The following is a 55942-nucleotide window of genomic DNA, read 5'->3' as shown; positions in this document are numbered from 1 at the left end:
GGTGAACGGGAGCGTCGGCCTGTATCCCCGGATCCTGGAAAAGCGCGAGGCCCACAAGCAGATATTCGGTCGCACCAGGCTGGTTGCCCTGCTTTCGGCCCTGGTCACCATGTTGACCCCACCTCCGCAGTTGGTGCTGACGCTGCACGGCGGCGACAACCCATCGATGCTGCATATCTCCACGCTGCTGGTGGAAAACAACCCGCTGCAGCTCGAGGAGGTGGGGCTCCACGAATCGGATGCGGTGCAAAAAGGGGAGCTGGCGGCAGTGGCGGTAAAGGCGAAGGGGGTATGGCAGATGCTGGGGGGGCTGGCACTGGCAGCAATGAGAAGGTTAAGGGACTCGGAGAAGGTGGTGAGTTTCCCGTTTGTGCAGCTGACGGTGCGGCCGTTGCGCAGAAGACGCATCAAGGTCGCTACCGACGGCGAGGTCAACTGGCAGGTGCCGCCGCTGGTCTTCAAGGCGGTGCCGCACGGGTTGCTTCTTATCGTGCCAGATCACGAAGGCGAGGGGAAGGGGGAGCCCTGAGCTGTCTGCTGCACATCTCGGACACCCACTTCGGTACTGAGCAGCCCGAGGTCGTGGTGGCCCTGCTCGCCTTGGCCCGTGACCACGCTCCGGACCTTTTAGTGCTTTCCGGCGACGTGACCCAGCGGGCACGGCGCAGGCAGTTCCGCGCCGCCCGCGACTTCCTCGACATCGTGCCGGCGCTGGCAACCATGGTGCTTCCGGGGAACCACGACATCCCCCTGTTCAACCTGGCCGCGCGCATCTTCGCGCCCTACCGCAACTACCAGGAAGTGCTGGCGGTGCCGCTTGAGCCTGAGTTCGAGTCGGACGAGCTGTTGGTGCTGGGGGTGAACAGCACCCGGCCCAGGCGCCACACGGTGGGGGAGGTGTCGGCAGCGCAGGTGACCCGGGTGGCCGACCGCCTGCGCCAGGCGCGGATGGGACAGCTTCGCATCGTGGTAGCGCACCAGCCGGTGCGGGCCATTAGGGACAGCGATACGAAGAACCTGCTGCGGGGACACGAAGCTGCGGTACGGGCCTGGTCCGAGGCTGGTGCGGACCTGATCCTTGGCGGGCACGTCCATCTGCCGCACCTGCGGCCGCTGAAGGAAGTCTTTCCCGATCTGCCACGCCAGGTCTGGTCGGTCCTGGCCGGCACCGCCGTCTCCTCGCGGGTCCGCGACGACATCCCCAACTCGGTCAACCTGATCCGCTACTCAGCCCGCGAGACTATCCCTTGCTGCACCATTGAGCGCTGGGACTACGGTGCGCCCGGACGCTTCCTGCTGGCGCACCGCCAGCTGCTCGCGCTGCAGCGTCCCTGACCTCCTCGACAAAATAAAATATTAAAACCACGTTGCCTCGCTTACAATTAAGAGGACAATCTGGATTTCATCGGCGCTTGGGCCTTGTGTGGGGCGCGCTCCCAAGGCCGTCTCAGTGGAGAGAAGATGCGGCATCGGCACCTGAAGGTCAGGCTGGTCAAAAGTGAGTGGCTGCGCTACCTGCTCCTCGGGACGGGAGTGTTCTCCCTTGCCGCAGGCGTTGTGGGGCTGTTCCTCCCCCTCGTACCGACCGTCCCCTTTCTCTTGGTGGCGGTCATCTGCTTCTCCCGCAGCTCTGAGCGCTTCCACACCTGGCTTGTCGAGCACAGGCATCTCGGCCCGATGCTGAAGGAGTACCTGGCGCACGGCTCTATTCCGCTCCGGGCGAAGTGCCTGGCCATCGCCGCCATCTGGATTTCGTTCCCGGTAACCGCCTTCGTGGTGGTGGATGCCGTCTGGCTGCGCGTCCTCCTCCTCTCCATCGCCGCTTGCGTAACCCTCTACCTCATCGTCATGCCGACCACTCCCCATCCGACCAAAGTGCCCGAGTCTGATCGTGACTAAACCTGCTAAACCTGACCTGACCGGGGCCCGGGAATCGTATCTCAGTCGATCCTGAACTGTCTCACCCTGGCCTGGAGCTGCACCGCGTTCTGGCTCAGAAGGGCGGCCGCGTCCGCTGAATCGTGTGCCGCGCCGTTGGTTTGCTGTACCACGAAGCTGATCTGCTGCATGTTGCCCGAGATCTCGCGGGTGGTCGCGGTCTGCTGCTCCGCCGCCGTGGCCACCTGGTTAATCTGCATGGTTACCTCCTCGATGCACTCCATGATCTCGCGCAGCGCCTGCTGCGATTTGCCCGCCTCGACGGTGCCCCGCTCCACCTCGTCCACCCCCGCCTCCATGGCGCCCACGGCGCTCCGTGTCTCTTGCTGGATCAGCGTGATCATGCCTTCAATTTCCTTGGTGGCCTTGGTGGTGCGCTCGGCTAAAGCCCGCACCTCGTCGGCCACCACTGCGAAGCCGCGTCCCTGCTCGCCGGCACGGGCGGCTTCGATCGCCGCGTTCAGCGCAAGCAGGTTGGTCTGGTCGGCGATGTCCTCGATGGTGCCGAGGATGGCGCCGATCTGCTCGGAACGGGTGCCGAGGCCCCCCACGGTCTGCGCCGATTCCCGGACCCGGGCGGAAATCAGGTGCATCGCGCTGATGGCCCCGTCTACTACTGCTGCCCCGGCCGACGCGGTGGAGTTGGCCCGTCGGGCCAGGTCGGCGGCGCCGGCGCAGTTGAGGGCGATCTCGGAGGAGGTGGCGGCCATCTCCTCGCCGGCGGCGGCAACGCTTCCCACCTGACCGGAGACCTGGTCCGCGCCTGCCGCCATCTGCAGCGCTGTGTCATTGAAGCGCCCAGACGCCTGGGAGACTTCTTCGGCGGAGCTCCTCACCTGCGCCACCACCTCCTTCAGGTGCGCCGCCATCCGGTTCATGTCGGAGGCGAGCAGCCCCAATTCGTCGCGCCCCTCGTGCTCGATGCGCGTGTTGAGGTCGCCCTGGGCGATCAGGTTCACCCCGCGCGCCAGCTCCGAAATAGTGCGCTGCACCGATCTCACCAGGACCAGCATCACGCCGCCTCCCACCACGAAAACAAGAAGCGCGATCAGCAGGCAGTTCAACAAAAGGCCGCGCAGCACGCCGTCGATATGGTTCATCGAGATGTCGGCGCCGATCACGTACAGCGTGCCGTCGGCGGAGCGCACCGGCAAGAAGATGGAGCGGAAGGTGCCCCACTTGTCTGAGTACTGGTCGTAGTGCAGCCTGCCATCCTGAAAGGCGGCCTTGAGTCCCGGGCTTGCGTCCTCGTATGGATCAAGGAGCTTACTCTGCTTCCCGGTCGCCTTTTCCTCCTTGGTGTAGCTGGAGGAAGAGAAGACGATCTTTCCGTTTTTTTGCACCATGGTGTAGATGTAATTGAACCCGGACGCGTTGGCCCAGGCGGTGAGACGGTCGCTCAGGGCATCGAATTCGGCCGGTGTCGGGGGGGCGGTCGCTATCCTGGCGTGATAAGAATCGGCGGCAAGGCGCGCTCCCTCGACGCAGGTGTGCAGTTCGCGGTCTACGTCGGCCAGGATCTCTCCTTTTTCGCTGTAGTAGGTGTGCAGCGTGAACGCTGTCGTGGTGAAAAGGTTGAGGACCATCATGGCCCCAAAAAACTTGGTGGACAATTTTACTGAGGTAAAGCCTTTCATCGTGCGCTCCTGTGCTGACGTGTAGGGTCAGGCACCTTATCGGTCATGGACCGGCAAGCTTTAGAGGCGTGGCAGCGGAAGAGGGACCAGCGGAAGAAGGGGACCAGCGGAAGAAGGGGACCAGCGGAAGAAGGGGACGACGGGGACAAAAAATGGGGACCGTTTCCGGTCCCCAGCGGGGATCATTTCTTGTGTCTCATCGCCACCTTTATCTTGCGGATGTCCTTGCGCACCATGGCCACGTCGCGCTCGACGTTGAGCACCTTGAGGCGCAGGTCGGTGATCTGCATGGCGAGCTTTTCGTTGCTGGGGACCTCTTTGGCAGCTTCTGCCGCCGGTGCGGCGCTCGTGGGGATGGGCACCGGCTCGGTCGAGGCGACCATGACCGGAGCATTCGAGGAGAGCGCCCAGCCGCCCACATAACCGTTCAGCTTGCCGTCAGCGGAGGCAACCTTGACCCACCCGCCTGCGCAGCTTTCCGCAGTGACCTTGGCGTCCTTCTTGAGGACCGCGACCACCTTCGCCTTCTTGCTCGCGCTCTTGCGGAGTCGGATTTCCGGGGCGGTCACAGTACAGTTGGTGCTTTCGGCCAGGGCCGGAACGGCGAATGCTGCGATAGCCGCAGTTGCCAGGATGATGTTGCGGATCTTTTTGCTCATGGTGTCTCCTTTTTATGAGTAATGCGACCAGAAGGTCGAGGCTGAGACTAACGGGGAGGCGACGCGGAGGTAGCCCCGGAGTTCGGGTTTAGATCCAGCGTGAAAATAATACCGGCATAATTAAAAATAATCAATCAAAATCACTTCAATTTTTTGCGATGACTTTGAGGGGATGGATTGTGTCGTTGTGTGCCGTCATGCGTCGACCGTCCCTGAGTTTGATCAGGTCCACCGTCTGCATGATCTTGTTGTACTGAGACAGGTTCACTCGTGCTCCTGTCAGTTCCTGGAGAGCCATGTCGGCGATCTCGGGATAGCGTTGCATCGCGGCATGCAGTTGTGAGTATTGGTAGCTGGAGATTTCGCAGCGGCTTTGTTGGCCCGCCTTACGTATTCCCGGATTACACGCGATAACGGCTGTTATGGCAACGAACAGCAGCACTACGAAGGGAGTTTTTTCCATGTAGAGTGACTGACCTCTCATAAATTCGAGCAACAGTCACAGTTATCGGCGCCCATCGTGTTTACTGTAGGAAAAAAACCAAAAAGAAAAGGCAGCAACCGGGATGTCGGCGCTGCCTTTTTCTTTTTCAAGAGCTTATTGGAATCTTTCGAAGTCCGAGTCGTCCTGTTCCATCTCCAACGCCAGTCCACGGGCCGCCGCCTTGCGCTTTGTCTGCAGCGGCGCCGGGGCGGCCGACTGCGTGAGGGTCTTCTTGCGCGTTACCGTCTTTTGCTTTTGCTGTTGCGGCTCCTGCTTCAGTCCGTGCAGGGGGGGAGTGCCTTGGTACCGCGTTCCGCCCCTTCTACCTTGAAGAAGGTGATGACCCCCTGCAACTGCTCCGCCTGGCTGGAAAGTTCTTCCGCTGTGGAGGACATCTCCTCTGCGGCCGAGGCGTTCTGCTGGATCACCTGGTCGAGTTGCTGGATGGCCTTGTTGATCTGTTCCGCCCCGGCTCCCTGAAGCTGGCTTACTTGCCGGGGATGGTGATGCACAGGCACTGTGCTTCGGCATAGGTTGTTTCACCGCGGAAGATGCGGCCATGCACCATGATCTTGCGCCCCTCAACAGAAACCACCTTGCTTTCGACCGTCACGACCTTCCTGAGCGGCAGCATGTTGCGGAAACTCACGTTGAGGTTGCCGACCACGATGGGATACCCGGCCGCCCAGGCGGCGAGCCCCAGTGCCTCGTCCATGATGGCCGCCACGGCGCCGCCGTGAGCATGTCCCGGAGGACCTTCCGCCTCGGGGCCCAGCCAGAAACGGGCGTGCAGGTGCTTCTCGGCGTCCCGGTAGTAGCGGGCCCGGAAACGGTCGCCCCGGGAGTCGCCGGAGACGAAACGCAGGGAGTCTCCCACCAGGGCCGGTGCGTCGAACGGGACCCAGTCCGTTGCGCCGCTTAGATCGATCTCGGTTTGCTCACAAGCTTTCAGTACGGTTGAATTGGACACTCTAGTTTCTCCTCGTCTGGTTTACGTGCACGTAAAGCAGGGGGTACCTTAGCAGAGTTTTCCTTCGAAATAAAGAGGGTGTCGCATGTCGTATACAAAAAACCTCGTGGCGGTGCATCACCCCAGTCGAATCGCGAGGTTGCTAGACCAATTCCAGCCATTTCCCTGGCACGAATCAGGTTGACACTTTGCTCGACAAAGCGTAAAAAAATCCTCACCCCAACGTTACATCCAGTGCCGGAGTTGTTATGAAAGATGAAGTGACAACCGCAGGCGATCTCCAGGCCGAGGTGGCCAGGCTGCAGGCCGAAAATGCCGCGCTGCGCCTGATCCTGAAGGAGCAGCAAGAGGCCCTGCAGGGGCATGACCAGGGCGGGCGCTGTTTCCGCTGCCTCTACAACGAGACCCCGGTCATGCTGCATTCCATCGACCGCAACGGCCTGCTGCTTGGGGTCAGCAACTACTGGACCGAGGTGCTGGGCTATACCAGGGAGGAGGTGCTCGGCCGCCCTTCCAGTGACTTCCTCACCCCCGCTTCGCGTCGCTACGCCGTGGAAACGGTGCTGCCGGAATTTTTCCGCGCCGGCTATTGCCGCAACGTCGAATACCAGATGGTAAAGAAAAACGGCTCGGTGATCGACGTCCTGCTGAGCGCCGCTGCCGAGCGGGACACGCAAGGCGCCATCGTCCGCTCCATGGCCGTCATGGTCGACGTCACCGAGTGGAAGGCGGCCGAGAAGGCGCTCAAGGAGAGCGAGGCCCGCTTCCGCATGATCGTGGAGACTGCGCAGGAGTCCATCGTCGCCGCCGACCGCACCGGTTGCCTCTCCTATCTGAACCGCCAGTTCGCCGAGATGCTGGGATACGAGGTGATTGAGCTGCTGGGGCGCCCCTTCCTGCAGTTCGTCGACCATGCGTTGCACGATGAAACCGCCGCCCGCCAGAGAAGCCGCGAGAACGGCGTCTCGGAACACTACGAAACCATACTGGTACGCAAGGACGGCACCAGGGTTTGGGCCAGCGTCACCGCCATGCCCATCCACGATGCCACCGGCTTTTTCCAGGGCTCATTCGCCATGATCTCCGACGTCAGCCGCAAAAAGCAGGCCGCCGAGGAGATCGAGGTGCTTCATACCCACCTCTCCGCCCGGGCCCTCGAGCTGGAGACCGCCAACGAGGAACTCGAGGCCTTCAACTACACCGTTTCCCACGACTTGCGCCGTCCCCTGACCGCCATCTACGGCTTCGCCCAGGTGATCATGGAGATCTACGGGGCGCAGCTCGAGCCGCAGTGCAGGGACTACGTGCAGGAAATCGTCAACGGCAGCATCAAGATGAACCACCTCATCGACACCCTGCTGAACTTCTCTCGTCGCTACACCGTTTCCCTGAGCCGGGAGCAGGTGGACGTGAGCGCCCTGGCCGAGGAGATCCTGGCTGAGCTCAGGCTGTCCGACCCGCAGCGCCGCGCGGAGTGTGTGGTGCAGCCGGGGGTGGTGGCCGATGCCGACCCACAGCTGCTGCGGGTGGTGCTGGACAACCTGTTGGGCAACGCCTGGAAGTATTCGGCCAAGAAGGAGGAGCCCCGGCTTGAGTTCGGCGCGGTAGAGCGCCAGGGAAGGGAGACCTTCTTCGTGCGGGACAACGGGGCCGGCTTCGACATGAGCCGTGCCTCGGTGCTGTTCAAACCGTTCCAGCGACTGCACGACTCCGACGATTTCAAGGGGACCGGCATCGGTCTGGCCAGCGTGCAGCGCATCATCCAGCGCCACGGCGGGCAGATCTGGGCCGAGGCCGAGCCCGACTGCGGCGCCACCTTTTTCTTCACGCTCGGCTGAGCGCCGGCAAACCAAGGAGAACCCATGCTGATCAAGCAGGAATCGCAACAGAGGATCTCGAGGCTGCAAGAGGCGCTGCGGGACAAAGGGATGGACGGCGCCCTCTTCATCCACCCGATCGACGTCTACTATTTTTCCGGCACCCGTCAAAACTCGACGCTGTGGGTCCCGGCTTCCGGCGCGCCGCGCCTTTGGGTCCGCAAGAGCTTCGCCAGGGGACAGCGGGAAAGCTTGATCGATGACACCCGTCCCTTTCCCTCCAGTAAGGAATTCCCCGGGGAGTTCGGGTCGGAAGTGCGCACCGTGGGCTTCACCTTCGACGTGGCGCCGGTACAGCAGTACAACTACTACCTGAAGCTCCTTCCCGGCCGCGAGTTCGTCGACGTCTCCGCCGTCAACCGCGAGATCAGGTCGGTCAAGTCGCCGTGGGAGCTGGACCAGATCCGCTACTGCGGCAAACAGCTGGCCGGCGTGTTCGGCGAGGTGCCCGCGTTCCTGAAGCCCGGGATGCGGGAGGTGGACCTTGCCGCCGAATTCGAGTTCCGGCTCAGGAAGGCGGGGGGAGAGGGGTACGTGCGCATGCGCGCCTTCAACCAGGAGCTGTTCCAGGGGCTGGCCGTTTCCTCCGCCACGGCCGGCGCCACCGGCTTCTTCGACGGCGCCGTCACCGGGGAGGGTATGTCGAGCGCCTCGCCGCACGGCGCCTCCGCTGCCCTCATCCCCATCGACGCCCCTATCCTCATTGACTACACCGGTGTCTTCAACGGCTACATCATCGACATGACCAGGTTCTTCGTGATCGGCAAGCTCGCCCCGGAACTCGAGCACGCCTTCCAGACCGCACTCGCCATCCAGGGCTACCTGGCGGAGCACCTGAAACCGGGGGCGATCTGCGAGGAGCTCTTCCTGGCTGCCGCCGACATGGCGCAGGCGGCGGGGCTCGCCGACCATTTCATGGGGGCCCCGGGCGAGAACGCGCGTTTCGTCGGCCACGGCGTGGGACTCGAACTGGACGAGTTCCCGGTACTGGCACAAGGGTTCAAGGTGGCGCTGCAGGCCGGGCAGACCCTGGCCATAGAGCCCAAGTTCGTGTTCCCGGGACTGGGTGTCATCGGTATTGAAAACACCTTCGCAGTGAGCGACGCAGGGGGCGTCAGGTTGAGCGAGCTTCCCGACGACATCGTCTATCTCTGAGTACAGGCACAGCCTTTATTACCAAGGGCAGCTCCCACCGGGCTGCCCTTTTTTATTTGCCTCTGGGCTTGGTTTGCCAGCGGTGGCTGGAGATACGACCAAAAACAGGTACATTTAAATGCTCCTATCATAGTGAGAGCGGGGGAGGGAGCATGAAAGACATATACGTGGTCGAGGCGTTGAGAACTCCTTTTGGCTCCTTCGGGGGGGAACTGTGCGACCTGGAGGCACCGGCCCTGGCGGCTCCCGTGCTGCAGGCGCTCCTGGAGCGAAGCGGTGTCGCCGCCGAAGCGGTGGACGAGGTCATCGTCGGCCAGGTCCTTTCCGGCGGCTGCGGGCAGGCGCCTGCGCGCCAGGCGATGCGGCGGGCGGGCATCCCCGATACCACCCACGCCATGACCATCAACAAGGTCTGCGGCAGCGGGTTGAAGGCGATCATGCTGGCCGCCGGGGCCATCGCGCTCGGTGACGCGGAAATCGTACTCGCCGGCGGCATGGAGAGCATGTCCCAGGCCCCCTTCTTCCTGAAAAAAGCGCGTTACGGCTTCCGCATGGGGCACGGCCAGCTCTTGGACCTGATGTTGTACGACGGCCTCCAGGACCCCTACTCGGGGCGGCACATGGGGGAGATCGCCGAGGAAGCGGTGAAGCGGCACGCGCTTGGGCGCGAGGCGCAGGACGAATTCGCGCTACGCTCCTACCAACTGGCCCAGGAGGCGGTGAGCCGGGGGATTTTCAACGACGAGATCGTGCCGGTACAGAAAAAGGGGCGTCACGGCAAGGAAACGGTCGGCGAGGACGAGGAGCCGTTCCGCTCCGACATCGCGAGGATGGCGGACCTGAAACCCGCCTTCGGCCGGGAGGGGACCATCACTGCCGGCAACGCCTCCACCATCAGCGACGGCGCCGCCTTCGCCCTTCTCGCCGGAGAGGAGGCCGTGGCGCGGCTCGGGCTCGCCCCGAAGGCGCGTCTGGTCGCCTACGCCACCAGCAGCATGCACCCCGACCACTATACCGACGCGCCGGTCGGCGCCATCAAGGCGGTTTGCGCCAGGGCGGGGGTGGAACTGGGGCAGATAGACCTCTTCGAGATCAACGAGGCCTTCGCCGCGGTCCCCCTGATCGCGATCCGGGAACTGGGCCTCGACCCCCGCAAGGTGAACGTCAACGGCGGTGCCTGCGCCATAGGGCACCCCATCGGGGCCAGCGGCGCCAGGTTGGTCGCGACGCTATTGTGCGAGCTTCGGCGCAGCAAGAAGCGCTACGGCCTCGCCTCGCTCTGCATCGGCGGCGGGGAGGCGGTGGCGGCGCTTTTCGAGAGGGTGTAGCGAACTCGCGTCCACCCGTGACAGGGCCCGGGGAGGGGACTGGCTCCGCAGGTGCCAGTCCCATTGTCTTTGTCTGACTTTGAGGATCGGTGCTGCATGTACATTGCTCTGTCTTGCGAGCCGTGGCTGGGAGTCGGTTCCCTTCTGAGTTTCGCTTGACATATCCCGCCCGAGCGGCGAAACTCTCCCCCCGACGGACCGGCCGCCCCGCGGCTCCAGGAACGGATAACCAACGCATAAAGGTAGTGTCGATGCAACTGAACAGCATGGAAGATTTCCAGAGAGACATCTCGTACCGACTCTTGAAGCAGCCCGACGGCACGGCGCTGCTCACCGCCACCATGAAGGACCGTTTCCACGACGTGCTCCTGGAGGTGCGGGTCGAGGTCGCCACCATGAAGATCATCTCGGCCGAGGCCGATTTTCGCAGGTCCCCTACCCCGGACTGCCGCAACGTCTCGGGCCGGATGGCGGGGCTCACCGGCTTCGTTATCGGCCGCGGGCTGCAGCGCAAGGTTGCCGAGGTACTGGGCGGCTCCACCGGGTGCGGCAACATGCGCAACCTGCTTATGGGACTGCTGCCGCTGGCCCTGAACCTGGGCGCCGCCGCCGGGGTCACCGACGAGGCCGAGATGCTGGACGCCATCCACGAGAAACTGGTCGGCACCTGCGCCGGTTACGTCGCGCCGCCGGTCAAAAAGACGGGGGAGGGGGAATGAGCATGCAATGGCACCATCTCACGCTGAGCGCCGGCGAGATCGCCGCCGGCAGAACGACCGCGATCCAGGAGGCCTTCACGGCGCTTTTCCGCTCGGCCGGCGGTCCCCGCACCATGGCGCTGTTCCGCAAGGAGGCGCCGGAGGGGGGCGTCGACCTCTACTTCACCCCGGAGTGCCAACTGCACGCCTGGCCCCTGTTACAGGAATGCGGCGCCACCCCCTGCGCGCCCCCGTCCCTCGCCGGACTGGAACTGCTGGTCGGACACAACGAGATCACCTACTACCTCACCACGTGAAAGACGCTATACTGGGACGGTGATTTTACCGGCTTACCAGGAGCAACCATGGACGGTGGCACGCTGGGCAAACTGCGCAACTGGTTCGGGAGCCTCTCCCCGGCGACCGTAGCCTGCATCTATATCCTCGCCAGCATCTGCTGGCTGCTTTTCGCCCACCTTCTCTTCGACCTGCTGTTCGCGGGCCGTCCCCACCTGGAACACCTCGCCTCCGGCGGACTCGAACTGCTGGGCGTCCTCACCATGGCCGCCATCATATATCTGCTCAACGCGAAAATAGAGGCGCGCCACCGGGCCAGCGAGCTCAGCATCAAAGAGCAGGCGGTGCGCGACGGTCTCACCGGCCTCTACAACCGCCAGGCATTCGACGACTTCCTGGCCCAGTCCATCGTCTTCGCCAAACGGCGCAGCGAGAGCGTGGCGCTGTTGTTCCTGGACCTGGACCGCTTCAAGCTGATCAACGACCGGCGCGGGCACTTCGTCGGCGACGCCCTACTCGCTGAGACCGCGCGCCGCCTGACCCGCTGCGCCATGCGCGGCGAGGACATCGTGGCGCGGGTAGGGGGGGACGAGTTCGCCATGCTGCTGCGCCATCCCGAGATGCCGGAGGGGCCAGCGGTGATGGCCAGGCGGGTGCTGGACGCCCTCGCAGAGCCGGTGCAGGTAGAGGGGGAAACCCTAAAGACCAGCGCCAGCATCGGCATCGCCCTCTTTCCCGCCGACGCCGACGAACCGATGCAGCTCTTCAAGATGGCGGACCTGGCGCTCGGGCAGGCCAAGCAGCAGGGACGCTCCACCTTCTGCCTCTACGGCGGCGAGTGGCGCGAGGAGCGTGACCACAGGATCCAGCTCGAGCACGGCCTGTTGCGCGCCATCAACCGAGGCGAGCTGTTCCTGGTCTACCAGCCCAAGTTCGATACCGCCAGCATGCGCGTGGTTGGGGTCGAGGCGCTGGTGCGCTGGCGCCATCCGCACCTCGGGGAGCTGGGCCCGGCGAGCTTCGTGCCACTGGCCGAGAAGGGGGGCCTCATCTGGCCCTTGACCGAGTGGGTGCTCAGAGAGGCCTGTCGCCAGGCGGCGCAGTGGTACCGAAGCGAAGCGCTCGACCTGAATGTGGCGGTGAACATGTCCCCCACGGTCTTTGCCCACGAGGAGTTGGAGCAGGCCATCGAGGCGGCGCTGCACGACTCGGGCCTGCCGCCGGACCGGCTCACCCTGGAGATCACAGAGCAGTCGCTCATGGTGTACGAGGCCGAGGCGGTCGGCGTCCTGGAGCGGCTGCAGCGCATGGGGATCAACGTCCAGATCGACGATTTCGGCACCGGCTACTCCTCGCTTTCCTCCCTGAAGCACTACCACTTCCAGGCCCTGAAGATCGACAAATCCTTCGTGAGCGACGTGGTCACCTCCTCAGAGGACGCCGCCATCGCCACTACCATCATGTTCATGTCCAAATGCCTCGACATGGAGGCGATCGCCGAAGGCGTGGAGAACGAGGCGCAGAAGGACTTCCTCGCCTCCATCGACTGTCGTCTGATGCAGGGCTTCTACTTCGCCCGCCCCATGCTCCCCTCCGAGATGTCCCTTTTCATCTCCCGGCTCACCCCCGCCAAGCGTGGCGAGAAGGGGTAGCCTAACCAAGGCAAATCCCCCCTGTCCCCCCTTTGCAAAGTAGGGAACCCTGGTTCACGAGCAGAGCTTCGGTGGCAACTTCCTCAATGCTTCCCCTTGTTCCCGAAACCGCAATTCAGACATTTCATTGGAGCCAATGGTGCGTCTTCCCGACGAGCGAGACACGACTATTACGTCCCCCCCTTCGCAAAGAGCAAGACGAGGCTACTACGTCCCCCCCTTTGCAAAAGGGGGGACAGGGGGGATTTGCTTCTTTGACCCAGGCGCCCAAAAGTCCCGGAATGACCTCGCGGAAACGGTATCCCCCGCCACCTTGAAATGAAAAGCCGCTCCTGTATAATGTGAAAGCTTTTTAATGCTGATCATTAAGGAGATTGCCATGGCAGACAGGCAGAAGACTATAGGCGTTCTGACCGGCGGCGGCGACGTGCCGGGTCTCAACCCCGCTCTGAAGACCCTGGTGGCCCGCGCCTCCGAAAGCGGCTACCGCGTGGTCGGCATCCGGCGCGGCTGGGGAGGGCTCTTGGCCTACAACCGGGACGACCCGGACAGCTGGGACCACACCGTGATGCCGCTGGATCGTCACGCGGTACGCACCGTGGACCGCTCTGGGGGAACCTTCCTGCACACCAGCCGCACTAACCCGGGCAAGGTGGCAGCCACCGACGTACCCCTGTTCTTGCGCGGCGACAACTTCGACCCCGGCGCGGCTGAGAGTCACGACTTCACGGCGCACATCCTCTCCAACCTGGAGCACCTGGGCATCGACGTGCTGATCCCTATCGGCGGGGACGACACGTTGAGCTACGCCGAGCGTCTGAACCGGGAAGGGGTTCCCATCGTGGCCATACCGAAGACCATGGACAACGACGTCTTCGGCACCGACTACTGCATCGGGTTCTCCACCGCGGTCACGAGGAGCGTCAACTTCATCCACAACCTGCGCACCAGCGCGGGGTCCCACGAACGCATCGCGGTGGTGGAGCTCTTCGGCAGAAACTCCGGGGAGACCTCGCTCATATCGGCGTACCTGGCCGGGGTGGACCGCGCGCTCATCTCCGAGGTTCCTTTCGACGTGGAAAAGTTGGCCCTGTTGCTCCAGGAGGACAAGAAGTCCAACCGCAGCAACTACGCCATGGTGACCATATCGGAAGGCGCCTCCATGGTGGGCGGCCAGATCGTCGAGTACGGCCAGGAGGACGCCTACGGGCACAAGAAGCTGGGGGGAATTGGCGTGGTGGTGAGCGAGGCGGTTAAGCAGTTGACCGGCTCCCATATTATCTACCAGCAGCTCTCCTACCTCATGCGCAGCGGCGCCCCAGACTCGCTCGACCTCATGGTGGCCTACAACTACGCCAACATGACCATGGACCTGATCACGGAAGGGATGTCGGGGCGCATGGTCGCCATGCAGGGGGGGACCTACCGGCACATCCCGATCAGCACCATCATGCAGGGTGAGAAGAGGGTGGATGTGGCCGAACTGTATGATGCCATCGAGTACCGGCCCAAGGTGCGCCACGTACTGGGCAAGCCGATGTTCCTGTACTGAAAGCGGTGAGGCCATGATCGAGATCGACGGCAGCATGGGCGAAGGGGGAGGGCAGGTCTTGCGCAGCGCCTTGAGCCTGTCCTGCCTTACCGGCCAGGCCTTCCACATCTACAACATCAGGAAAAACCGTTCCAAATCGGGCCTGATGCGCCAGCACCTGATGGCCGTGCAGGCGGCGGAGCGCATCTCCACCGCCAGCGTGGCCGGCGACCGGCTCGGTTCTCCCGAGCTGAGCTTTCTTCCTGACAGCATCACCCCCGGCGAGTACAGCTTCGATATCGGCACGGCCGGGTCCGCCACCTTGGTGCTCCAGACCGTGATCCCCCCCTTGCTGGCCGCCCGCAAGACCAGCCGGGTCACGGTGATCGGCGGCACCCATGTCCCCTTCAGCCCTTCCTGGAACTACTTCGAAGAAGTCTTCTGGCCTGCCATCGGCCGCCTCGGCGTGCGCGGGGAAACCCACGCCCTCTCTTTCGGCTTTTATCCCAAGGGAGGAGGGAGGGTGGGGTGCACCGTGGAACCGGCCGAGGTCCTCGCCCCTTGTCTGGTCAGGGAGAGGGGACGGCTCATCCGGCTGCGCATGGTTTCCGCCGTGGGGAACCTCCCGAAGACGATCGCGGAACGGCAGCTCCATGCGGCCCTGGCCGCCCTCAAGGGGAAGCTGGAGCGCGGCTTGCCTATGGACATCGAAACGCGGGAACTGACCATCCTGGGACAGGGGACCTTCATCTTCATCAAGGCGGAATACGAGCACGCGGTAGCGGGTTTCACCGCTTTGGGGGAGCGGGGCAAGCCCGCCGAAACGGTCGGCGCCGAGGTCGCGCGTGAGTTTCTCGAGCACCACGAAAGCGGCGAACCGATCGATCCCCACCTGGCGGACCAGTTGGTGCTCTACCTGGCCCGCGGCACGGGAGGCTCGCTCTTTCGCACCTCACGCGTCACTAGTCACCTTCAGACCAACCTGTTGGTGGCGGGATACTTCCTGAAGCTCGCCTGCCGTCTGGAAGGAAGGGAGGGGGAGGCGGGGGCCGTGGCCGTCACCCCCCATGTTTAAAAAGAAAAGGCGACCCACCGGGGCCGCCTTTCCAGTCACCAATCAACTTGTCCGTCAGTATCTTTCGAACCCCGCCTGTAAAAGACTCTCCTCGTTAGCGGTCAGGTTCAACTCCACACCGGTAAATCCAGCCAGCGCAGCTGCCGACCGGGTCAGCTTCTGGCGCCCCACCTTCTGCGCGGCGGATGCCGGCGCTTGGGGCGCACTCTTGCGCGGCTGCCGCTGTTCGACAGCGGTTGCGCCGACCTTGAAAAAGGCGATGGTCCCCTGCAGCTGCTCGGCCTGCGAGGCGAGTTCTTCCGCTGTGGAGGCCATCTCCTCGGAGGCGCTCGCGTTTTGCTGGATCACCTGGTCCAGCTGCTGAATGGCGCGGTTGATCTGCTCGGCGCCGGTATCCTGCTCCTTGCAGGCGGCGGAGATCTCCTGCACCAGTTCGGCCGTCTTGTGGATGTCGGGGACCAGCATCTCCAGCAAGGTCCCGGCGTGCTCCGCCACCTCGACCGAGGTCAGGGAAAGGTCTCCGATCTCGCCCGCCGCGCGCTGGCTCCGCTCGGCGAGCTTTCTCACCTCCGAGGCCACCACGGCGAACCCCTTGCCGTGCTCCCCCGCCCGCGCCGCCTCGATGGCCGCGTTCAGCGCCAGAAGGTTGGTCTGCCGCGCGATCTCCTCGATGATGGAGGTTTTGGACGCGATCTCCTTCATGGCCGCCACCGTCCTCGCCACGGCCTCGCCGCTTTCGCTGGCATCGGTCGCCGATTTCACCGCGATCTTCTCGGTCTGCATCGAGTTGTCCGCATTCTGCCTGATGTTGGAGGTCATCTGCTCCATCGAGGAACTCGCCTCCTCCGCCGAGGCCGCCTGCTCGCTCGCCCCCTGGGACATCTCCTCGGAGGTGGAACTGAGCGCCTGGCTCCCGGAGGTGACGTTGTCGGCGGCGATTTTCACGTCGGACACCACCCGGGTCAGGTTACGTACCATGGCGGCCAAGGCCTGCATCAGCCCGTCGTTTTCGGAGCGCTGCTTCACCTCGAGGAGCAGGTTTCCGTCCGCGATCTCCTTGGCCAGCCTGGTGGCGTCGTTGTTGGCGTCGATCAGGAGGTTCAGGCTGTTGATGATCTCGTTGAAATCGCCGTAGTAGGTGTCGGTAATCTTGCCGGGAATGTCCCCCGTGGAGATGCGGGCCAGGTGGCGCGAGGTGACGTCGATCGGCTGCACGAAGGCCTCGATCAGGCGGTTCTGTCCAACGAGGAGTTCGCCCCAGGCGCCTTGGAAGGCGGCCGCGTCGGAGCGCACGCTGAGCTTGCCTTCCCTGATCGCATTGATCAGCCCGTTCATCTCCGTGCTCAACCTCCCGATGGTGCCGATCATGGAGGAGAGGTTGTTGCCCATCAGGTCCCGCTCAGATTTCGGGGTCACCTGGACCGAGAGGTCGCCGTGGGCGACCCGCTCCGCGGCGAGTGAAGCCTCCTTGATGTTGTCGGCCATGTTCTTGAAGGAACGCGCCAAAAGGGCGATCTCGTCCTTCCCTTCAGTGTCGATGTCCACATCGACGTCCCCGAGGGCGAGCTTGTCCGCGCAAGCGGAGAGGGCGCTGACCGGGCGGCTGATGCTGCGGGTGATGAGGTAGCCGATGACCGCGCCGATGGCGACGGCGAAAAGGGCCAACGAGAGCGCGATGACGCGGGAGCGCGAGGAGAGGGCGGCAGCGTCGCCGTAACGCTCCTCGATCCCCTGTTCCTGGTACTGCACCAACTCCCGGAATGCCGAATCGATGGCAGCGCACAGCGGCTCGGCTTCCTTTTCGAATACCGTCGCGGCACGGGCGCTGTTGCCGGCCAGGGCCAGCTCGATGGCCTGGTTGTTCGCCTTGCGGGCATTGTCGAGCGAGAGCTTGGCCTTGCCGATCAGCGCCTTGCCTTTCTCGGTGCTCTCGAGTTTTTCCAGCTTATCCATGGCGGCCTTGTACTGCTGCCGGGCCTGTTCAATCTTCTTGTTTTCCTCGCGGCGTGCCAAGGGATCGGACTCGATGACCATCGATTTGATGCAGGAGACGATGGTCGAGACGTTGTCGGCGCTTTCGTTGGCCAGCTTGATCTTGGCGTAGTCTTTCTTGACGATGGTTTCCAACCCCTGGTCGATCTTGAGCATGCCGAAGACGCTGATGGCGCCGATGACAAGGAGTAGTAGCAGGATGATGCCGAAGCCAGCGCTGAGCCGTGTACCGATCTTCATGTCCTGAATCTTCATTTTCCCCCCTGGTTCGTTCGTAGTCGTGCCGCGGCCTGCCATGTGGCGGGCTCTGTCATCGCAGCGACGCTATCTACCCTTTCGTCCAGTACATTCGCGAACTTAAATGTATACGAGAAAAAAAGTAGGGTACAGTGGACCGCAAAAGGGCAGGGGGAGGGGATGTCTGTTTTGGGTTCGGTCGGTAAGGAGGTGAAGTTGCGCCGGAAACACGGGACGAAATGGTCAGACATAGCGCGGATGGGAAAAACGAAGCAGATGGTGGCGAAATTACCTATCGTGCGGCAGCGCCAGGGCGGTTACCTGGTCGATCAGTGGGAGCTGGCTGGCGAGGATCTTCTCTCTCGCTTCTGCGACGGTGAACCAGGCGGCTCTATCCACCTCAGGGAACTCCGCCTGCCGTCCCGAACGGGGCGGCCACTCCATGGTGAAGCCGTTGCTGATGAGCCCGGCGGGGTCCCAATCGCCGGCGAAGAGCCAGGCCTTGACCCGCTTGCCCCCCGCCTGCCTGATCTCGGCCAACTCCCGGAACTCCCCCTCCGGCGTGAGTCCCGTCTCCTCGCGAAACTCGCGCCGCGCTACCTGGAGCGGGTCCTCTTCCGGTAGGTATTCACCCTTGGGGATCGACCACGCACCGAGGTCCTTCCTGGCCCAGAACGGCCCGCCCGGGTGCACCAGCAGAAGCTCCAGTTCGCCGTTAACGACACGGTACATGATGAGCCCCGCGCTCTGTTTGGGCATGGCTTACAGCGCCTGGCCGCGCGGCAGTTGCCACCCCTTGACGATGGCGGTGCAGCGGATGGCGATCACGGTGAGGGCCGAGACGGTAAGGTTCAGTTGGGAGGGGAGGCTGGTCTGGTGCAGGAAAAAGAAGAGGGCGCCCCCGACCACGCAGGCAGAGGCGTAGATCTCGCGCTGCAGGATGAGCGGGATCTCGTTGGAAAGGAGGTCGCGCACCAGCCCGCCGCAGGTGGCGGTCATCACGCCCATGATAATGGCGCCCATGAGCCCCAGGTTGAACTGGAGCGCCTTGGAGGTACCGATCACCAGGAAGGTCCCCAGCCCGAGGGCGTCCAGAAGGAGCATGGCGCGGTTCATCCGCTCGAAGCTGCGCGGGGTGAGGAAAACAACCACCGAGGCTGCGACGGCGAGGTAGAGGTAAAGCTCGTTCTTGAAACAAAAGGGAGGGGTGTCGTTCAAGAGGACGTCGCGGATCACCCCGCCGCCGGTGGCGGTGACGATGCCGAGGACAATGATGCCCAAGAGGTCCATGCCGCGGCGCACGCCGGCCAGCGCTCCCGAGGCGGCGAAGGCGACGGTGCCCAGGAGATCGAGGGCGTAGATGATGGCTTGCTGGTCCATGTAAAGATCGGTTCCTCTGCTGACGGGACGGGAGAGCCGCGCCTACTCCTCGAACTCGTCGTGGTTCTCCCCCGGTGTCCGGTAATCCTCGACGTCGTGCCAGAAACGGTGCTGCAGCTCCTTCATGAGCGGTTCGAGGGTCTTGCGGTCCGAGGCGCTGATGGTGATGGCGCCGTACTTGCGGGTCAGCTGCCGCACCTTCATGAAGGCGAGGGGATCGCTCTTCTTTAGGTCCGGGAGCAGGTCCATCTTGTTGAACACCAGGAGGGTCGGCTTCTGGGACAGTTCCAGTTCGACCAGGATGTCGTTGACCTGGTTGATGTGCTCTTCCAGGCGCGGGTGCCCGCAGTCGACCAGGTGGACCAGGAGGTCGGCGTCCTTCAACTCCTCCAAGGTTGCCTTGAAGGCACCCAAGAGCGACTTCGGGAGGCTCCTGATGAAACCGACCGTGTCGGTGATGATCACCTCGCGGTCCAAGGGGAAGCGCAACCGCCGCGACGAGGTGTCCAGCGTGGCGAAGAGGAGGTCCTCGGTGAAAACCTCGCTCTTGGTCATGGTGTTCAAGAGCGTGGATTTGCCGGCGTTGGTGTACCCGACGATGGAGATGATGGGGATGCCCGCCTTGACGCGCTTCTGTCGGCGTTGGTAGCGGCCGTTGGAGAGTTCCTTCAACTCACGCTCCAGGTGCGCGATCCGGTCCCTGATGCGGCGCCGGTCGATCTCGAGCTTGGTTTCGCCGGGGCCGCGCCCGCCGATACCCCCCATGAGCCGGGACATCTGCACGCCGCGCCCGGAGAGCCTGGGCATCAGGTACTTCAACTGGGCCAGTTCCACCTGCACCTTGCCGTCCAGGGTGGTGGCGCGCCGGGCGAAGATGTCCAGGATCAGCTGGCTGCGGTCGATGACCTTCAGCTCGGTCAGTTCCGAGATGGAGCGCACCTGGGCCGGCGAGAGCTCCTGGTCGAAGACCAGCATGGTGGCGCCGTACTGTAGCGCCTTGATCACCACCTCCCGGATCTTCCCCTCGCCCAAAAGATAGCGCGGGTTGAACTCCTTGGGGCGCTGGATCACGGTGTCGAGGACGCCGACGCCGGCGGTGCGCGCCAGCTCCTTCAGCTCCTCGATGGAATCGACCGCCTCTTCCATGGGGCGTTGGGTCACGGAGATGAGGATGCCGCGCTCCTGGCCGCTGGCGACGACCTTCCCTTCCTTGAGGCCGCGCTCCATGGTCTGTTCCAGGGTTTCCACGAACCCCTTGAAGTCGAGGTCGTACTTCTGGAACGGGACCGAGGGCTCCACCTGGTAGGGGAGGTGCCCGCCGTCGGGCGGGATCAGCGCCGCGGTCTGGATCGAGAAACGGTCCGGGTTCTGGGTAAGCTGCAGGGCGGCGATCAGGTCCAGGCGCAACAGCGACAGGTCGGTCAGGTCGTCGTCGGAGAGCACCTCGCCTTTCAGGTGGGTGTGCACCAGGCGCACGCCGCGCAAAAGCCTTTTGCCCAGCGGGTAGTCCTCCAGCGCCGGGATCATGATGCCCCGCTCGTCCCCCACCACCACGTAGGCGATCTCGCCGATGCGGCTCACCAGGATGCCGATCTGGCGCCGGATCTCCAGCGAGATGTCGGCGAGCTCCCGGGCGAGTTCCAGGGAAACGACCTCGCCCGGTTTTACCCGGCGCCGGTACAGCCTCTCCAGCCTGTTTACCTGGCTCGGTTTCAGCCCTGTCAGATTACCGTGCAGTCCTTTTATGGCGCGCCTCCGCTACAGTCCGATGATGTTGTAGCCGCAGTCCACGAAGTGGATCTCGCCGGTGACGCCGCTGGCGAGCGGGCTGGCGAGGTAGAGGGCGGCGTTGCCGACCTCCTCCTGCGAGATGTTGCGCCGCAGCGGCGCCTTGTCGGCGACGTGCCCGGCGATCTGCCCGAAGCCGCCGATGCCGGCGGAAGCGAGCGTCCTCAAGGGACCCGCAGAGATGGCGTTGACGCGCGTCCCCTCCGGCCCCATCGCCTCGGCCAGGTAGCGCACGCTCGCCTCGAGCGCCGCCTTGGCGACCCCCATGACGTTGTAGCTCGGGAACACCTTCTGGGCGCCGTAGTAGGTCATGGCGATCACGCTGCCGTCGCGCCCCTGCATGAGCGGCGCGGCCTCGCGCGCCATGGCGATCAGGGAGTAGGCGCTGATGTCGAGCGCGGTCGCGAACCCCTCGCGGGTGGTGTTCAGGAAGGAACCCTTCAGCTCATCCTTGTTGGCGAAGGCGACCGAGTGCACCAGGATGTCCAGCCCCCCCCACGCCTCGCGCACCTCGCCGAACAGGCGCGCGATCTCCTCGTCGCTTCTCACGTCGCAGGGAAGCACCAGCTTGCAGCCGATGCTCTCCGCCAGCGGCATCACCCTCTTGGCGACCGCCTCACCCGCGTAGGCCAGCGCCACCTCGGCCCCTTCGCGCTGAAACGCCTCGGCGGTGGCCCAGGCGATGCTTTTATCGTTAGCTACTCCGAAAATAAGTGCTTTTTTGCCTTCCAGTAAACCCATGAACTCTCCTTGCCGTCGACTGCGCCAGATTAACCTTCTCTAGTCTGCCGGCGGATACACAGCGGCACATAATAATGAAAAAAGCTGGGGTTGGCAAGGGATATGACGGCTTTTTAAGGTGGGGGAGGGAGGGGGGAACCCTCCCCGCCACGGGTGGAGGGAGGGCTCGATGCGGAAACCAAAGGGGCGGCCGGCCGGCCGGCTACAGCGGCGGGTCGAGCGGGTGCGGCTCCTCGACGTCTCGTTCCTGCAAAAGACGCTCGATATGTTTCAGGCGCTGGTCCATCTCCTCCAGCATCGCAGCGGAACGGTCCACGCGCCCCTTGATGTTGAAGATCACGAAGGGAAGGATAAACCAGATCACCACCAGGAAGAAGCCGATGATGCTCATCATCATCATGAACCCGCCGAAGATTTCCATAATGCCCCCGTCTAGGAAGGAGTGGTGCTGCATTGTGACTGCTCCAGGGCTTTCGCCAACTGGTCCGGGCAGGAGGTGTCGCCCTGACAGGCGATTCCCTTCAGGCGCTTGATCGCCTCGGTTACCGCCATGCCGCGCACCAGGGCGGCGACCGCCTGGGTGTTGCCGGCACAGCCGTCCACGAACTTGGCGGCGACGATGACGCCGTCCTCGATCTCTATTTCGATGCGCGAAGCGCAGCTCCCGGATGTGTTGTAGCTCACCTTCATCTTGTTGCCTCTCCTTTGCCAGCAGTTAAGTATATGCGCACAAATGCTCCGCGCCAGCGCACCGCTCACGCGGCCGCGCCGACGCGAAATCATTGACACCGGGCCATATACCCTGAAGTAGATGGAAAAGTCAATCGGTGAGAGTGAGCGCCTGGGCTATGGTGAGCCGCTCCGGCCCCGGATAGGACTGCAGGTACAGCGCATTGACCGTGGCCAGCATCATGTTGAGCCGCTCCAGGTCGAGGACGGCGCTGCCGGGGATGCTGGGGAGCCCCTGGAAGTTTTCCGGGCAGAAATCGACCGCCCTTTCACCCTCGCGCAGCAGAAGAAGCGGCAGACCGTGGGTGCGGCAGATGATGGGACGGGCATGGTAGAGCAGGCAGAGCCCGTCGTGGAGCAGCGGGCAGGGGGAATCTACGTGCGCTGCCCGCGCCTTGGCGCGCACCAGTTCTGCCTGGTCGGTGGGGAGTTCCCGAAGCGCTGCGGCGAGCGCGGCGGCTTCCACGGCGAAGATGGAAAGGTGGCGGCAGCAGGCGTCGCAGCCGGCATGGCAGGTGATATGTGCGCTGAAGGTTTCCGAGGTGCGCCGGCAGATTTCGTCGACGCGGTCCAGTAGGGCGAGGTAATTTTGAAGTCCGGTCATGCTTACTCGGTGCCGCGCAGGGTCGTGCTGAACTCTTCCATGAGCTGCTTGTTCAGGTAGAAATACGGCTTCTCGATGGTGCCGCTGAAGCCGAAGGCTTGATAGTTCATCATGACGGGGTCGTCGGTGCGGCCGCTGGAGACGTATCCCTTGGCGGCGGGGTCTATCTCGAGCAGGCGCTTCATCGCCTCCTGCCCTCCCATGCCCCCGGGGATGTTCAGGTCCAGGATGACGGCGGCGAAGGGGGCTCCCGCTTCGTGCCGCTCGCGGTAGACCTCCACGGCCTGGGCGCCGTCGTTGGCGAATTCGACCTCGAAACCGTAACGCTTCAACGTTTCGCCCGCTACAAACCGGACCATCTCGTCGTCGTCCATGACCAGTACTTTGGGCGGCCGCTGGTTCTCATTTCCCATAACAAGTTACCCTAGTTACACCGTTGTTAAGCTGCTGAAGACGTGCTATTAATCTATAGCCGGTATGACCGTACCTGGCAAGTGACTTTTTTACTAAGGAAATCAAATCTATTGGAGGAGAACTGCAATGGCCAAGGTGAAATCGCCGGTCACGGCCGCCGTACGGGTATTGCGGCAGGCGGGAGTTGCCTTCGGTGAGCACCCGTATCAATACGAGGAGAAGGGGGGCACCGCCGTTTCCGCGCGCGAACTGGGCGTCGACGAACACAGCGTGATCAAGACCCTGATCATGGAGGACGAGACCCGCGCGCCGCTCGTGGTGCTGATGCACGGCGACCTCCAGGTTTCCACCAAGGAACTGGCCCGCGCCATCGGCGTCAAGAGCGTCGCCCCCTGCACGCCGGATACCGCCAACCGCCACTCTGGCTACATGGTTGGGGGGACTTCCCCCTTTGGCACCAGGAAACAGATGCCGGTCTACATCGAGGAGAGCATCCTCGCCCTGCCGCTTATATATATTAACGGCGGCAGCCGCGGCTTCCTGGTCTCTCTGTCTCCGTCCGAACTGCAACGGGTACTGAAGCCGGTCCCGGTGCAGGTGGGAATCTAGGCATGGCGGCGGGGCTCGACTCACTTTTCAGGGAAGCGGCCGAGACTGTCGCGGCCGCGCAGGCGCTGGTAGTCACCGCCGGCGCCGGGATGGGAGTCGATTCGGGGCTTCCCGACTTCCGCGGCGACACCGGCTTCTGGCGCGCCTATCCTCTCTACCAGCGTCTCGGCATCAGCTTCGTCGACGCCGCGAACCCGGAGCACTTCGAGCACGACCCCGCCTTCGGCTGGGGCTTTTACGGCCACCGCACCAACCTCTACCGCGCCACCGTTCCCCATCCCGGCTTCGCGCTCCTGCGCGACTGGGCCGCGCGCCTTGGCCTCGACCTCTTCGTCGCCACCTCCAACGTGGACGGCCAGTTCCAGAAGGCCGGCTTCGCGGACGATGCCATCCTCGAGTTCCACGGCTCCATCCACCACCTGCAGTGCACCGGTCCCTGCTGCGAGAGGATCTGGGACAACCGCGAAGAGTTTGGCATCGACCACGAAACCATGCGCGCCGACCACGTCCCGCTGTGTCCACGCTGCGGCAGGGCGGCGCGTCCCAACATCCTCATGTTCGGCGACTACGCCTGGATCGGCGCGCGCACCGCGCGCCAGCAGGAAGGTTTCCGTCAGTTCCTTTCCCGCCAATCCGGCCGGCGCATCGTGGTCGTCGAACTGGGGGCCGGGACAGCCATTCCCACCGTACGCGCCGCGAGTGAGCGTATCGGTTCCCTCTCCGGCGCTCGCGTCATCCGCATCAACCCGCGCGAGCCCGAGATCCGTGCGCCGCACCTCTCCCTTCCCTGCGGCGCGCTCGAGGGCCTATCCGGCATCGAGAAGGCGCTGGGGCTACTGTGAGCTTTGGGGGATTACCCCCTTTCCCCGTTCCAATTTCCCTACAACTTTCCACTGTTTTCCGTATACGCCGTCCACACAAAACCCTTGCGTTTTAAATTCTTAGTTGTTAGTATGCACATTTTTTAGGCAGATAAGGACGTTATCACATATGCAAAAGACGGTGGCCATCGGCTCCCTTACCTTGAAGAATCGGGTATTTCTGGCCCCTATGGCCGGCATCACCAACCTCCCCATGCGCATCATCGCCCGCGAGAGAGGGGCTTCGCTCACCTTCACCGAGATGGTGAGCGTCAACGGCCTGACCAGGGAAGGGCGCAAGAGCTTCGATCTGCTGAGGACCACCCCCGAGGACCGTCCCATCGGCATGCAGCTTTTCGGCGACGAGCCGGAGATGCTCGCCGAGGCGGCGCGGCTGGTCGAGGGATACGGCGAGCTGATCGACATCAACATGGGTTGCCCCGTGAAGAAGGTGGTAGGCACCGGCGCCGGCAGCGCCCTGATGAAGGACCCGGTCAAGGTGGGGCGCATCATCCGCTGCGTGCGCAAGGCGACCCCGCTCCCCTTCACGGTCAAGATCCGCACCGGCTGGGTCTGCGGCGACGACACCTTTCTCGAGGTGGGGCGCATCGCGCAGGAGGAAGGGTGCGACGCCATCACCCTGCATCCCAGGAGCCGGGCCCAGATGTTCGAGGGGAAGGCAAACTGGTCCAAACTGGCTGAACTGAAGAGCGCCCTGAAGATCCCGGTAATCGGCAGCGGTGACCTCTTCAGCGCGGACGACGTGGTCCGCATGTTCCGGGAAACCGGTTGCGACGCGGTGATGGTTGCCCGCGGCGCGATGGGGAATCCCTGGCTGTTCCGGGAGGCGCTCGCCCTTATGGCCGGCGAGGTTCCGGTCCCGCCGACGGTCGCGGAAAGGCTTGCGGTCGCCCGCAGGCATCTCGAGCTCTTCACCGAGTTCGAGGGGGGCAGAGTGGCCCTGATGGAGATGCGCAAGCATCTTGCCTGGTACTCCAAGGGGCTTCCGGGAGCCGCGCATTTTCGCGCCGCGGTGAACCGGATCGAACATACTGCCGAGCTTGTCGGGGCGATGGAGGAGTTTTTTGATGGTTGACCGGCTGGAGAACTATTACGCGAACGTGGTGGACAGCGTGGGCGACGGTGTCATCGTGCTGGACAACACCGGGGCCGTCACGCTGGTGAACCCGGCCGCGGAGGAACTGGCCGGCGTGTCCAGGCGCCAGGCGCTCGGGCATCTCTTCAGCGAGATCTTCAAGGATGATCGCGCCCTCAACGAGCTGGTGGCAAAGACCGTCAGCACCGGGATGTCGGTCTCGGACCATGAAAATATCGTGATCAAGAGGGGGAGCCGGGTCACTCCGGTGGGGACCAGCACCTCGCCCCTTCTCAGCGCGTGTGGCGAGCGGATCGGCACCATCGTGCTGCTGCGCGACCTGACCAACGTGCGCGAGCTCGAGAGCGCCGTCCGCCAAGCTGACCGGCTCTCCTCGCTGGGAGCGCTCGCCGCCGGCCTCGCCCACGAGATCAAGAATCCCTTGGGCGGCATCAAGGGGGCGGCTCAACTGCTCGAAATGGAGTTTCCCGACAACGAGGATCTCCGGGAATACGTGCGGGTCATGCTGAAGGAAGTGCAGCGGGTCAACGTCATCGTCGAGGAGCTCCTGGGCCTTGCCTCGCCGGGGCGCCTGAAGCTCGGTAAGGTGAACCTGCACCGGGTCCTCTCCGATATCGTCCTCTTGCAGAAGAACGCCTGCGAGGGGAAAGAGGTCTACCTGCAGCAGTACTTCGACCCCAGCATCCCCCCGATCCTCGCGGACGAGGCGCTCTTGACCCAGCTGTTCCTGAACCTGATCAAGAACGCCATGGAGGCGGTCGGTACCGGCGGTGTGGTGAAGGTCACCAGCCGGGTGCTGGCGGATTACGCGCTGACGCAGAAAGGGGAGCGGCGGGCCCGCATGGTGGCCATCGACATCTCCGACAACGGCCCGGGGATCCCGGCGGACGTGCTGGAGAACATGTTCACCCCGTTTTTCACCACCAAGTCCCAGGGGACGGGGCTTGGGCTCTCCATCTGCCAAAAGATCGTGTCCGAGCACCGTGGCATGATCCGGGTCGATTCCGATCCCTCCCGCGGCACCGTCTTCACGGTGATGCTGCCGCTCGTACAATAACGGCCGTTCTACGTTCTATGTTCTACGTTCTACATAAGAAGCAACGATGCTTCTGAGTTCAGGAATGGGGCATACGAACTGAACCGGCAATAATAACGTCTGACGTTCCATGCTCTACGTTTCAGTTTCAGGCAGTGCGGCCTGCAGGTTCAACCTAGAACGTAGAACGTAGAACATAGAACGGTTTCTAGGAGCATTTATGTCGATCAACAACATACTCGTGGCGGATGACGAAGAGAGCATGCGCTGGGTCCTGTCCAAGGCCCTCAAGAAAAAAGGCTTCAACGTGGAGTTGGCCAAGGACGGCAACGAGGCGCTCAAGCTCATCAGGGAGAACGTCTACGACCTCGCCCTTTTGGACATCAAGATGCCGGGCGTCACCGGGCTGGAGCTGCTGGACCGGGTCAAGGAAGAGCGCGCCGACCTGCTGGTGGTGATCATGACCGCCGAGGCGAGCATGAAAAACGCCGTCGAGGCGATGAAGCGCGGCGCCTACGACTACCTCACCAAGCCTTTCGACCTGGGTGTCATAGACGCCGTGGTGGAGAAGGTGAGCCGGGCGCGCGAGATGACCTCGCAGGTGTCGCTCCTCAAGGAGGAGCTGGCCGACCGCTATCAGCTCGAGAAGACCATCATCGGCAATTCGCCCGCCATGCGCGAAGTGTACAAGACCATCGGCAAGGTGGCCCCCTCCGACGTCACCGTCCTGGTGCAGGGGGAGTCGGGCACCGGCAAGGAGCTGATTGCCCGCGCCATCCACTACAACTCCAAGCGCCTGGGCAAGCCGTTTATTCCGCTCAACTGCGCCGCCATCCCCAAGGAACTCCTGGAGAGCGAACTGTTCGGCTTCGAGAAGGGGGCTTTCACCGGCGCCACCGAGAGGAAGCTAGGGAAGTTCGAGCAGGCCAACGGCGGCACCATCTTCCTCGACGAGATCGGCGACATGCCCATCGATCTGCAGGCCAAGATCCTCAGGGTGCTGCAGGAGCGCGAGATCACCAGGACCGGCGGCAATCAGAGCATTCCCGTGGATGTCAGGGTGGTGGCCGCCACCAACCAGGATCTCGAGGAGAGCGTCCGCAACAAGCAGTTCCGCGAGGATCTCTACTACCGCCTCAACGTGATCCCGATCCAGTTGGTGCCGCTGCGCGAGCGCAAGGACGACATCCCGCTGCTGGTGCAGTATTTCCTGGGCAAAATCTGCTCGGAGCTCGAGGTGCCGCAAAAGCGAACCTCCCCCGACGCCGTCAAGCTTCTCTCCAACTACAACTGGCCCGGCAACATCCGCGAGCTGGAGAACACCATCAAGAGGGCCGTGATCCTCTCGCCGGACCCGCTCCTGGTCGCCTCCGATTTCCCCGGCCTCAGAAGCCGTCCGGCCGAAGGGAAGGGGGAGGAGCTGTCGCTGGAGGGAATCGTCGACCTGAAGCTGCGTGGTTGCTTTTCCAACATGGAAAAGATGGAGAGCGGCGACGTGCACGCCATGGTGCTGGAACAGGTCGAGCGTCCGCTGATCCGTTTCGTCCTGGAGAAGACCCGCGGCAACCAGGTGCGCGCCGCCGACATCCTGGGCATCAACCGCAACACCCTGAGGAAGAAGATCACCGAGTTGGGTATCGAACTCCGCAAGGAGTAAGAGGAAGACAAGACTTTAAAAACCACACAACCATTAGCCACGGAGACAATCTGGGAACATCGGAGAAACCGTTTTTGGTTTTACCCCTGATTCTAGGTTTTCTCGGATTTCCTCAGAAGTTCTCCGTGGCTAATGGTTTTTTTGTTATTTCAATCTGCTTTTAGGAGGCTCCCATGACCTTGATGGAACGTTTTTTTCTGGAAAGAGAGAATGCGCAACTGGTGGTCGTCGACGTGCAGGACAAGCTCTGTCGCGCCATGGACGAGAAGGTGCTGGGGAAGTTGACCGGCAACATCTCCATCTTGCTCGATGCGGCGGCCGAGCTGGGCATCCCGGCGCTCGCCACCGAGCAGTACGTCAAGGGGCTCGGAGAGACGGTGCCGGCCCTGAAGGAGAAGCTCTGTACGCCGAGCCTCGAGAAGATGACCTTTAGCTGCTGCGGTGGGGAAGGTTTTCTGGAGACCCTGGAGAAAAACGGCAGGCGCCAGGTGATCCTGACCGGTATGGAGACCCACGTCTGCGTGCTGCAGACCGCGCTGGAACTACTGTCGCGCGGCTACGTGGTGCACCTGGTGGTCGATGCGGTGATGAGCCGCAAGAAGCACAACTGGGATATCGCGCTGCAGACCATGACCCAGGCCGGCGCGGTGATGACCTCGACCGAGTCGGTGCTATTCCAGCTCTTGCGCGTCGCCGGCACCGAGGAGTTCAAGAAGCTTTCTAAGCTCGTGAGGTAGGGGAAAGGGTGCTTACGTAGCGATCGATCCGCTCGCGGTCCTCGTCGGAGATCCCGATGAACTGAATGCCGAAGCCCTCCGGGAGTGCGCTCTTCCTGCGGGCCTTGCTGATGTTGAGCCAGGCGATGCGCCCCTTGGTCTGGATGATGGCGCCTACCGGTTCGGGAAGTGCGAAGAGCATCTCCAGCATGGTCCCCTCTGCCAGGTTCATGTCGGAGGCGAGATAGAGACCGTTTTGGCTTAAGTTGACGCTGAAGCCGGAGAGGGTGAGGCCGAAGGCCCTGAACTTCACGTTGAATCGGCAGCTCCCCCTTCGATCGCGCCGGTCCACGGCCGGCAGGAGCCTGCGGGCGGTATCGAGAAAAATCACGCGATCCAGAGGTTTGAAGAGCAAATCGTCGCACCCTGCTTCCAGGCAGAGGAGACGATCGGCCTCCTTCCCTTCAGAGGTGACCATAATCACCGGACTGGAGAGATGGGGGGCTTTTTTTATGGCGCGGCAGCAGTCGGCGCCGTCCATGACCGGCATGTGCAGGTCCATGATCACCAGGTCCGGGCGCTGTTCCCGGCAGATGCGCAGTGCGTCCACGCCGTTGCGGGCGGTAAGGATATCGACGGCGGAGAGGGCGAGAAAATCCTTTTCCAGTTCCAGAAACATGCTCACATCATCGACCAGCAGGACCTTGTGTGCCACATGTACTCCCTACTTCTTCGGTGTCATCAAGTGTTTAAGTTGAAAGAAAGCTTCCTGTTACCGTAACCGTCTCCACGAAGTGCCCCCGAGTTCCACGTCCCCCGCTTTGTGAACGAAGGGGAGACAGAAGGGGACTGGCTCCGCAGGTGCCTGTCACCCTAGCGGGACGCTCATTTCAGCCCTGCCGACTTCGCCGATGCCTCAAGGGGGACAGGCACCTCGCGGAGCCAGTCCCCTCCCACGACGTGCAGCCCGAGCCCCCGCGTCCTTCCCTTTGCGAAGGGGAGACAGAGGGGATTTGCCTTACAAAAAAAGGGGGGGCGAAACACGTTTCGCTCCCCCCCGATTTCGCCGCTTACCCTTTCGCCAGCGTCTTGGCGATCACGTCATGGTTCAGCCAGAAGACCGGCGCCTGCGGATTCCAGGAGCTGTTGAACATGAGGCTGCCGACACCCTGGAAGACGGCGCGCGAGAGCACGGCGCAGACGATGTCCTTCTGATCCGCGTTCATGCTGATCAACTCCGCCGAGGTGTTCAGCATGTACTCCTGCTGCTCCGGCTTGTTGTGCTGCGGCCAGCTGTCGAAGTCGCGGGTGCTTGTGATGAGCTCGGAGGTGAGGTAGGTGTTGGCGATCTGCAACAGGTCGTCAATGGTCACACCATCACGCAGCAGCGCCTGGCATTCCTGGAGCACCGACTCCACGCCTTCGCTACGCAGGGAATCCATCAGCGGGTAGAGTGAGTTCTCGACGCCGAGGAAGAGGGCGCTCGAGTTGGTGAGGATCTCCGGGCAGTTGTACACGGTCGCCTTGATGCCCTTGCCCCACGCCTCGATGGCGATGTCTTCCAGGCGGATCTTGGCCCAGCCCTGCAGGTACGGCGTGTAGGACTGCCAGGTGATGACGCCGTCGATCAGCACGCCGGTGCCGTGGTAGCCGTAGGCGGCGTAGTGGGTGTCGTGCTTCTCCCTGAGGCCTGCGGTGGCGTCGATCAGGTAGCGCAAGGTGTCTGCGGTGACCTCGTTGAAGCTCGTCTCGCACAGCTTGCCCATGTCGGAGTTCCAGAAGGCCTCAGAGGAGAGGAAACGGTCGCCCTGGCCCTTGAAGAGCTTGTTCAGGATCGGCATGAAAACGCGGGCGCGCGGGATGCCGCCGGCCATGGTATGGACCACGAGCAGGTTGCTTCCTGCCGGGATCATCTTCTCCAGCTCGGCGACCACGGCCGCGAGATTCTTGCAGAAACGCTCGGTGCCGCGCTGTTTGGAATATTCCACCTCAGCCGCGTCCAGCTTCACAGAGGCCCAGTCATCGGGCTTCACGCCCTTGAAGCGGTCTACCGGAGCGATGCCGTCCTGGCCCGGCTCCATGTCGAAGCCAGCCTCCAGGGGGATGTTGATGATCTTGCCGCCCAGTCCCGCCTCGGCGGTGGCGAGCTCTTCCTCGTTGAGCGGGCGCAGGGTGCCGTCGGCATCGCGCCTCCCCACGGTGGCGCCGATGATGGTCATCCCCTTGGCCCTGGCCTCGTCCACGATGCCATTGGCGTAGCCGCGGCCGAACAGCTCGCCGCAAAGAAACAGTACGTCCCCTGCCTTATATCCGGCGGTAGCCGGCACTTCCGTCATTGCATGATATCTGCTCATCAAAATTCCTTTCTATGTTGGTTTGCTCCTCTCCCTGGAGGGGGGAGGTTGACCCGTGCGAGACACTTGTAGGGGCGAATAATCATTCGCCCAGCACCCGTACCGGTCACGAATGGCGCATCTAGTATTCGTCCCTGTTGCTCAAGTTCTCGAAGCGGGTGAACTCGCCTCTGAAGGCGAGGTCGACAGTGCCGATGGGACCGCTTCTGTGCTTGCCGATGATGACCTCCGCCTTTCCCTTGAGATCCTCGTTCTCCTTTTCGTAGACCTCACCGCGGTAGACGAACATGATGATGTCGGCGTCCTGCTCGATTGCCCCGGACTCCCTCAAGTCGCTCATCATCGGGCGCTTGTCGGTTCTCTGCTCCAAGCTTCGGTTCAACTGCGACAGGGCGACCACCGGGATGGAGAGTTCCTTCGCCAGCGCTTTCAGCGAGCGCGAGATCTCTGAGATCTCCTGCTGGCGCGATTCGCTGTTGGCGCCGCCGCGCATGAGCTGCAGGTAGTCGATGACGATGATGCCGATGTCGTGCTCAGCCTTAAGCCGCCTCGCCTTGGAGCGCAGTTCCATTACCGTAATGGAGGGGGTGTCGTCGATGAAGATCTTGGAGTTGTGCAACAGTCCGGCGCCCTTGATCAGCTTGGGCCAGTCGTTTTCCTGCAGGTGCCCCGAGCGCAGGCGGGTCAGGTCGACGCGGGAGGCGGAGCACAGAAGCCTCTCCACCAACTGCTCTTTGGGCATCTCCAGCGAGAAGATGGCGGCCGGGAACTTCTTGTCCGAGTCCACCGCAGCATACTGGGCGACGTTGAGCGCGAAGGTGGTCTTTCCCATCGCCGGACGTCCCGCGATGATGACCAGGTCGCCGGCATGGAAGCCGGCGGTAAGCTTGTCGAGGTCGGTGTAGCCCGTGGGGACGCCGGTCACCAGCTCCTTCTTCTCGTAGAGGAGCTCGATGTTCTTGATGGTGTCCTTCAGGATGTCGCTGACCTTGTAGTAGGAAGGGCGGAGCTTGTTCTCCGAGATCTCGAAGATCACCTTCTGAGCCGAATCGAGCAGTTCCTCGACTTCCACCTTGTCCTCGAAGCCGTGGCTCACGATGTCGGTGGCGGCGGTGATCAGCTTCCTGGTGATGTACTTCTCCTTCACGATCTTGCAGTAGTAGGAGATGTTCGCCGCCATCGGGACGAAGTCGACCAGGGTCGCCAGGTAGGCGCCGCCGCCGACCTCTTCCAGCTCACCCTTCTTGCGCAGGATGGTGGTCATGGTGATCAGGTCGCAGGGCTCACCGCGCTCGTTCAACTCGATCATGGCGCGCATGATCTTGCGGTGGCTCTCCCGGTACATCTCTTCCGGGGTAAGGACCTCGAGCACGCGGTTGATCGCCTCGTTGTCGACCAGGATCCCTCCCAGGATCGACATCTCCGCTTCGATGCTTTGCGGCGGCAGTTTTCTCATGTCCGCTTGGTTCATACAGTTCCTCAAAAACAAAAAGCTGCGCCTGGGCGCGGCGGGACCTACCGGTTTTACTGAAGCGTCGAATAGTACCCGTTACCGGCGCCGGGGTCAACAAAATTGACGGTTTGCACTAGAATCTTGCCGGGTTGCGCCAGGGGCTGTGCCTCCCGTGGCAGCTACACGCCGCACTCCTTGAGGAAGGCGAGCGACTTCAGTTCCCGGTCCAGGTGGAGGTCGATGGCGGGGTTCAGGAGGAGGTCCGCCTCGCGCAGCAGGTCTTCGGGGAAGACCACGGCGCCGAAGCGTCCGGTTTGCATGGCGCGGGCGAGCAGGGATGCGGTTTCCTCGGAGACCCCGCGCACCTGCAGTTCAGGCTGATAGCCCAATATCTTCAGGAGGTTTACCGCGAAGAAGCGGCGGTCGGAGGGTGACGCGGGGGCGTCGTTGAGACATTCCAGGTAGCAGTACAGGAGGCGGAACAGGCGCGGGTTCGGTTCGTCCTCGGGGGTGAGCCGTTCCACCAGTTCGCAGGCGTAGGCGGCGCAGCCGATCCGGGCGAGGTCGGCGCGGATGCCGGGGAAGATGCCGATGATGTCGGCGCTGGAGAGGGTGGCGAGGCCGGTTCCTAGGTGCAGTTGCAGCTTCAAGTGTGCGAACGGTTCCAGCGCGCCGGCGAAGCGTTTTTTGCTCCGCTTGGCCCCGCGCGCCACCCCCTGCAGTTTCCCCTGTTCCAGGGTGAACAAGGTGACGATGCGGTCCGCCTCCCCGAAGTCGGTGAGGCGCAGCACTATCCCTTCAACTTCAGCATTTTTCATGCAGTGGAAAGTAGCATTGCGGTGGGTGGCGAGTCAACAACGATGCGGTGGATTGTGCGATGCGAATGGCGATGACTGTAGGGGCGAATAATCATTCGCCTAGCGCTGGTGCCGCTGAGGTGACCTTGATGCGTAGCGCCTGCCCCCCGACGGCGGCATCGGCTGCTGTCACGTTGTAAAGCTGGAGGCAGGGGGGGCGCATGCAAAGGCAGGGCGAATGATTATTCGCCCCTACCGTGGAATTAGGTCATGCCCGGGCCTCTCTACGACCGAATGTCCAGCTTGTGCATCAAAAGCCCCAAATACCGGTTCAGCGGGTGGCTCCTGGGCAGGGACTTGATCGGCGGGGTCCCCCTGGTGCCGCACTTGGCGAGCTCGGTGTAGAACTCCTGCCCGCCTCCCAATTGCACCCCCTTGCGCAGCATCTCCAGCCCTTTTCCCTTCTCCCCGGAGAGGACCAGTATGCGCCCCAGGTTCAACCGGATGCGCAGGTTGTCGGGATCCTCCCTAAACGCACTCTCCGCGAGCTTCAAGGCATCGCCCAGGTCGCCGCCGCTTTTCGCCTGGCTGAAGGCGAGGTCGGAGGCGGTTTCCGGACTTTCTTCCAGTGCCTGCGCCTGACCGAAGCAGCAGCGGGCGAGGAAGTAGAGCTGGCGGTTCAGCGCCTCCACCCCCTTTTGCCGCAGCTCGAACACGTCGCTGCCGGGCTGGATCTGGTCCACCTTCTCCAGCACCACGTAGCTGGTTGGAGGAGAGCCTTCCAGGAACTCCTCCCGATGCATCTCGGTGAAGGAGCAGGGGGGCTGCGGGAAATGAACGTCGCCCTGGTACTGGCCGTGCACCACGGTGAGGTAGATCCTCTGGCTCAAGGGGAGCGCCTCCCGGAACACCGCCTCTCCGCCGCAGATGAAGAGCTCCTCGTCCCCCTCGGCGGCGGCGATCCCTTCCTGGAGGGTTCGGGCCACGATGATCCCGTCAGTCCTCCCCATGCTCTTACTGAGCACGATGTTCTTGCGCCCGTCCAGCGGATGGCCGATCGACTCGAAGGTCTTTCTCCCCATCAGCACGGCATGTCCCATGGTGAGGCTTCGGAAACGCGCCAAGTCGGCGGGAATGTCCCAGGGGAGCTTCCCGTGCGCGCCTATCACCCGGTTGTCAGACATGGCAGCTATGATGGAGATGATCATAAGGCCTCCGCGGTCAACTTTGATTGCAATACAACTAGCGCAGCGTCACCACCGTCACGCCGTCGCCCCCTTCGAAACGCTCGCCGGTGCGGAACTCCGCCACCAGCGGGTGCCCGGTCAGGTAGCTGCGCACCCCCTTCATCAGTGCGCCGGTCCCCTTGCCGTGCACGACGCGCACCTCCGAGATCCGGTCCAGCGCGGCGTGGTTCAAGAAGGGCTCCAACTCGCCGATCGCTTCCTCCACCCGCAACCCGAGCAGGTTGATGCTGGTTGCGGGCTCCTGTGCGGCCGACTCGGATTCCTGCTGCTTGGCGCGCTGCCTACGTACTTTCTTCGGCTCTTTTCCCTTGGGCTTTAACAGCGATGACAGGGCCACGTCCAATTCCATGCTGCCGGCACGCACGCGGGCGCGGGCGCCGCGGCGATCGACGGAGAGGATGGTGGCGTCGCAGTTGAGCGGCTTGACGAAAAGGATGTCCCCGGCGGCGACCTGGTCCGGGTCCACGATCTCCTCGGGGTGCAGCCCCTCCAGCGCCGTTTCGACCTCGCGTGCCGCCTGGTCCAGTTTCTCCTTGGCCTCGCGCGCCTTGTCGCGCTTGGCCTCGTCGATCAGGCCGGCCACCTCGCGGCGCGCCTTGCCGATAATCTGCTGCGCTTCAAGAAGTCCCTTCTCGCGGGCGTCCTGCACCAGCCGGGCCGCCTCGTCGCGGCGGTCGACCAGGCTGCGCTCCGCGCGTCCCACTTTCTCCTCGCGCTCGGAGAGTTCGGCCAGGGTGCGGTCCAACTGTTCCCTCTTCTCCTTCAGGTCGCGCAAGAGGGCGTGGAAGTCGGCCTCCATGGTGCCGATCATGCCCCGGGCGAAGGTTACCACCCGCTCGGGGAGCCCATAGCGGCTGGCGATCTCGAGGGCGTGCGATTCGCCCGGCTCGCCCACCACCAGTCGGTACAAGGGCGCCAGCTTCTGCCGGTCGAAGGCCATGGCCGCGTTCACCATCCCGGTCTCGCGCTGCACGAAGCCGATGATCTCGGTGAGGTGCGTGGTGGCCACCACCAGTGCCCCCTTGTTCTGCAGCTCTTTGAGGACGGCGCAGGCGATGGCCGCCCCCTGTCCCGGTTCGGTGCCGGTGCCGAGTTCGTCCAGGAGCACCAGCGCGCCGCGGTCGGCGTGCTCGATGATGCTGGAGATCTTGGAGATGTGGGCCGAGAAGGTGGAGAGGCTCTCCTCGATGGACTGCTCGTCCCCGATGTCGACCAGGATGCTCCGCACCATCGGCAGCACCGTGCCGGGGAGGGCGGGGACCGGCATGCCGCACAACGCCATGACGGAGAGGAGTCCCGCGTTCTTGATGGCGATGGTCTTGCCGCCGGTGTTCGGGCCGGTGACCACCATGACGTGGTTCTCCGCAGCCAGTTCCAGGTCCAGGGGGACCACGTCCTTACCCATCAGGGTGAGGATCGGGTGGCGTGCCCCCTTGAGCAGTATGGTCGGCGTGTCGGAGATGACCGGCGTCTCGCTCTTCAGACGGTCGCTCAAGGTGGCGATGCAGTTCAGGATGTCGAGTTCCACCAGCGCCTCGAACTGCTGCTGGATCGCCTCGGCGTCCTCCCTGATCCAGTCGCAGATCTGCCGCACGATGCGGATCTCCTCGGCGCGCTCGTCGGCCACCAGGTTCTCCAACTCGTTGGCGAGGCCGATGATCTCCAGGGGCTCCATGAAGGCTGTCTCGCCGGAGTTGGAGACGTCGTGCACCACCCCCGGCACCATCCCCTTGGAGTCCATGCGCACCGGGATCACCCAGCGCCCGGACCTCTGGGTGATGAAATCGTCCTGCAGGAAGATCGCGGTGTGCCGCTCCCGCACGATCTCCTCCAGCCGCTTCTTGATGCGGGAGGTGAGCCCCTTCTTCCTGCCGCGGATGTCGGCCAGCAGGCGCGAGGCTGTGTCCAGGATCTCGCCTTCCTCGTTCACGGTGTGTTCGAGCGGGTTCAAAAGGTCGGGGAATCCGGTGATGACGCCGGCCTCGGCGAGCAACAGCGGCACGTCGCCGCGGAAGCTAAGTTGCGCCGCCACCGCGGCCATCACGCGCAGGGTGGGGATGAAGCGCTGCAGCGCAACCGGTGCGATGACCGCGCCCTTGGGACGGACCGCCCTCACCTGCGGGGTGATGTCCTCGAAGGGGGCGAGCTTCAGCGCGATGCCGAGCCGGGTCAGCTTGCGTATCTCATCGACGAGCCCCAGGCGCAGTTCCATCTCCTGGCGGCTGTGAAGCGGTGCTATGGCAAGGGCTCCCTCGTGGGAAGCCTCGCAGTGGGCGAAGGTTGCGGCGGTTTCCAGGATCTTGTCGAATTCCAGCCGCTTCAGGGTGTCCTTATCGATCATGTACATGACTCCGGGGGAACAAACAGGCAAAGTCCACGGGGGAGGATTTTGGCGAACTTTGTTGTATTACAAAAACCAGGCTACCGGGCTGAACAGGCGCTCCAGGAAACGTACCGGCCAGCCGCGCCGCTCGTGCTCGTGCAGTACGATACGCCGGGTCCCGGCGAAGTCGGCCTCCAGCATGTCGACCACCTGGGCGCCGAAATCGTGGCTGTCCACCACCACGTTCAGCTCGTAGTTGCGGTGAAAGCTCCTGAGGTCCATGTTGGCGGAGCCGACCATGGTCCAGTCGCCATCGATGATGAGCACCTTCGCGTGCAGGACGGCGCGGTCCATCTCGTGGATCTCGACGCCGTTTCTCAATAGTTGCCCGTAGTAGGTACGGCTCACCAGGCGTACCAGCGGGACGTCGCTCTTGTACGGCAGCAACAGCCTGACCCGCACCCCGCGCCCCGCCGCCCGCAGCATCGAGCGGATCACCCGCGGCCCCGGTATGAAATAAGGGCTGACGATGGTGACGCTCTCGGAGGCCCCGGCGATGGCGACCCGGAAGGCGCTCCTGATAAAGCTCCGCTTCTGGTGCGGTCCGCCGTTCACTATCATGACCTTGGCATCGCCGTCAAGTTCCGGCAGCGGAGCGGGGTCGGTTCCCACCGGTGGCACGCCCGCCTCCTCGCCCCAGGTCTCCCGGAACAGGCGCAGCAGTTCGAGTCCCGCCTCACCCTCGATCTGCAGCCCCACGTCGCGCCACTTGGTCTTTTTCTTGCCGAAGCCGGAGTAGACGTCGGCGATATTCATGCCGCCGGTGAAGATGCGCCAACCGTCGATGATGACGATCTTTCTGTGGTCGCGCTTGTCGAACCATGCGATCCCATTGCGGAAGGGGGGCGGGTTGAAGGGGGCGCAGTTGACGCCGCCCTTGGTGAGCCGTTTGAAATACGCCGCTGGGGTGTCGAAACAGCCGATGTAATCGTACAGCACGTAGACCCGCACCCCGCGCGCGGCGGCGGCGATGAGCGCGTCGGCCACCATGCGCCCGGTCTCGTCGTCGGCGATGGTGTAGAACTCCAGGCAGATGCTTTTGCGGGCCTTCGGCAGCGCCTCCAGGAGGGCGGCGAAGAATTCGGAGCCGTAGCGGTACAGCGTGGCGCGGTTGCCTAAAAAAGTAACGGCATCGGTGTTCCTCTTGAAGAAGTCGAAGAACTTCGCAGTTTGAAACAGCAACTGCTTTCTTTTTCGCCGCACGCTGGTCATAGGCCGAATCCAAAAGCGAAAAGCGCGGAAATAACGTCAACCGGTTACTTCCGCGCCCTCGGGTGTTACGAGTAAGGGGGATGCCCGTTACACGGAGATGACTTCCTTGATGCCGGGGATCTTCTCTTTGATGGTCCTTTCGATCCCCATCTTGAGGGTCATGGTGGACATCGGGCAGTGGCCGCATGCCCCTACCAAACGCACCTTGACGACGCCGTCGTCGGTTACTTCTACGAGTTCAACATCACCGCCGTCCGCCTGAAGCGCCGGCCTGATGTTTTCCAGTATCGCTTTTACTTCTTCAGTCATGTACTCCTCCAGTGATCTTTGGTTTGGAACAGGTATGAGTCTATAGGATTTTTACAATAATTGCAAAGTCCACCGACACTCCGCCCGCCGACTAATCCTTGCCGTGCACGCCGGGGGTGGTGAGCGGGTAGGGGGCCAGCACCTCTTCCAACTCCTCCTCGGTCAGGATGCCCCGCTCCAGGATCACCTCGCGGATACTCTTGCCGCTCTTGGCGGATTCCTTGGCGACCTCGGCCGCCGCGGCGTAGCCGATGCTGGGCGCGAGCACCGTGGCGAGCCCCACTGACTGGTCCAGGAAGGTGCGGCATCGTTCCTCGTTGGCGGTGATACCTGTAACGCAGAGCGACGTCAGCTGGTGCAGGCAGTTTTTCAGGATCTCCATGGCGAAGAGCAGGTTGAAGGCGATGACCGGCATCATCACGTTCAGTTCCAGCTGCCCGGCCTGGGCCGCCAGCGCCACCGTCAGGTCGCACCCCATGACCTGGAAGCAGACCATATTGGTCACCTCCGGGAGCACCGGGTTCACCTTGCCGGGCATGATGGACGAACCCGGCTGCATGGCGGGGAGGTTTATCTCGCCCAAGCCGGTGCGGGGACCGGAGGAGAGAAGGCGCAGGTCGTTGGCAAGCTTGATCAGGTTGACCGCCGCCCCCTTGACTCCGGAGGAGAGGGCGACGAACGGGTCCATGTTCTGCATCCGCTCGACGAGGCTTTCGCCCCGGATCAGCTCCTGTCCGGTCTCGCGGGCGAGTCCCTCGACGATCAGGTCGATGAAGGCCTGCTCCGCGTTCAACCCGGTGCCGACCGCGGTGCCGCCGATCCCCAGTTCACACAAGCCTGGCAAGGCGCGCTCGATGCCTGAGCGGTTGTTTGCGATGGCGATGGACCAGGCGGAGAACTCCTGCCCCAGGCGGATCGGCACCGCGTCCTGCAGGTGGGTGCGCCCCGATTTGAGGATGTGGTCGAACTCGATCCCCTTGCGCGCCAGGGCGTCGGAGAGGTCGCGCAGTTCGTTGTTCAGGTCCTGCGCCAATTCCAGTGCCGCCAGCCGCATCGCGGTGGGGAATACGTCGTTGGTAGACTGCGCCATGTTGACGTGGTCGTTGGCGTTGACCCGGGCGTACTCGCCGACGATTCCTCCGAGAATCTCGTTGGCGCGGTTAGCCAGCACCTCGTTCACGTTCATGTTGTGCGAGGTGCCCGCGCCGGCCTGGAATGGGTCGACCACGAACTGGTCGGCGAACTGCCCGGCGAGCGCCTCATCGGCGGCCTTCACGATGGCCTCGCCCAGCTCCTTGGGCAGCCGGTGCGTGGTCATGTTGGCGACGGCCGCGCATTTCTTGATCCGGACCGTGGCCCGCACCAGCGCTTGGTGCGGCTTGAGGCCGGAGATGGGGAAGTTGTTGACCGCACGCTGCGTCTGGGCGCCGTAGTAGGCACCTTCCGGCACCTCCACGGTTCCCATGGTGTCTTTTTCCAGCCGGTATGCCATGGCGAGCTCCTCGAAAACGATTTTTCTGGGCATGTTGTCCATCGAAACGCCCTGAACTTGCTTTGAGCCGTCAGCCGTTACTGACGCCTTCTCTCTGAAGTGTGACGCGCAGAATCAGGCCAAGTCTTTGTCTCAGCAGGGAGCTATCAGTGTACCAGATCTGCCAGTGTCAGCAGCTCTTCAGTCGTTTTCATCTCGAAGATAGGGCAACCCATCGACTCGGGAACTGCCAGGTCGACACGATAGCGATCACCGACAAAGAGCGTCTCCTGCGGACGACAATCGATCTTTGCCAGTATGTCCTCGATGATGCGGCGATCCGGCTTCGGGATCCAGTAGTCCTCGATGGTGAACACTTGGTCCAGCAGGTCGCTCACGCCTATCTGCTTCATGATCCGGCAGGAGAGGTCGCGGTTGTTGTTGGTGTAGAGGTGCAGTTGGCAGCGGGTGGCGAGAAGCTGCAGGAGTTCCCGGACGCGGTGGTCGGGCTTGAGCAGTCGTTCAGGATGGCAGTCGGCGGCGAATCTTCTATGCATCTCCTGCAGGGTTCCCCCCAGGGTCACCACCGCGCGGCTGAGCGTGCCGCCGACGCCGTCGGCGGCGCGGGTCGCTTCGAGGAGGGCTTCCGCCTCAAGCGGAGAGAGTCCCTTCAGGTCGGCCACGTAGTGGATGGCGCTCTGGTTCACCTCCTCTCCGAGGCGTTCCTCCTGGTACAGCGTCCCGTCCAGGTCGAAGACGATGGCTCTGATCAAAGCCCCATTCCCCATTTCCTCATGCAGAGCAACTGCGGGTTGTCCACCCCCTTGGCCTGGATCAGCACCTTGAAGGTGTCGCCCATGCCACCTTCGGGCATCATCAGCTTCTTGATCGCCAGCCGGTGCTTCAGGCTCTCCTGCTCGTCTTTCGCCTGGGCCACGAGCTGCATCAGTTCCTCCATGAGGCCCACGCCCAGCAGGAAGCGGTACTGTTCGCCGTACCAGGCCGCGACCAACCCCTCCTCCTTGCCCGCCTCGATCAGCGAGCTGAAGTTGATGTGCGTGGTGATGTCCTGCTCGCCCACCAACCGGTACGGGTCCTCGTTGGTGCTGTGCTTGTGATAGCAGAGCAGGGTGCCGTTGCGCCTTTGCGAGGCGTAGAGCTCCTCGGAGAGGTAGCCGTAATCGATGGTGAGGACGAAACCGCGCTCGAGGGTCGTGGCGGCGCGGGTGATCCAGGCGGGTGCGGCAAGGTTGATCTCGGCGCGCTGGCCCGGCATGAGACGCACTTCGAACTTTGCCAGGTAGGCAGCCAGTTCCGGCGTGGACGGGGGCTGGAGCTTTTCGCGGAAGCCGTTGGCGTCCGCCGAGACGAACACCTCCTTGAGGCCGTCCTCCGCCATCTCGACCAGGTGCACCGGCATGGCGTCGAAGAGTTCGTTGGAGATGATGCAGCCGGTGAACCTGAGCGCGCCGTCGGAGAGTTCCTGCGGCGAGCTCCATGCCAGGCGTTCGGCGTGCTGTGCGAGCCGTGCGGCCTGGGCCTCCTTGAGCGAGGGCTCCTTCTCGATCAGGCGATAGGTGAGGGCGGCGTAGAGGTTGGTATTCTCCTCGGCAATGGCGTCCAGGATATCCTGCGCCAGTTGTCCACCCCCAGCGCCAGCTTCGGCGACGGTGAAGGTGTCGGGGCGATCGAGCAGTTCCCAGAAACGGCCGATCTCGCGGGAGATCAGGCGGCCGAAGGCGCTGTGCACGTTCATGCTGGTGTAGAAATCCCCCTCGGCGCCAACCTTGCGCCCCGGGGAGGTGTAGTAGCCCAGGTCGGGTTCGTAGAGAGCGCTCTCCATGAAGGAGGCGAAGGTGATGTCACCGCCGGAGCGGATGCGTTTGAGGATGATTTCTGCCAGTTGCGTCGTTGCCACTTCGTCAGCCATTAAAAGCCCTCCTGAATCTGAAGGTCTTTTTATATACGGAACGAAAATGGTTGTCAACGCAGGGTGAGAGACGGGGGGCAGGTTGGATTATATATAGTGCTAACTGAGGCAGGGATGTTGTGCTCTGGGCACTAACGCGACATAGGGGCGTGCCGTCGCACGAAGTGACTCCGGTGACTCAAGCGTCCCCGCCCCCGGAGGGGGAGGGACAGGGAGGGGGGGCGTAGACCAGAGCGGTCGCTTGCACCATCCCCGCCAGTTCGGCGCGCAGGTGGGCCGGTTGGAGTAGTTCGGCGTGTGCGCCGTAGGAGAGCAGCCAGGCGAGGATCTCCATCTTGCCGCCCGCGTGGAAATTGAGCCGCAGGGTCCCGTCCGCCTGCTCCTCGATGCGCTGCGACGAGTGCCAGACGCGATCCCTGATGGCGTGGGCGATGGAAGCGGAGAACCTGATCACGACATCCATGGGGGGCTCTGCCACGATGCCGAACGCCTCGCCCAGCGCCGAGCCTGGATGGAAACCCTCGGGTATCTCGAAGCGCTCTTTGAGCGGCTCGACGCCGCAGATGCGCTCGACGGCGAAGGTGCGCAGCGCCTCGCGCTCCTGCGCGTAGCCCAGAAGGTAGATGCCGCCTTTCTGGAACAGCAGCGTGTAGGGATCGACCCGGTACTCGACCGGTTCGGGACGGTTGGGGGGGCGGTAGGAGATGACCACGGTCTGCTGGTAGAGCAGGGCGTTGCGGATCAGTTGCAGGTATTCGGCGTGGCGGGAATAGTCGCGCTTCCCCTGAAGAAGCGGCAGGGATACCTCGGCGATGCGCTCCATGTGGGCGGCGAGGCGCGGCGGCAACACCGAGTTTACCTTGCGGAAGACGCTCTGCATGTCCTCCAGGAAGGGCGTCCCTTTGAGGAGGTCGAGCTGGGAGCGCAAAAGAGATAGGGTCATCAGCTCCTGCAGGGTGAAGCTGATGGGAGGGACGTCCTTGAACCGGGTCAGGAAGCGGTACACCTTCTCGCCGTCCTGCCAGTCGGAGATGAGCGGGTAGCCCGCCTCCTGGATGGCGATCAGGTCACGGTGGATGGTGCGCTTGTTGACGCCGGTCTCCTCGGCAAGTTCGGCCACGGAGATCCCGTGACGCGCCTCGATGAGGCGAATCACGTCGTGGACCCGGCCCGCCTGGGAGTATTTGCGGGGGGGACGTCCCTTTCCGGTCACGGCTGCTCGGGCTGCTGCTCGCCGGTCGTGGCCTTGGGCTTGCGGCGCCTGCGCTTGCGCTTGGCCGGTGCATCTCCGGTTGCGGCCGCCTCGCCTACAGGCGCTGTTTCCAGCGGCGCCTGCTTAGCTTCCTTCTCAGATTTTTCCTTGCTCGAACCTGACCTGCCGCCCTTGCTGCGGGATTCTCCGCGTCCGGTTTTTGCCCCGCGATCGCCGGACTTGCCGCCCCTGCCACCGGGTTTGTCGTCGGTGCGGCGCGGAGGCCTGGCAGTTCTCTTGTAGTCGTGGACGAACATGTCGTCCTCGGCCCATTCGGTGGGGATCTTCTGCTTGATGAAATCCTGGATCGCCTCGATGTAGAAGGCGCCGTCCTCGTCGGCGAGCGAAATCGCCATCCCCTCTGCGCCGGCGCGGGCGGTGCGGCCGATGCGGTGCACGTAGTCCTCGCAGTCCTGGGGCAGGTCGTAGTTGATGACGTGGGAAACCCCTTCGATGTGGATACCGCGCGAGGCGACGTCGGTGGCGATCATGATGGGAAGCGCGCCCGCCTTGAAGTCGGAAAGTATCTTCATCCGCTTTCTCTGCTCCACGTCACCCGAGATCACCCTGCAGGGGAAGTCGTTGGCGTTCAGACGGTCCTGCAGGTATTCCGCCTCCCGCTTGGTGTTCACGAAGATCATGGTGCGTTCCATGCCCATCTTGCGCAGAAGGCCGAGCAGCAGGGGGAACTTTTCTTTTCTCGATGCGTGGTAGAGGACCTGCTCGACGCGCTCCGCAGTCATCTGCTCAGGTGTCACCGAGACCTTTTCCGGCATGTTCATGAACTCGTAGGCGAGTTCCATGACGCGTGTGTTCAAGGTGGCGGAGAAGAGGAGGTTCTGGCGTTTCTCGTAAGGCGGCAGGCGCCGGAGGATAAAGCGCAGGTCGGCGATGAAGCCCATGTCGAACATGCGGTCGGCCTCGTCAATGACCAGGGCCTCGACATCCTTCAGCGAATAGACCTTCTGCTTCAGGTAGTCGATCAGGCGCCCCGGGGTGCCGATGACGATGTCTGCGCCGGCCTTGAGTGCGTCGCGCTGTTTCATGTAGTCCACGCCGCCGTAGATGGCCTGGATGTTGAAGCCGGTGTACTTGCCCAGCGTCTGGGCGTCCTTTTCGATCTGGACGACAAGTTCCCGGGTGGGTGCCAGGATCAGTGCGCGGGGGTGGTGCTCGGCGCCTGTTTTCTGTTGGCTCAAAAGCTTGGTGAAGATGGAGATAAGGAAAGTGGCGGTCTTGCCGGTTCCGGTCTGGGCCTGTCCCGCGACGTCCTTGCCGGTGAGGGCAAGCGGCAGCGCCTTTTCCTGTATCGGTGTGCAGTCGGTGAAGCCGGTTTCGTCGATGCCCTTCTGGACCAGTTCCGGCAGCTGCAGCTCTGAGAATTTCATGTTTGTGTTTTCCTTTTTTGCCTTATTTCAACCGGATACAATTAGCATGTTGTGAGAAAAATGGCAATGACAGAAAGGCAGGCGCGGGAGGCAAGGAGAAAGTCAAAGGCTTTAACGCAAAGACGCCAAGCCGCAGAGGCGCAAAGAGAAGAGCATGCAATGCCTCCCTTAGTGGGTTCCCGCAGCGTGTGGATAAAAAACAATTTATTTAACGCAAAGCCGCAAAGGCGCCAAGAAAACCTTCAAGCTCGTTTTGTTCTGTCTCCGTCGTCGCCTTTCTTGGCGACTTTGCGCCTTGGCGTCTTTGCGTTAGGCCTCTGGTTTGTGTCGGTTATTGCCTTCTTAGCGCCTTTGCGTCTTTGCGTTACCAAACAGCTTTTCGTTTTTGTCTTCCTTTCTTTCCGTCTTTGCGCCTTTGCGTGCCACGGCTTTTTGTGTTATGTTCCCCGCGACAAAATCCGCAAGAGGTACCGATGACGCAATCCTTTATTCACATCGAATCACCCAACTACCTGAGACTTCAAGACCTTTCCACCCCGCCCGACTGGCAGGGCATTTTCGGCAACCACAACCGACTCGCCCTGGAGATCGGCTGCGGCGTGGGCGACTTCATGCTCAAGACCGCCCTGGACCAACCCGACACCAACTTCGTCGCCATCGACTTCTACAACAAGGGGTGCGACAAGACCTGCCGTCGCATCGACCGCCACGGCGTCAGCAACGTGCGCGTGGTGCGCGACGAGGCCCGCGCCTTCGTCACCGAGCGCATCCCCAAGGGGAGCCTCTCCGCCATCTACATCAACTGCCCCGATCCCTGGCCCAAGAAGCGGCATCGCAAGCGGCGCCTGGTGAACCGGGAGTTCATCGAGTTCCTCCTGGACTACATGGTCCCCGGCGCGGACTTCTTCTTCGCCACCGACTTCGACGACTACGGCATTGACGTCGCCAACGCCCTCCCCGGTATCACGGCCCTTGAAAACCAGTTCGGCCCGGATCTCTACCGCCACGAGTTCCCCGGGTACCATCTCTCCAAGTACATGCGCAAGTTCATGGCTGAGGGGAAACAGATCTATTTCATGCACTACAAGGTGAAGTAGGCCGGTATGCGTAAGAACAGAAGAGGGGGGCCGAAATGTCGGCCCCCCTCTTCTGTTCTTACGCATACCGGCCTACTGTAGCTTGGAGTGCGCGGAAAGCTTTGCTATGTCGATGTCGATCATGCGCCAGATACCGCCCTCGTAGCTCGGGTCATCCTTGAGCATTTCAAGAGACGTCGGTGGCGGGATCTCCATATCTTCGCCGTCAAAATAGACCTCCGCCGCCTCCTGGATCATGCGGGGCAGGTCCTCTTCAGAGTCGGCTGCGGAATAGCACCCTGGGAAGTCAGGTATGACGACTCCATGGGCATGTTTTTCGTCGCCAGGATGCAGATACACCGGGTACAACATTTTCTACCTCCACTCCCAACCAGCCTGCTTGAAGATGTGCCGCAGCGTACCGATCGGGATGTCCTTACGTGGGCAACGGGACCACCACATGTCCAGGTTTGGAGGGATGCCTAAACTTGCGGTGGTCTCCCTTGCCTCCGACATGGCACCAGCCATCCTCTTCCAATCTTCGAATGATCTCTCGGCTGCCCATTCCATTTATATACAGAGTAGTTACCTATGAGCAAGCAGAAAAACGAGCACCGCCTCCGGCTCGGATCACCCGAACATCCGCATCAAGTGCCCCTTGAGCGTTGCCTCGAAGTCCGCTTCGCGGTCGCCGCTGTAGACGAGCGACGAGCCGATCTCGGCGGCCAGGATGGCGAAAAGGTACTTCTGCGGCAGGTTTTTGATGCGCTTGGCGTACTTGGGCTCTTCCCGGAGCATCTTGGGGAGGTGCGAGAGGATCGCTTTCTTGTAGATGGGCTGCAGGCAGAGCTGCGGCCGGTTCTGGAAGAAGCGGTAGATGGTCGCGTACTGCTCGTTGATCTCGCCGCTTAAGGCATCGGAGATCTCGGTGCAGAGAAGCCCCGGTTGCTCGCGGTGCCGCTTCAGGATCAGCCGCGCCTCGTCCGCTGCGCGCTGCTCCAGGATCTCCAATACGTCCCGCACGTAACGCTCCTTGTGCGCCATGAACTCCGTCTCGGTAAGGAGCAGGTTGGCGATGATCTCGTAGGAGGATGAGATCACCCCGCACTTGTTGGCCGAGGCGTCGCGCATGATGATGACACCCTTCTTCTGTAACTGTACGCGCGCTTCCGGCGTGATGAAGGAGTTGGCCCCCTCGACGATGGCCCCGGCTGAAGGGGCGCCGTTGGGCAGCAGGTAATTCTGCCAGTTGTCCTTGTCGATGGTTTCCGGCCGTCCGCCGGCGGGGATGAAGAGGTCGGTCTTCACCGTGAAGGGGAGACTGGCGTAGACCCTGGAGAACTCGTCGGTGGAGATCCACTCCTCCCTGAGCCCCTCGGCGGTCTTGGTCACCTTGCGGTACAACTCGCGCAGACCGTCGCGTCGGCTGCCGCTGCGGTAGAGCAGGAAGCCGCCGGGGTGCAGCGCCTGCGGGTCGAAGGCGTCCAGGTCCTGCTGCAGCACGATGCGACCCAGTTCCTTGCGGTCGGCCCCCTCCGGGTCGCACAGGGCGGCGGTGCCGTCCAGGACCAGCTTGATCGCCACCTGGGGGGCGCGGTCGAGGAGAATGCGTATCGCGTTGCCGGCGACGTCACCGTTGGGGCCGCCGGTGAATTTGACGCTGAAGGGATCGCGGTAGATGTCGATGCCCAGCTCCGCCATGGTGATCTCGGCGAACTTCACCACCCCCGTCGAGGTGACGCCGTACTCCTTGTGGTTGATCCCCACTTCCTTGCTGGACATGATGCCGATGCCGAGGATGTAGCCGCGCCGCTTGGAGATGCGGGCGATGTTCTCGATCATGGAGTCGTGCATGTTCTCGTCGGGCCCCAGCTCGATCGGCTCGTCTTCGCGGTAGTAATCGACCACAACGGGGGAGCGCGCCACGCCGTGGTCGGTGACGAAGATGTCCAAAAAGGCGTTGGTGACGCCGTGCTGTAGCTTGTACAGGCGCCAGTTCTCCATCTGGCGCTCGCTGCCGCGCTGCAGGTCGGAGGAGTCCAGGATCAGCACCAGCTTGGAGCCCCCTTCGTAGATGTCCTTGTTCTTCAGGTGCTGGGTGTGCGCCAGCACGAAGTTCTCCCTGAAGATGGTGTTCGAGTTGGTGATGAAGTCGTCCAGGTTGCGGGCGATGACGGTGCGCCAGCCGCCGCGCGCGATGTCGGAGAAACCGATGTGGTAGCCGAACCCGAAGCGGCTGAAGAAGAAGGTGACGCGGAAGGGGAGCGCCTGCGGCAGGTCGGCGGTGAAAGCCGGGCCCAATTCGGACAGGTAGGTCGGGTCGAGCCTGAAGGCGAAGGCCTGCTTCTCCAGCACGAAGAAGTTGGTTTTAAGCGTATGGGTGATGAAGATGAGGCAGCAGCGGTAGATGGCGCGGCGCACCTCGTCCAGGTAGCGGTGACCCGTGTTGTAGTCGTTCACCGCCCGTACCGTTTCCTCCAGGATCGAGGCGTAGAGGGGATGGCTCTCCGTGATGGCGGGATCGAAGCGCGCCTTGAACAGCTTTACGAGCTGCAGCGACATCTCCGGGTGGGCGTGGAAGGCGTTTTGCACGTCGTCCAGGCCGAAGCGGTCCGGTTGGTTGTGGGCCAGGTTGGTATGGCAGAAGGCGATGAACGCGTTCACCAGCGAGGCTTCCTCGCCGGTCATGACGTTGTTGGTGACGAACTCGCGGTAGGTGTAGCTCTTGGTCGAGACGATCTGGGTGTTGTAGAGCTCCTGCTGCAGCCTGCGGTACAGTTCGGAGCCAGGCTCCAGCACCTCTCCGGAACGCCGGTTCACCAGGAAGGTCCCCAGGAAATAGGGGTGGACGCCGTTGGAGATGTTGAGGCAGTAGGCGCGGTTGACACCGAGGTCGAGCCGGTTGAACACCTCCATGAGCTGCAGGAGGAACTCTTTCTGGGGCGGGTTGGCGACGGCGAAATGCACCCTGGAAATCTTCACGTCCGGGGTCGGCTCGACGTGCAGGTACAAGCCGCCGCTCCTGCTCGACTTTTGCAGCAGCTGCAGCACCTGGGCCACGCGCAGCGGCGAGGCCACCTTCACATAACTCTCATTGTTGAGCCAGAGGATCTTGAGCAGGCGGTCGAACTCTTTGAGGTCGAACTCGGGATAGGTCGCACGCAGCTCGGCGGCGATCTTGCGCATCAGACCCTGGGGGAGTTGCAGGTCCTTCCAGGCCATGATGTCGTCGTTACTCTTGCGGTCGAACTCGAAGCGCTGTATCTCCAATGCCTGGTTCATCCCCGGCATGGCGCTGTCGGAGTGGGTGATCATGGCGTAGGAGATTTCCCGGTCCTGGAAATGCCGCAGCGAATCGTACAGCGAGCCCGGCTCGTTCACCCTGGCAAGAATCAGGCTCTTGTCCCGATCGGCCAGGATCAGGCGCCGGTTGCTCTTGAGGGAACGAAGCTCGCGCTCCAGGAGTGCCAGGGCTTCCGGCTCGTCCTGCATGGATGTGAAAAAGTAAGGATTGATCTGCTCTCTCAGCCATTTGCGGTTTTCTGAAAGCTCATTGGCGGCGCTTTTTCTGACACTGGCCTTGCTGCACATGCTTCATTCCCCTTTGGCATCGATATAACTGCACCCGGACCAGTATATCAGCGACAGCATAAATTGCTAAATGGTTCTTGCTTCTGATTGAAAAAAAGTTTGCTTTGGGTAAACCGTCATCGTCGGCACGATAATCGGGTACCACGCTCTTTTCGAAGAAAGATCCGTGATGGCTCTAGAGAGATGTGCAAGCAACGTCAGCGGCAGGCCTGACCAAAGGTAAGGCACCACGATTGCCGCCGCTTACGAAACCAGTTGAAACCGGACCTGCTACTGGGTATGATGCCGTGTTCGATAGAACGTTCGGGATGGAGGAACGGTGCAAAGATATTTAACCGCCGAGGTACCGGGTACCGGCGGCACAATTAAAAATACCCCCGAGGACTTCGTGGTGGAGGAGATCCCCGCGTATCTCCCCAGCGGGCAGGGCGAGCACTGCTACGTCGTCATCGAGAAGCGCGGCATTGCCACGCTGGAAGCGGTGCGACGCCTCGCCAAGGCGCTTGGCGTGCAGGAACGGGACATCGGCTACGCCGGCATGAAGGACGCGGTGGGCATTACCCGGCAGACCGTATCCATCCCCCGGGTCGCACCCGACAAGGTGCGCGCGCTGGATATCCCGGGCATCCAGATCCTCTCCGCCGTGTTGCACGGCAACAAGCTGAGGCTTGGGCACCTGAAGGGGAACCGTTTCGAGATCCGGGTTCGCGAGGTTGCGCCGGGTGCGCTGGCGCAGGCCGAGGCAGTGCTTGCCGTGCTGATGTCCCGCGGCGTCCCCAACCGGTTCGGCGTGCAGCGCTACGGCGTGCAGGGGAACACCCACGCCATCGGCGCCGCCATGCTGCGCCGCGACTACAAGGCGGCCGTCGATACCTTGATCGGCGACCCCGCGCAGGTGACGGACGAGCGCTGGCGGCAGGCCATCGAAGCCTACCGGCAGGGGGACCTGGCCGAAAGCCTCGCCCTGTTCCCCGGACATTTCCGCACCGAGCGTGAACTGCTGGGACGGCTGCAGCAGCGCCCCGACGCATACGAGAAGGCTTTCCACGCGGTGCAGCCGCGCATGAAAAGACTGTACCTCTCCGCATTCCAGTCCTCCCTGTTCGACCTGGTGCTGGAGCGGAGGCTGGAAAGCCTGGACCTGGTGGAAGAGGGTGACATCGCGTTCAAGCATGACAACGGCGCCTGTTTCATTGTTCAGGACGCGGCCGCCGAGGCGCCGCGTGTCGCGGCATTCGAGATTTCCCCGACCGGGCCCATGTTCGGCTGCACCATGATGGAAGCCCAGGGTGCGCAAGGTGAGCTGGAAGCTGGGATCCTCGCTGCCGAGGGATTGGTGCCGGATAGTTTCAACCTTTCCGGCGGTCTCAGGATGGAGGGGGAGCGCCGTCCGCTGCGCGTGCCCATTTCCGCAGCCACGGTGCGCCAGGATGGCGGAGATCTGCTCTTCGATTTCTCCCTGCCGCGCGGCGCCTACGCTACCTGCGTCCTAAGCGAGGTAATGAAAGATCAATAAATTCCTGTTCCCGTCAAGGGGATGGAAGGAGAACGCCGTGGAGAAACTGCAATTACAGGCGCCCGCCAAAGTGAACTACCGCTTGGACGTGCTGGGGAAGAGGCCGGACGGCTATCACGAACTGCGCATGGTCATGCAGCGGGTCGGCCTGTGTGACGAGATCAGCATCGCCCTGAGCGCGACCCCCGGTATCCGCGTCACCTGCGGCAAGAAGGGAGTGCCCGACGGCCCCGGCAACATCGCCTGGCGTGCGGCAGATGCGCTCTTGAAACTCTCTGGAAAAGAGACCGGCATCGACATCGCCATCGACAAACGCATTCCCGTTGCAGCCGGTTTGGGCGGGGGGAGCAGCGATGCCGCCACCGTGCTCATGGGAGTCAACGAACTCCTGGGGCTGGGACTTTCCGATGAGCGTCTCATGGAGATAGGAGTGAAGCTCGGCGCCGACGTCCCTTTCTTCATCTTCAAGAAAACCGCCTTGGCTGAAGGCATTGGCGACAAGCTCACCGCTTTGGAGTCGATGCCGAGTCTGTGGGTGGTCCTGGTCAACCCAGGTATTCATGTATCAACCGCCTGGGTATATCAAAATTTGATATTGACAGAGAAGGGTCCTGCCACTATAATCCGCGGTTCATACAGCAATGCGGCAGAAGTTGCCGCGCTTTTGTCCAACGACCTCGAGCCCGTGACATGCGGGAAGCATCTGCTACTGAACGAGGTGAAGGACATGCTGCTTACCGCCGGAGCCGCCGGTTCCCTGATGTCCGGCAGCGGCGCCACCGTCTTCGGAATTTTTGAAGACGAAACCGTCGCCAGGAAAGCCGCCACCGATATAGCGGCAGCGCGCGGTTGGTTTGCTGAAGCGGTGCAGACGCTGTAAGAGAAAACAGAATATTGGGGCGTCGCCAAGTGGTAAGGCAACGGGTTTTGATCCCGTCATTCCCAGGTTCGAACCCTGGCGCCCCAGCCAATAAATAAGAGGACTTAGCCACCACGGCTAAGTCCTCTTCGTTTTTGCAGCCAGAAACTATCCCCGATTGAAACAAGGTGATTGCTCGCGCTTCGCCATTCCCAGCATTTCCTCGATTTCCTGAAAAGCAACTAACAGCCATAGCAGAACCGGTAATAACCAGTGCATAACCATGTAGTAAACCTGGGTGTAAAATTCCTTTGCCGCAGCTCCAGGCTTTTCAGCGTAAGGAAGAACGCCCCACAGATGAATCATAATCCGGTCTATCAGAAGGTAGAGCAAAATCGCCCCCAAGATACCACAGCACCTTTTTCGAGCAGATAAACCAGGGGTTGCCAGGACAAGCGCGAAAAAAAACGTTGTCGCTCGTGACCCTGCAAAAGGAATGGTGCTTGGGTCGGCAATCCCAGTTTGAAGTATTGACTTGTACACCCCTGCAAACCAGGGGAGGGCAGGCAGTAAGAGGATTGAGAACAGCAGGACCTTACCCAGAAATAGAAGGATTCTCTTCACGCATTACCACCGTTTTGATCCAGGTAAGCCACATCGCGATAACGAGCAGGACGAACACGGTTTCCCACACGAAGTCATGAAAGAAGTGTGCGCTGTTCGGGAAAACATCGGTCAGCAACCCAAGCGTGACGAGCCGGGTCAGATTGGCCGCGACAATGAATGGAATTCCTGCCGCAAGAGCCAATATTTTCGATCTGGGCGAAGCGGTGTAGGCGAGCACGAAGGATGCGAATAGGATTAGAACGTTGACGGCCGTACACTCCTGCGTCACAAGCCAGGTGTCGTTTTTCAAGCTGATCGAGTAGCCGGTCACCGTGTTCTGAATGTGGAGTTGGTTCAGAAACAAAGACGTGGTTTGCGTCGTAAACTCCCGCAAAGGGTCGGTGCCTTTCCACACCGGGACAGCAAGCCAAAGCACGATATGCAGGAGAACCATGTAGCCGCCGAAGCAAAGGCAGGTTTTAAGGAGAGGCGGAAAAGGGCGGCTGGAGTTATCCTTTGCCGCTAACGATCCCGGATTACCCGTTTCTTTTGCCATTGTCACAGTTTCACTTCTCGTTTCTGCGTGCAAAGATCCCGAGACCCGCCAGCATTCCATATAACAGCCACCAGCCGTTCATCACCGGAACAGCCGTGGGACCTGAGGCTGAGACGATGACTGAAAAAGGTGCGAGGGACGTGGAACCCGCACTGTTGCTGGCAGTAATGATGATACTGGAGTAGGTGCCGGCATCGGAACTGGTGGGTGTTCCGGTAAGGGCTCCCGTTGAGGTATTAAAGGTCGCCCATGCCGGCTTGTTGCTGATGCTGAAGCTGGAGGCGTATGCTGCCGTCGGTGTGAAACTGTAAGCCTTGCCTATTGTTATCGCGCCGGCGGGAGAGCCCGAGATGGTGGGGAGCGGCAGGGTCACCGTAACATCGGTGCTTTTGGTGCCGGTCTGGGTGCCATCCGTGACTTCGACTGTGTAGGTATGGGTGCCGATTGAAAGCTGCGGCAAAGCGGCCAGGTTAAGCGGGATGCTGACGGTGCCGGTACCTGCCACGGCCTGGTAATCCTGGACTACGGTTCCACCCTCGAGCCACCTGTAACTTAACGGATTACCGCCAGTGGGATTGAAGACTGTGGCAGGGATCGTGGTCGTGCCCTGCTGGCCGGCTGACAAAGAGAGAGAAGCGGTAAGAGTGATGAAAAAGGGATCGACAGTCAGGCCGCCGACTGATGAGCCCGCCGCTCTCATGAATCCGAGACCACGGCCGAAGTCCGTGAAGGAGAAGGTGAGATTGTGGTCGGTCGCGATGCCGGTGTAGGTCTGCTGCAGTGATCTCTGCCAGTCGCCCGTCGCATCGGTTGATATCCCCAGGGGGTCCTGGTTGGAGAGAAGCGTTGTGCCGTTGTCGGTAATGGCCCAGTTCCAACCGACTGCTGTGTTGGGATACGACGCGTCATGGGCATTGGCCGTGATGGTGAAGGGAATCCCGAGATAGACAACGCACGGCGCGGTAAGGGAGTACGTGGTCTGCCCAAAGCTGTCGGTCCAAGACGCTGTCCAGTTGGAACCTTCGGGGCAAGCTGCAAAGGCAGGAAGGGAAAAAACGAGGCAAAAGAGCAGGGCCAAAACACGAATCACATATTTCATAGAAACTCCTCGCAGCCAAGAGTGAAAACGGTGCGCTGAGTTTCATTAGAGCAAGAAGAATGCCGCAATGAGTAATATCGTAAAGCGGTATCCACAGCCTGTCTTGCCGCTTTCGATGCAGAGCGGCCACTGCCGTGGGAAGGCTGGTACCTGTGATATCGCTGGAGAGGTTCCGTGATTTGGCCAGCGAGATGAAGGTTGAAAGTACACGGATTTTGTTGAATTAGTAATGTTCACATTAAAATTAATGTACAATATTGTCGCCTTGTTTTACAGTGTGCGCCCATTCAGCAGCTGTTGCTGCAACTACAGGCCCTTTGGGCGCGACAAGGAGGATTAATGTTCAAAAAGTTGGCTGTGTACATGGCCCTGGCGGGAAGTCTGCTCTCGGTCTCGGCGAGCTGGGCTTCGTCTACCACGACAGAAGTTACTCCCGACCAGGCACTCAGCATGCTGATGGCGGGGAACAGGGAGTTCGTCAAAGGTGAAGTAGAGCACCTGGAGAAAATGTCCACACCGGCGCGGAGAACGGACCTTGTCGCAGGACAGCACCCATACGCCATCATCCTCACCTGCTCCGACTCTCGCGTTCCGCCCGAGATCCTCTTTGATAAGGGACTTGGCGAGATTTTCGTTGCCCGTGTCGCCGGCAATATCGCATCCGCCAGTGAACTGCTCGGGAGCATCGAGTATGGCGTCGAGCACTTGGGCGCCTCGCTGATCATGGTCCTTGGCCACTCCAAATGCGGCGCTGTCACCGCCAGCTACGACTCGCACATCGCGGGGACCATGCCTGCGAAGAATATCAACAGCCTCGTCAAAGCGATCGATCCGGCCGTGACCGAAGTTCTCGCCACCAACCCGACCGGCACCAAGGCGGAGGTCGTCGAGGAATGCATCGTCGAGAACGTCAAAAAGGTAGCTGAGTCGATCGAAGTCAACTCCCCGATAGTGAAGGAGTACCTGGAACTCGGGAAGGTGAAACTCGTGAAGGCGAAATACGACCTCGGCACCGGCGTCGTGACCGTTCTCCCGTAATAAGCATTTGCCCAAAAGGGCGGGGCGGCACCTGTCGCCTCGTCATCTACCCCCGGGCCCATTCAAAGCTCGATGTTGATTTCGGTTGGTCAGACGCTCGAAAATTAAAAGGGACTGGCCTTTGGGCCAGTCCCTCATGCTCCCGATCTCATGCTGTATCGTCAGATCCTGTTTTTCAGCAGGTCCTTTCCTTTCTGTACCAAGTTCGAGTTGGAATCGATTACCTCGTTGAAGAACCTTTCCACTTCCTGATCGCCTTCGGCGTCTTTTATGTATTGGCTGCAGGTCTCAGCTGCCTGCGACGCGTTGTAGATAACGCTAACCAGGTCGAATTCTTTGTTTTTAAGCAGATCTTTTGTCATGGCAATCCTCCTGTGCCGTAACCCTTAAAACTTCCCCCCTTTCACTGGGGTCTACTCCGCCCCTCACCGACCGGTGGTAGCTGTGATGCCGACAGCGGCTTCGCATACGGTTGGTTTTGGACTTAAACTTATCTTACCCTTTCTCGTTTCGGCTTTCCAGATCGAAGATATCAGGAATGGGGAGGTGACCTTCGCACTTTAGGTGATGACCTTCGCACTTTAGGTGATGACCTTCGCACTTTAGGTGATGACCTTCGCACTT

Annotated in this window: 54 protein-coding genes, 1 tRNA gene and 1 pseudogene (1 of these 56 cut by a window edge); 22 read left to right on the top strand and 34 right to left on the bottom strand. The window is 62.1% G+C overall.

The window, feature by feature from the left end; translation table 11 throughout:
• The 3 genes from JFN90_RS20635 to JFN90_RS20625 all read left to right on the top strand — a co-directional run.
• Positions 1–529 carry the 3' portion of a diacylglycerol/lipid kinase family protein gene (locus JFN90_RS20635; protein ID WP_328755965.1) on the top strand. Its footprint begins 422 nt before the window's first position, so the window shows 529 of its 951 coding nt (coding positions 423–951); the start codon falls outside the window, past its left edge; its stop codon occupies positions 527–529.
• Complete coding sequence (locus tag JFN90_RS20630; protein ID WP_199397042.1) at positions 526–1335, top strand: metallophosphoesterase family protein; 810 nt, start codon at positions 526–528, stop codon at positions 1333–1335. Before JFN90_RS20635 ends, JFN90_RS20630 begins: the two co-directional genes overlap by 4 nt.
• A gap of 126 nt (positions 1336–1461) precedes the next feature.
• Complete coding sequence (locus tag JFN90_RS20625; RefSeq protein ID WP_199397007.1) at positions 1462–1899, top strand: YbaN family protein; 438 nt, start codon at positions 1462–1464, stop codon at positions 1897–1899.
• 41 nt (positions 1900–1940) lie between these two features.
• Here JFN90_RS20625 and JFN90_RS20620 read toward each other — a convergent pair whose 3' ends face one another.
• From JFN90_RS20620 to JFN90_RS20600, 5 genes and pseudogenes are all read right to left on the bottom strand, one after another.
• Positions 1941–3575, bottom strand: coding sequence for a methyl-accepting chemotaxis protein (locus JFN90_RS20620; RefSeq protein WP_236019097.1), 1635 nt, complete (start codon positions 3573–3575; stop codon positions 1941–1943).
• A gap of 182 nt (positions 3576–3757) precedes the next feature.
• Entirely contained in the window at positions 3758–4234 is a 477-nt protein-coding gene (locus JFN90_RS20615) for an SH3 domain-containing protein (RefSeq protein ID WP_199397006.1), read from the bottom strand.
• Between the two features lie 145 nt (positions 4235–4379).
• Complete coding sequence (locus JFN90_RS20610; RefSeq protein ID WP_199397005.1) at positions 4380–4697, bottom strand: hypothetical protein; 318 nt, start codon at positions 4695–4697, stop codon at positions 4380–4382.
• A gap of 317 nt (positions 4698–5014) precedes the next feature.
• Positions 5015–5197, bottom strand: a pseudogene (locus JFN90_RS22685) (methyl-accepting chemotaxis protein); the annotation flags it as partial.
• A gap of 8 nt (positions 5198–5205) precedes the next feature.
• Complete coding sequence (locus tag JFN90_RS20600; RefSeq protein ID WP_199397004.1) at positions 5206–5688, bottom strand: PaaI family thioesterase; 483 nt, start codon at positions 5686–5688, stop codon at positions 5206–5208.
• Positions 5689–5936: 248 nt separating this feature from the next.
• On the opposite strand from JFN90_RS20600, the gene JFN90_RS20595 reads away from it, so the two are divergent.
• The 8 genes from JFN90_RS20595 (at position 5937) to rtcA (ending at position 15301) form a co-directional block, all read left to right on the top strand.
• Positions 5937–7526 carry a PAS domain-containing sensor histidine kinase gene (locus JFN90_RS20595; RefSeq protein WP_199397003.1) on the top strand — a complete coding sequence of 530 codons (1590 nt, stop codon included), beginning with the start codon at positions 5937–5939 and terminating at the stop codon, positions 7524–7526.
• Positions 7527–7550: 24 nt separating this feature from the next.
• Positions 7551–8720: a M24 family metallopeptidase gene (locus JFN90_RS20590; protein WP_199397002.1), complete on the top strand. Its 1170-nt coding sequence runs from the start codon at positions 7551–7553 to the stop codon at positions 8718–8720.
• Between the two features lie 152 nt (positions 8721–8872).
• Positions 8873–10048: a thiolase family protein gene (locus tag JFN90_RS20585; protein WP_199397001.1), complete on the top strand. Its 1176-nt coding sequence runs from the start codon at positions 8873–8875 to the stop codon at positions 10046–10048.
• A 251-nt stretch (positions 10049–10299) separates the two neighbouring features.
• Positions 10300–10767: a DUF2889 domain-containing protein gene (locus JFN90_RS20580; RefSeq protein ID WP_199397000.1), complete on the top strand. Its 468-nt coding sequence runs from the start codon at positions 10300–10302 to the stop codon at positions 10765–10767.
• Positions 10764–11063 carry a hypothetical protein gene (locus JFN90_RS20575; protein WP_236019096.1) on the top strand — a complete coding sequence of 100 codons (300 nt, stop codon included), beginning with the start codon at positions 10764–10766 and terminating at the stop codon, positions 11061–11063. Before JFN90_RS20580 ends, JFN90_RS20575 begins: the two co-directional genes overlap by 4 nt.
• Before the next feature lie 48 nt (positions 11064–11111).
• The gene (locus tag JFN90_RS20570) at positions 11112–12695 is read left to right on the top strand and encodes a putative bifunctional diguanylate cyclase/phosphodiesterase (RefSeq protein WP_199396999.1); all 1584 of its coding nucleotides are present in this window, start codon (positions 11112–11114) and stop codon (positions 12693–12695) included.
• A 379-nt stretch (positions 12696–13074) separates the two neighbouring features.
• Positions 13075–14247, top strand: a complete 1173-nt coding sequence (locus JFN90_RS20565; protein WP_199396998.1) for a 6-phosphofructokinase — start codon at positions 13075–13077, stop codon at positions 14245–14247.
• A 13-nt stretch (positions 14248–14260) separates the two neighbouring features.
• Positions 14261–15301, top strand: coding sequence for an RNA 3'-terminal phosphate cyclase (rtcA, locus tag JFN90_RS20560; RefSeq protein ID WP_199396997.1), 1041 nt, complete (start codon positions 14261–14263; stop codon positions 15299–15301).
• A 54-nt stretch (positions 15302–15355) separates the two neighbouring features.
• On the opposite strand, the gene JFN90_RS20555 is transcribed toward rtcA, so the two are convergent.
• The 9 genes from JFN90_RS20555 to JFN90_RS20515 form a co-directional block, all read right to left on the bottom strand.
• Entirely contained in the window at positions 15356–17548 is a 2193-nt protein-coding gene (locus JFN90_RS20555) for a HAMP domain-containing methyl-accepting chemotaxis protein (RefSeq protein ID WP_199396996.1), read from the bottom strand.
• A 270-nt stretch (positions 17549–17818) separates the two neighbouring features.
• Positions 17819–18289, bottom strand: coding sequence for an NUDIX domain-containing protein (locus JFN90_RS20550; RefSeq protein WP_199396995.1), 471 nt, complete (start codon positions 18287–18289; stop codon positions 17819–17821).
• A gap of 3 nt (positions 18290–18292) precedes the next feature.
• Positions 18293–18910, bottom strand: a complete 618-nt coding sequence (locus tag JFN90_RS20545) for a trimeric intracellular cation channel family protein (RefSeq protein ID WP_199396994.1) — start codon at positions 18908–18910, stop codon at positions 18293–18295.
• Between the two features lie 42 nt (positions 18911–18952).
• Entirely contained in the window at positions 18953–20626 is a 1674-nt protein-coding gene (gene hflX, locus JFN90_RS20540) for a GTPase HflX (RefSeq protein ID WP_199397039.1), read from the bottom strand.
• Positions 20627–20668: 42 nt separating this feature from the next.
• Entirely contained in the window at positions 20669–21439 is a 771-nt protein-coding gene (locus tag JFN90_RS20535; RefSeq protein WP_199396993.1) for an enoyl-ACP reductase FabI, read from the bottom strand.
• A 202-nt stretch (positions 21440–21641) separates the two neighbouring features.
• Positions 21642–21860: a hypothetical protein gene (locus JFN90_RS20530; RefSeq protein ID WP_199396992.1), complete on the bottom strand. Its 219-nt coding sequence runs from the start codon at positions 21858–21860 to the stop codon at positions 21642–21644.
• 11 nt (positions 21861–21871) lie between these two features.
• Positions 21872–22129, bottom strand: a complete 258-nt coding sequence (locus JFN90_RS20525; RefSeq protein WP_199396991.1) for a TIGR03905 family TSCPD domain-containing protein — start codon at positions 22127–22129, stop codon at positions 21872–21874.
• Between the two features lie 130 nt (positions 22130–22259).
• On the bottom strand, positions 22260–22772 hold the full coding sequence (locus JFN90_RS20520) for a YkgJ family cysteine cluster protein (RefSeq protein ID WP_199396990.1): 513 nt from the start codon (positions 22770–22772) through the stop codon (positions 22260–22262).
• Positions 22773–22774: 2 nt separating this feature from the next.
• Complete coding sequence (locus tag JFN90_RS20515; RefSeq protein ID WP_199396989.1) at positions 22775–23185, bottom strand: response regulator; 411 nt, start codon at positions 23183–23185, stop codon at positions 22775–22777.
• Between the two features lie 127 nt (positions 23186–23312).
• On the opposite strand from JFN90_RS20515, the gene ybaK reads away from it, so the two are divergent.
• The 6 genes from ybaK to JFN90_RS20485 all read left to right on the top strand — a co-directional run bounded on the left by ybaK (position 23313) and on the right by JFN90_RS20485 (position 29202).
• Complete coding sequence (ybaK, locus tag JFN90_RS20510; protein ID WP_199396988.1) at positions 23313–23795, top strand: Cys-tRNA(Pro) deacylase; 483 nt, start codon at positions 23313–23315, stop codon at positions 23793–23795.
• Positions 23796–23797: 2 nt separating this feature from the next.
• Positions 23798–24637, top strand: a complete 840-nt coding sequence (locus tag JFN90_RS20505) for an SIR2 family NAD-dependent protein deacylase (protein WP_199396987.1) — start codon at positions 23798–23800, stop codon at positions 24635–24637.
• 148 nt (positions 24638–24785) lie between these two features.
• A complete protein-coding gene (dusB, locus tag JFN90_RS20500; protein WP_199396986.1) occupies positions 24786–25751 on the top strand; it encodes a tRNA dihydrouridine synthase DusB in 966 nt (321 codons plus the stop codon).
• Entirely contained in the window at positions 25744–26829 is a 1086-nt protein-coding gene (locus JFN90_RS20495) for a two-component system sensor histidine kinase NtrB (RefSeq protein WP_199396985.1), read from the top strand. The genes dusB and JFN90_RS20495 overlap by 8 nt, the downstream gene beginning before the upstream one ends.
• A gap of 199 nt (positions 26830–27028) precedes the next feature.
• Positions 27029–28465 (top strand): sigma-54-dependent transcriptional regulator, encoded by a 1437-nt coding sequence (locus JFN90_RS20490; RefSeq protein ID WP_199396984.1) that lies wholly within the window; start codon positions 27029–27031, stop codon positions 28463–28465.
• Positions 28466–28638: 173 nt separating this feature from the next.
• Positions 28639–29202 (top strand): hydrolase, encoded by a 564-nt coding sequence (locus JFN90_RS20485; RefSeq protein WP_199396983.1) that lies wholly within the window; start codon positions 28639–28641, stop codon positions 29200–29202.
• Here JFN90_RS20485 and JFN90_RS20480 read toward each other — a convergent pair.
• From JFN90_RS20480 to JFN90_RS20420, 13 genes are all read right to left on the bottom strand, one after another.
• Positions 29186–29896 (bottom strand): response regulator, encoded by a 711-nt coding sequence (locus JFN90_RS20480; RefSeq protein WP_199396982.1) that lies wholly within the window; start codon positions 29894–29896, stop codon positions 29186–29188. The two genes, JFN90_RS20485 and JFN90_RS20480, sit on opposite strands and share 17 nt — an antisense overlap.
• 355 nt (positions 29897–30251) lie before the next feature.
• On the bottom strand, positions 30252–31535 hold the full coding sequence (locus JFN90_RS20475; RefSeq protein WP_199396981.1) for an enoyl ACP reductase FabMG family protein: 1284 nt from the start codon (positions 31533–31535) through the stop codon (positions 30252–30254).
• Between the two features lie 121 nt (positions 31536–31656).
• Positions 31657–33006: a replicative DNA helicase gene (dnaB, locus tag JFN90_RS20470; RefSeq protein WP_199396980.1), complete on the bottom strand. Its 1350-nt coding sequence runs from the start codon at positions 33004–33006 to the stop codon at positions 31657–31659.
• A gap of 161 nt (positions 33007–33167) precedes the next feature.
• Positions 33168–33806, bottom strand: coding sequence for a DNA repair protein RecO (gene recO / locus JFN90_RS20465; protein WP_199396979.1), 639 nt, complete (start codon positions 33804–33806; stop codon positions 33168–33170).
• A 263-nt stretch (positions 33807–34069) separates the two neighbouring features.
• Positions 34070–34993, bottom strand: coding sequence for a dihydrofolate reductase (locus tag JFN90_RS20460; RefSeq protein WP_199396978.1), 924 nt, complete (start codon positions 34991–34993; stop codon positions 34070–34072).
• Between the two features lie 34 nt (positions 34994–35027).
• Positions 35028–37373, bottom strand: a complete 2346-nt coding sequence (locus JFN90_RS20455; RefSeq protein WP_199396977.1) for an endonuclease MutS2 — start codon at positions 37371–37373, stop codon at positions 35028–35030.
• Positions 37374–37439: 66 nt separating this feature from the next.
• Positions 37440–38627: a phospholipase D-like domain-containing protein gene (locus JFN90_RS20450; RefSeq protein WP_199396976.1), complete on the bottom strand. Its 1188-nt coding sequence runs from the start codon at positions 38625–38627 to the stop codon at positions 37440–37442.
• An 87-nt stretch (positions 38628–38714) separates the two neighbouring features.
• Positions 38715–38936 (bottom strand): NifU family protein, encoded by a 222-nt coding sequence (locus JFN90_RS20445; protein WP_199396975.1) that lies wholly within the window; start codon positions 38934–38936, stop codon positions 38715–38717.
• A 91-nt stretch (positions 38937–39027) separates the two neighbouring features.
• Entirely contained in the window at positions 39028–40428 is a 1401-nt protein-coding gene (locus JFN90_RS20440; RefSeq protein WP_199397038.1) for an aspartate ammonia-lyase, read from the bottom strand.
• A gap of 146 nt (positions 40429–40574) precedes the next feature.
• Positions 40575–41180: an HAD family hydrolase gene (locus JFN90_RS20435; protein ID WP_236019095.1), complete on the bottom strand. Its 606-nt coding sequence runs from the start codon at positions 41178–41180 to the stop codon at positions 40575–40577.
• Entirely contained in the window at positions 41177–42337 is a 1161-nt protein-coding gene (locus JFN90_RS20430) for a class I SAM-dependent methyltransferase (RefSeq protein WP_199396973.1), read from the bottom strand. Before JFN90_RS20430 ends, JFN90_RS20435 begins: the two co-directional genes overlap by 4 nt.
• Positions 42338–42515: 178 nt before the next feature.
• Positions 42516–43550, bottom strand: a complete 1035-nt coding sequence (locus JFN90_RS20425) for a helix-turn-helix transcriptional regulator (RefSeq protein ID WP_199396972.1) — start codon at positions 43548–43550, stop codon at positions 42516–42518.
• Positions 43547–44977 (bottom strand): DEAD/DEAH box helicase, encoded by a 1431-nt coding sequence (locus JFN90_RS20420; protein WP_199396971.1) that lies wholly within the window; start codon positions 44975–44977, stop codon positions 43547–43549. Before JFN90_RS20420 ends, JFN90_RS20425 begins: the two co-directional genes overlap by 4 nt.
• 473 nt (positions 44978–45450) lie before the next feature.
• On the opposite strand from JFN90_RS20420, the gene trmB reads away from it, so the two are divergent.
• On the top strand, positions 45451–46074 hold the full coding sequence (trmB, locus tag JFN90_RS20415; protein WP_199396970.1) for a tRNA (guanosine(46)-N7)-methyltransferase TrmB: 624 nt from the start codon (positions 45451–45453) through the stop codon (positions 46072–46074).
• A 72-nt stretch (positions 46075–46146) separates the two neighbouring features.
• Here the strand turns inward: trmB and JFN90_RS20410 are convergent, their stop codons facing one another.
• From JFN90_RS20410 to JFN90_RS20400, 3 genes are all read right to left on the bottom strand, one after another.
• Positions 46147–46425: a type II toxin-antitoxin system HicB family antitoxin gene (locus JFN90_RS20410; RefSeq protein ID WP_199396969.1), complete on the bottom strand. Its 279-nt coding sequence runs from the start codon at positions 46423–46425 to the stop codon at positions 46147–46149.
• Positions 46426–46489: 64 nt separating this feature from the next.
• Entirely contained in the window at positions 46490–46618 is a 129-nt protein-coding gene (locus JFN90_RS22660; protein WP_456237449.1) for a type II toxin-antitoxin system HicA family toxin, read from the bottom strand.
• Between the two features lie 65 nt (positions 46619–46683).
• Positions 46684–49644 carry an NAD-glutamate dehydrogenase domain-containing protein gene (locus JFN90_RS20400; RefSeq protein ID WP_199396967.1) on the bottom strand — a complete coding sequence of 987 codons (2961 nt, stop codon included), beginning with the start codon at positions 49642–49644 and terminating at the stop codon, positions 46684–46686.
• A 319-nt stretch (positions 49645–49963) separates the two neighbouring features.
• On the opposite strand from JFN90_RS20400, the gene truD reads away from it, so the two are divergent.
• From truD to JFN90_RS20385, 3 genes are all read left to right on the top strand, one after another.
• Positions 49964–51160 (top strand): tRNA pseudouridine(13) synthase TruD, encoded by a 1197-nt coding sequence (gene truD, locus JFN90_RS20395; protein WP_199396966.1) that lies wholly within the window; start codon positions 49964–49966, stop codon positions 51158–51160.
• A gap of 37 nt (positions 51161–51197) precedes the next feature.
• A complete protein-coding gene (gene ispE / locus JFN90_RS20390; RefSeq protein WP_199396965.1) occupies positions 51198–52040 on the top strand; it encodes a 4-(cytidine 5'-diphospho)-2-C-methyl-D-erythritol kinase in 843 nt (280 codons plus the stop codon).
• A 15-nt stretch (positions 52041–52055) separates the two neighbouring features.
• Positions 52056–52130: transfer RNA gene (locus JFN90_RS20385), tRNA-Gln, on the top strand.
• A gap of 57 nt (positions 52131–52187) precedes the next feature.
• Here JFN90_RS20385 and JFN90_RS20380 read toward each other — a convergent pair.
• Genes JFN90_RS20380 through JFN90_RS20370 form a run of 3 tightly spaced genes read right to left on the bottom strand, consistent with a single transcriptional unit; the run spans position 52188 to position 54280 of the window.
• Positions 52188–52643: a hypothetical protein gene (locus JFN90_RS20380; RefSeq protein ID WP_199396964.1), complete on the bottom strand. Its 456-nt coding sequence runs from the start codon at positions 52641–52643 to the stop codon at positions 52188–52190.
• On the bottom strand, positions 52615–53181 hold the full coding sequence (locus JFN90_RS20375) for an archaeosortase/exosortase family protein (RefSeq protein WP_199396963.1): 567 nt from the start codon (positions 53179–53181) through the stop codon (positions 52615–52617). The genes JFN90_RS20380 and JFN90_RS20375 overlap by 29 nt, the downstream gene beginning before the upstream one ends.
• Before the next feature lie 10 nt (positions 53182–53191).
• Positions 53192–54280, bottom strand: coding sequence for a putative Ig domain-containing protein (locus JFN90_RS20370; protein ID WP_199396962.1), 1089 nt, complete (start codon positions 54278–54280; stop codon positions 53192–53194).
• A gap of 339 nt (positions 54281–54619) precedes the next feature.
• Between JFN90_RS20370 and JFN90_RS20365 the strand changes: the two genes are divergently transcribed.
• On the top strand, positions 54620–55318 hold the full coding sequence (locus tag JFN90_RS20365; protein WP_199396961.1) for a carbonic anhydrase: 699 nt from the start codon (positions 54620–54622) through the stop codon (positions 55316–55318).
• 161 nt (positions 55319–55479) lie between these two features.
• Here JFN90_RS20365 and JFN90_RS20360 read toward each other — a convergent pair whose 3' ends face one another.
• A complete protein-coding gene (locus JFN90_RS20360; protein ID WP_199396960.1) occupies positions 55480–55680 on the bottom strand; it encodes a hypothetical protein in 201 nt (66 codons plus the stop codon).
• Between the last annotated feature and the right edge of the window lie 262 nt (positions 55681–55942).

The sequence above is a fragment of the Geomonas propionica genome (assembly GCF_016458235.1).
GTDB lineage: Bacteria > Desulfobacterota > Desulfuromonadia > Geobacterales > Geobacteraceae > Geomonas > Geomonas propionica.
This window is presented reverse-complemented; position numbering and strand designations above follow the sequence as displayed.

Coding starts and splice junctions, on each gene's coding strand:
- JFN90_RS20410 (WP_199396969.1), bottom strand. CDS start 46,425: ATGTTGTACCCGGTGTATCTGCATCCTGGCGACGAAAAACATGCCCAT.
- rtcA (WP_199396997.1), top strand. CDS start 14,261: ATGATCGAGATCGACGGCAGCATGGGCGAAGGGGGAGGGCAGGTCTTG.
- JFN90_RS20445 (WP_199396975.1), bottom strand. CDS start 38,936: ATGACTGAAGAAGTAAAAGCGATACTGGAAAACATCAGGCCGGCGCTT.
- JFN90_RS20555 (WP_199396996.1), bottom strand. CDS start 17,548: ATGAAGATTCAGGACATGAAGATCGGTACACGGCTCAGCGCTGGCTTC.
- JFN90_RS20450 (WP_199396976.1), bottom strand. CDS start 38,627: ATGACCAGCGTGCGGCGAAAAAGAAAGCAGTTGCTGTTTCAAACTGCG.
- recO (WP_199396979.1), bottom strand. CDS start 33,806: ATGAAAAATGCTGAAGTTGAAGGGATAGTGCTGCGCCTCACCGACTTC.
- JFN90_RS20545 (WP_199396994.1), bottom strand. CDS start 18,910: ATGGACCAGCAAGCCATCATCTACGCCCTCGATCTCCTGGGCACCGTC.
- JFN90_RS20515 (WP_199396989.1), bottom strand. CDS start 23,185: ATGGGAAATGAGAACCAGCGGCCGCCCAAAGTACTGGTCATGGACGAC.
- JFN90_RS20620 (WP_236019097.1), bottom strand. CDS start 3,575: ATGAAAGGCTTTACCTCAGTAAAATTGTCCACCAAGTTTTTTGGGGCC.
- JFN90_RS20490 (WP_199396984.1), top strand. CDS start 27,029: ATGTCGATCAACAACATACTCGTGGCGGATGACGAAGAGAGCATGCGC.
- JFN90_RS20530 (WP_199396992.1), bottom strand. CDS start 21,860: ATGGAAATCTTCGGCGGGTTCATGATGATGATGAGCATCATCGGCTTC.
- JFN90_RS20550 (WP_199396995.1), bottom strand. CDS start 18,289: ATGCCCAAACAGAGCGCGGGGCTCATCATGTACCGTGTCGTTAACGGC.
- JFN90_RS20360 (WP_199396960.1), bottom strand. CDS start 55,680: ATGACAAAAGATCTGCTTAAAAACAAAGAATTCGACCTGGTTAGCGTT.
- JFN90_RS20455 (WP_199396977.1), bottom strand. CDS start 37,373: ATGATCGATAAGGACACCCTGAAGCGGCTGGAATTCGACAAGATCCTG.
- JFN90_RS20495 (WP_199396985.1), top strand. CDS start 25,744: ATGGTTGACCGGCTGGAGAACTATTACGCGAACGTGGTGGACAGCGTG.
- JFN90_RS20375 (WP_199396963.1), bottom strand. CDS start 53,181: ATGGCAAAAGAAACGGGTAATCCGGGATCGTTAGCGGCAAAGGATAAC.
- dnaB (WP_199396980.1), bottom strand. CDS start 33,006: ATGAACCAAGCGGACATGAGAAAACTGCCGCCGCAAAGCATCGAAGCG.
- JFN90_RS20585 (WP_199397001.1), top strand. CDS start 8,873: ATGAAAGACATATACGTGGTCGAGGCGTTGAGAACTCCTTTTGGCTCC.
- JFN90_RS20590 (WP_199397002.1), top strand. CDS start 7,551: ATGCTGATCAAGCAGGAATCGCAACAGAGGATCTCGAGGCTGCAAGAG.
- JFN90_RS22660 (WP_456237449.1), bottom strand. CDS start 46,618: ATGGGCAGCCGAGAGATCATTCGAAGATTGGAAGAGGATGGCTGGTGC.
- JFN90_RS20595 (WP_199397003.1), top strand. CDS start 5,937: ATGAAAGATGAAGTGACAACCGCAGGCGATCTCCAGGCCGAGGTGGCC.
- JFN90_RS20440 (WP_199397038.1), bottom strand. CDS start 40,428: ATGGCATACCGGCTGGAAAAAGACACCATGGGAACCGTGGAGGTGCCG.
- JFN90_RS20485 (WP_199396983.1), top strand. CDS start 28,639: ATGACCTTGATGGAACGTTTTTTTCTGGAAAGAGAGAATGCGCAACTG.
- JFN90_RS20570 (WP_199396999.1), top strand. CDS start 11,112: ATGGACGGTGGCACGCTGGGCAAACTGCGCAACTGGTTCGGGAGCCTC.
- JFN90_RS20520 (WP_199396990.1), bottom strand. CDS start 22,772: ATGACCGGACTTCAAAATTACCTCGCCCTACTGGACCGCGTCGACGAA.
- JFN90_RS20615 (WP_199397006.1), bottom strand. CDS start 4,234: ATGAGCAAAAAGATCCGCAACATCATCCTGGCAACTGCGGCTATCGCA.
- JFN90_RS20505 (WP_199396987.1), top strand. CDS start 23,798: ATGGCGGCGGGGCTCGACTCACTTTTCAGGGAAGCGGCCGAGACTGTC.
- JFN90_RS20460 (WP_199396978.1), bottom strand. CDS start 34,993: ATGATCATCTCCATCATAGCTGCCATGTCTGACAACCGGGTGATAGGC.
- JFN90_RS20525 (WP_199396991.1), bottom strand. CDS start 22,129: ATGAAGGTGAGCTACAACACATCCGGGAGCTGCGCTTCGCGCATCGAA.
- JFN90_RS20535 (WP_199396993.1), bottom strand. CDS start 21,439: ATGGGTTTACTGGAAGGCAAAAAAGCACTTATTTTCGGAGTAGCTAAC.
- trmB (WP_199396970.1), top strand. CDS start 45,451: ATGACGCAATCCTTTATTCACATCGAATCACCCAACTACCTGAGACTT.
- JFN90_RS20370 (WP_199396962.1), bottom strand. CDS start 54,280: ATGAAATATGTGATTCGTGTTTTGGCCCTGCTCTTTTGCCTCGTTTTT.
- JFN90_RS20625 (WP_199397007.1), top strand. CDS start 1,462: ATGCGGCATCGGCACCTGAAGGTCAGGCTGGTCAAAAGTGAGTGGCTG.
- JFN90_RS20580 (WP_199397000.1), top strand. CDS start 10,300: ATGCAACTGAACAGCATGGAAGATTTCCAGAGAGACATCTCGTACCGA.
- JFN90_RS20610 (WP_199397005.1), bottom strand. CDS start 4,697: ATGGAAAAAACTCCCTTCGTAGTGCTGCTGTTCGTTGCCATAACAGCC.
- JFN90_RS20575 (WP_236019096.1), top strand. CDS start 10,764: ATGAGCATGCAATGGCACCATCTCACGCTGAGCGCCGGCGAGATCGCC.
- dusB (WP_199396986.1), top strand. CDS start 24,786: ATGCAAAAGACGGTGGCCATCGGCTCCCTTACCTTGAAGAATCGGGTA.
- JFN90_RS20400 (WP_199396967.1), bottom strand. CDS start 49,644: ATGTGCAGCAAGGCCAGTGTCAGAAAAAGCGCCGCCAATGAGCTTTCA.
- JFN90_RS20420 (WP_199396971.1), bottom strand. CDS start 44,977: ATGAAATTCTCAGAGCTGCAGCTGCCGGAACTGGTCCAGAAGGGCATC.
- JFN90_RS20475 (WP_199396981.1), bottom strand. CDS start 31,535: ATGAGCAGATATCATGCAATGACGGAAGTGCCGGCTACCGCCGGATAT.
- ybaK (WP_199396988.1), top strand. CDS start 23,313: ATGGCCAAGGTGAAATCGCCGGTCACGGCCGCCGTACGGGTATTGCGG.
- JFN90_RS20565 (WP_199396998.1), top strand. CDS start 13,075: ATGGCAGACAGGCAGAAGACTATAGGCGTTCTGACCGGCGGCGGCGAC.
- JFN90_RS20365 (WP_199396961.1), top strand. CDS start 54,620: ATGTTCAAAAAGTTGGCTGTGTACATGGCCCTGGCGGGAAGTCTGCTC.
- JFN90_RS20430 (WP_199396973.1), bottom strand. CDS start 42,337: ATGGCTGACGAAGTGGCAACGACGCAACTGGCAGAAATCATCCTCAAA.